This is a genomic window from Streptomyces sp. NPDC093546, assembly GCF_044765045.1.
In the GTDB taxonomy this organism is placed as follows: Bacteria; Actinomycetota; Actinomycetes; order Streptomycetales; family Streptomycetaceae; genus Streptomyces.
The window spans coordinates 112,223-160,656 of record NZ_JBIWJG010000005.1 but is presented as its reverse complement, the minus strand read 5'-3'; the positions used below and the strand labels follow the sequence as shown (position 1 = coordinate 160,656).

The 48,434-nt window shown below is 72.3% G+C and carries 45 protein-coding genes and 1 tRNA gene (1 of these 46 cut by a window edge); 29 read left to right on the top strand and 17 right to left on the bottom strand.

Translation table 11 applies throughout. The features are described 5' to 3' along the window. Positions 1 to 126 precede the first annotated feature (126 nt). Complete coding sequence (locus ACIRNI_RS13385; protein WP_403551603.1) at positions 127 to 1,692, bottom strand: beta-N-acetylhexosaminidase; 1,566 nt, start codon at positions 1,690 to 1,692, stop codon at positions 127 to 129. 148 nt (positions 1,693 to 1,840) lie between these two features. Here ACIRNI_RS13385 and ACIRNI_RS13380 point away from each other — a divergent pair, with 148 nt between their 5' ends. The 3 genes from ACIRNI_RS13380 (at position 1,841) to glmS (ending at position 4,549) form a co-directional block, all read left to right on the top strand. Then, positions 1,841 to 2,314, top strand: a complete 474-nt coding sequence (locus ACIRNI_RS13380; RefSeq protein ID WP_403551117.1) for a DUF4429 domain-containing protein — start codon at positions 1,841 to 1,843, stop codon at positions 2,312 to 2,314. A gap of 97 nt (positions 2,315 to 2,411) precedes the next feature. Beyond that, complete coding sequence (locus ACIRNI_RS13375) at positions 2,412 to 2,687, top strand: hypothetical protein (RefSeq protein ID WP_355353671.1); 276 nt, start codon at positions 2,412 to 2,414, stop codon at positions 2,685 to 2,687. A gap of 44 nt (positions 2,688 to 2,731) precedes the next feature. After that, positions 2,732 to 4,549: a glutamine--fructose-6-phosphate transaminase (isomerizing) gene (gene glmS, locus ACIRNI_RS13370; protein WP_355353668.1), complete on the top strand. Its 1,818-nt coding sequence runs from the start codon at positions 2,732 to 2,734 to the stop codon at positions 4,547 to 4,549. Positions 4,550 to 4,656: 107 nt separating this feature from the next. Here glmS and ACIRNI_RS13365 read toward each other — a convergent pair whose 3' ends face one another. Both ACIRNI_RS13365 and ACIRNI_RS13360 read right to left on the bottom strand, forming a co-directional pair. Continuing rightward, entirely contained in the window at positions 4,657 to 5,226 is a 570-nt protein-coding gene (locus tag ACIRNI_RS13365; RefSeq protein WP_403551114.1) for a GPR1/FUN34/YaaH family transporter, read from the bottom strand. 200 nt (positions 5,227 to 5,426) lie between these two features. Next, on the bottom strand, positions 5,427 to 5,948 hold the full coding sequence (locus ACIRNI_RS13360) for a universal stress protein (protein WP_355353662.1): 522 nt from the start codon (positions 5,946 to 5,948) through the stop codon (positions 5,427 to 5,429). A gap of 339 nt (positions 5,949 to 6,287) precedes the next feature. Here ACIRNI_RS13360 and ACIRNI_RS13355 point away from each other — a divergent pair, with 339 nt between their 5' ends. The 10 genes from ACIRNI_RS13355 (at position 6,288) to ACIRNI_RS13310 (ending at position 13,247) form a co-directional block, all read left to right on the top strand. Then, positions 6,288 to 6,650 carry a hypothetical protein gene (locus ACIRNI_RS13355; RefSeq protein WP_403551112.1) on the top strand — a complete coding sequence of 121 codons (363 nt, stop codon included), beginning with the start codon at positions 6,288 to 6,290 and terminating at the stop codon, positions 6,648 to 6,650. Between the two features lie 377 nt (positions 6,651 to 7,027). After that, positions 7,028 to 8,179: a helix-turn-helix domain-containing protein gene (locus tag ACIRNI_RS13350; protein WP_356645880.1), complete on the top strand. Its 1,152-nt coding sequence runs from the start codon at positions 7,028 to 7,030 to the stop codon at positions 8,177 to 8,179. 68 nt (positions 8,180 to 8,247) lie between these two features. Further along, positions 8,248 to 8,859: an oligoribonuclease gene (gene orn / locus ACIRNI_RS13345; RefSeq protein WP_403551111.1), complete on the top strand. Its 612-nt coding sequence runs from the start codon at positions 8,248 to 8,250 to the stop codon at positions 8,857 to 8,859. A 95-nt stretch (positions 8,860 to 8,954) separates the two neighbouring features. Then, a tRNA-His gene (locus tag ACIRNI_RS13340) sits at positions 8,955 to 9,027 on the top strand. 135 nt (positions 9,028 to 9,162) lie between these two features. Continuing rightward, positions 9,163 to 9,819 (top strand): HAD family hydrolase, encoded by a 657-nt coding sequence (locus ACIRNI_RS13335; protein ID WP_403551601.1) that lies wholly within the window; start codon positions 9,163 to 9,165, stop codon positions 9,817 to 9,819. 29 nt (positions 9,820 to 9,848) lie between these two features. Further along, positions 9,849 to 11,027: a helix-turn-helix domain-containing protein gene (locus ACIRNI_RS13330; RefSeq protein WP_403551109.1), complete on the top strand. Its 1,179-nt coding sequence runs from the start codon at positions 9,849 to 9,851 to the stop codon at positions 11,025 to 11,027. A 203-nt stretch (positions 11,028 to 11,230) separates the two neighbouring features. Continuing rightward, entirely contained in the window at positions 11,231 to 11,413 is a 183-nt protein-coding gene (locus ACIRNI_RS13325; protein WP_403551107.1) for a hypothetical protein, read from the top strand. Beyond that, the gene (locus ACIRNI_RS13320) at positions 11,410 to 11,883 is read left to right on the top strand and encodes a hypothetical protein (RefSeq protein WP_403551105.1); all 474 of its coding nucleotides are present in this window, start codon (positions 11,410 to 11,412) and stop codon (positions 11,881 to 11,883) included. The genes ACIRNI_RS13325 and ACIRNI_RS13320 overlap by 4 nt, the downstream gene beginning before the upstream one ends. A 106-nt stretch (positions 11,884 to 11,989) precedes the next feature. Next, positions 11,990 to 12,124, top strand: coding sequence for a hypothetical protein (locus ACIRNI_RS13315; RefSeq protein WP_403551103.1), 135 nt, complete (start codon positions 11,990 to 11,992; stop codon positions 12,122 to 12,124). A gap of 1 nt (position 12,125) precedes the next feature. Continuing rightward, on the top strand, positions 12,126 to 13,247 hold the full coding sequence (locus ACIRNI_RS13310; RefSeq protein WP_403551102.1) for a methyltransferase: 1,122 nt from the start codon (positions 12,126 to 12,128) through the stop codon (positions 13,245 to 13,247). Between the two features lie 40 nt (positions 13,248 to 13,287). On the opposite strand, the gene ACIRNI_RS13305 is transcribed toward ACIRNI_RS13310, so the two are convergent. Continuing rightward, on the bottom strand, positions 13,288 to 14,163 hold the full coding sequence (locus ACIRNI_RS13305; RefSeq protein WP_403551100.1) for a glycosyltransferase family 2 protein: 876 nt from the start codon (positions 14,161 to 14,163) through the stop codon (positions 13,288 to 13,290). A 232-nt stretch (positions 14,164 to 14,395) separates the two neighbouring features. Between ACIRNI_RS13305 and ACIRNI_RS13300 the strand changes: the two genes are divergently transcribed. The 4 genes from ACIRNI_RS13300 (at position 14,396) to ACIRNI_RS13285 (ending at position 17,694) form a co-directional block, all read left to right on the top strand. Continuing rightward, positions 14,396 to 14,983, top strand: coding sequence for a DUF4352 domain-containing protein (locus ACIRNI_RS13300; protein WP_403551098.1), 588 nt, complete (start codon positions 14,396 to 14,398; stop codon positions 14,981 to 14,983). Beyond that, the gene (locus ACIRNI_RS13295; protein WP_403551096.1) at positions 14,980 to 15,537 is read left to right on the top strand and encodes a hypothetical protein; all 558 of its coding nucleotides are present in this window, start codon (positions 14,980 to 14,982) and stop codon (positions 15,535 to 15,537) included. Before ACIRNI_RS13300 ends, ACIRNI_RS13295 begins: the two co-directional genes overlap by 4 nt. 9 nt (positions 15,538 to 15,546) lie before the next feature. Further along, positions 15,547 to 15,756: a hypothetical protein gene (locus ACIRNI_RS13290; RefSeq protein WP_403551093.1), complete on the top strand. Its 210-nt coding sequence runs from the start codon at positions 15,547 to 15,549 to the stop codon at positions 15,754 to 15,756. Between the two features lie 120 nt (positions 15,757 to 15,876). Beyond that, entirely contained in the window at positions 15,877 to 17,694 is a 1,818-nt protein-coding gene (locus ACIRNI_RS13285; RefSeq protein ID WP_403551599.1) for a rhamnogalacturonan lyase, read from the top strand. Here the strand turns inward: ACIRNI_RS13285 and ACIRNI_RS13280 are convergent. The 5 genes from ACIRNI_RS13280 to ACIRNI_RS13260 form a co-directional block, all read right to left on the bottom strand. After that, positions 17,681 to 20,338, bottom strand: coding sequence for a cellulose binding domain-containing protein (locus ACIRNI_RS13280; protein ID WP_403551091.1), 2,658 nt, complete (start codon positions 20,336 to 20,338; stop codon positions 17,681 to 17,683). The genes ACIRNI_RS13285 and ACIRNI_RS13280 overlap by 14 nt on opposite strands. An 89-nt stretch (positions 20,339 to 20,427) precedes the next feature. Further along, positions 20,428 to 23,367, bottom strand: coding sequence for a glycoside hydrolase family 48 protein (locus tag ACIRNI_RS13275; protein ID WP_403551089.1), 2,940 nt, complete (start codon positions 23,365 to 23,367; stop codon positions 20,428 to 20,430). Between the two features lie 198 nt (positions 23,368 to 23,565). Next, a complete protein-coding gene (locus ACIRNI_RS13270) occupies positions 23,566 to 25,041 on the bottom strand; it encodes a PQQ-binding-like beta-propeller repeat protein (RefSeq protein WP_403551088.1) in 1,476 nt (491 codons plus the stop codon). Positions 25,042 to 25,325: 284 nt separating this feature from the next. Continuing rightward, on the bottom strand, positions 25,326 to 26,354 hold the full coding sequence (locus ACIRNI_RS13265) for a LacI family DNA-binding transcriptional regulator (protein WP_355353629.1): 1,029 nt from the start codon (positions 26,352 to 26,354) through the stop codon (positions 25,326 to 25,328). 212 nt (positions 26,355 to 26,566) lie between these two features. Further along, positions 26,567 to 27,682: an amidase domain-containing protein gene (locus ACIRNI_RS13260; protein ID WP_403551085.1), complete on the bottom strand. Its 1,116-nt coding sequence runs from the start codon at positions 27,680 to 27,682 to the stop codon at positions 26,567 to 26,569. A 373-nt stretch (positions 27,683 to 28,055) separates the two neighbouring features. Here ACIRNI_RS13260 and ACIRNI_RS13255 point away from each other — a divergent pair, with 373 nt between their 5' ends. From ACIRNI_RS13255 to ACIRNI_RS13235, 5 genes are all read left to right on the top strand, one after another. Continuing rightward, the gene (locus ACIRNI_RS13255) at positions 28,056 to 29,444 is read left to right on the top strand and encodes an ABC transporter substrate-binding protein (RefSeq protein WP_403551083.1); all 1,389 of its coding nucleotides are present in this window, start codon (positions 28,056 to 28,058) and stop codon (positions 29,442 to 29,444) included. 167 nt (positions 29,445 to 29,611) lie between these two features. Continuing rightward, the gene (locus ACIRNI_RS13250) at positions 29,612 to 30,634 is read left to right on the top strand and encodes a carbohydrate ABC transporter permease (RefSeq protein WP_403551081.1); all 1,023 of its coding nucleotides are present in this window, start codon (positions 29,612 to 29,614) and stop codon (positions 30,632 to 30,634) included. After that, positions 30,631 to 31,527: a carbohydrate ABC transporter permease gene (locus ACIRNI_RS13245; RefSeq protein ID WP_403551079.1), complete on the top strand. Its 897-nt coding sequence runs from the start codon at positions 30,631 to 30,633 to the stop codon at positions 31,525 to 31,527. Before ACIRNI_RS13250 ends, ACIRNI_RS13245 begins: the two co-directional genes overlap by 4 nt. A gap of 168 nt (positions 31,528 to 31,695) precedes the next feature. Continuing rightward, positions 31,696 to 33,138 (top strand): GH1 family beta-glucosidase, encoded by a 1,443-nt coding sequence (locus tag ACIRNI_RS13240; protein ID WP_403551077.1) that lies wholly within the window; start codon positions 31,696 to 31,698, stop codon positions 33,136 to 33,138. A 111-nt stretch (positions 33,139 to 33,249) separates the two neighbouring features. Beyond that, positions 33,250 to 34,026 carry an alpha/beta fold hydrolase gene (locus ACIRNI_RS13235; RefSeq protein WP_403551075.1) on the top strand — a complete coding sequence of 259 codons (777 nt, stop codon included), beginning with the start codon at positions 33,250 to 33,252 and terminating at the stop codon, positions 34,024 to 34,026. 24 nt (positions 34,027 to 34,050) lie between these two features. On the opposite strand, the gene ACIRNI_RS13230 is transcribed toward ACIRNI_RS13235, so the two are convergent. Further along, a complete protein-coding gene (locus ACIRNI_RS13230) occupies positions 34,051 to 35,448 on the bottom strand; it encodes a sensor histidine kinase (RefSeq protein WP_403551073.1) in 1,398 nt (465 codons plus the stop codon). Then, complete coding sequence (locus ACIRNI_RS13225) at positions 35,445 to 36,134, bottom strand: response regulator transcription factor (RefSeq protein WP_355353605.1); 690 nt, start codon at positions 36,132 to 36,134, stop codon at positions 35,445 to 35,447. Before ACIRNI_RS13225 ends, ACIRNI_RS13230 begins: the two co-directional genes overlap by 4 nt. Before the next feature lie 80 nt (positions 36,135 to 36,214). On the opposite strand from ACIRNI_RS13225, the gene ACIRNI_RS13220 reads away from it, so the two are divergent. After that, positions 36,215 to 36,793 (top strand): hypothetical protein, encoded by a 579-nt coding sequence (locus ACIRNI_RS13220; protein WP_403551071.1) that lies wholly within the window; start codon positions 36,215 to 36,217, stop codon positions 36,791 to 36,793. A gap of 75 nt (positions 36,794 to 36,868) precedes the next feature. On the opposite strand, the gene ACIRNI_RS13215 is transcribed toward ACIRNI_RS13220, so the two are convergent. The 5 genes from ACIRNI_RS13215 to ACIRNI_RS13195 form a co-directional block, all read right to left on the bottom strand. Continuing rightward, a complete protein-coding gene (locus ACIRNI_RS13215) occupies positions 36,869 to 37,327 on the bottom strand; it encodes a hypothetical protein (protein WP_403551069.1) in 459 nt (152 codons plus the stop codon). A 15-nt stretch (positions 37,328 to 37,342) separates the two neighbouring features. Next, positions 37,343 to 39,067, bottom strand: coding sequence for a restriction endonuclease fold toxin-2 domain-containing protein (locus ACIRNI_RS13210; RefSeq protein WP_403551067.1), 1,725 nt, complete (start codon positions 39,065 to 39,067; stop codon positions 37,343 to 37,345). Between the two features lie 123 nt (positions 39,068 to 39,190). Then, the gene (locus ACIRNI_RS13205; RefSeq protein WP_403551065.1) at positions 39,191 to 39,328 is read right to left on the bottom strand and encodes a hypothetical protein; all 138 of its coding nucleotides are present in this window, start codon (positions 39,326 to 39,328) and stop codon (positions 39,191 to 39,193) included. 102 nt (positions 39,329 to 39,430) lie between these two features. Then, positions 39,431 to 40,240 (bottom strand): fused MFS/spermidine synthase, encoded by an 810-nt coding sequence (locus ACIRNI_RS13200; protein ID WP_355354091.1) that lies wholly within the window; start codon positions 40,238 to 40,240, stop codon positions 39,431 to 39,433. An 83-nt stretch (positions 40,241 to 40,323) separates the two neighbouring features. Beyond that, on the bottom strand, positions 40,324 to 40,824 hold the full coding sequence (locus ACIRNI_RS13195; protein ID WP_403551063.1) for a hypothetical protein: 501 nt from the start codon (positions 40,822 to 40,824) through the stop codon (positions 40,324 to 40,326). Positions 40,825 to 41,072: 248 nt separating this feature from the next. On the opposite strand from ACIRNI_RS13195, the gene ACIRNI_RS13190 reads away from it, so the two are divergent. Continuing rightward, positions 41,073 to 42,440 (top strand): tetratricopeptide repeat protein, encoded by a 1,368-nt coding sequence (locus ACIRNI_RS13190; RefSeq protein WP_403551061.1) that lies wholly within the window; start codon positions 41,073 to 41,075, stop codon positions 42,438 to 42,440. 51 nt (positions 42,441 to 42,491) lie between these two features. Here the strand turns inward: ACIRNI_RS13190 and ACIRNI_RS13185 are convergent, their stop codons facing one another. Beyond that, entirely contained in the window at positions 42,492 to 43,088 is a 597-nt protein-coding gene (locus ACIRNI_RS13185) for a histidine phosphatase family protein (RefSeq protein ID WP_403551059.1), read from the bottom strand. Between the two features lie 133 nt (positions 43,089 to 43,221). On the opposite strand from ACIRNI_RS13185, the gene ACIRNI_RS13180 reads away from it, so the two are divergent. From ACIRNI_RS13180 to ACIRNI_RS13160, 5 genes are all read left to right on the top strand, one after another. Further along, positions 43,222 to 44,121 (top strand): phosphatase PAP2 family protein, encoded by a 900-nt coding sequence (locus tag ACIRNI_RS13180; RefSeq protein ID WP_403551057.1) that lies wholly within the window; start codon positions 43,222 to 43,224, stop codon positions 44,119 to 44,121. After that, positions 44,054 to 45,178 carry a hypothetical protein gene (locus tag ACIRNI_RS13175; protein ID WP_403551055.1) on the top strand — a complete coding sequence of 375 codons (1,125 nt, stop codon included), beginning with the start codon at positions 44,054 to 44,056 and terminating at the stop codon, positions 45,176 to 45,178. The genes ACIRNI_RS13180 and ACIRNI_RS13175 overlap by 68 nt, the downstream gene beginning before the upstream one ends. After that, on the top strand, positions 45,169 to 46,788 hold the full coding sequence (locus ACIRNI_RS13170) for a hypothetical protein (RefSeq protein ID WP_403551053.1): 1,620 nt from the start codon (positions 45,169 to 45,171) through the stop codon (positions 46,786 to 46,788). Before ACIRNI_RS13175 ends, ACIRNI_RS13170 begins: the two co-directional genes overlap by 10 nt. Positions 46,789 to 46,796: 8 nt before the next feature. Further along, a complete protein-coding gene (locus ACIRNI_RS13165) occupies positions 46,797 to 48,128 on the top strand; it encodes an AAA family ATPase (RefSeq protein WP_403551597.1) in 1,332 nt (443 codons plus the stop codon). Positions 48,129 to 48,227: 99 nt separating this feature from the next. Beyond that, positions 48,228 to 48,434, top strand: the 5' portion of a protein-coding gene (locus ACIRNI_RS13160; protein WP_403551051.1) for a hypothetical protein. The gene runs 150 nt beyond the window's last position; only the first 207 of its 357 coding nucleotides appear in the window; the start codon lies at positions 48,228 to 48,230; its stop codon lies beyond the right edge, outside the window.

The window sequence follows — 48,434 nt, the reverse complement described above, 5'->3', positions numbered from 1 at the left end:
CCCCGCCGCCTCTTTGCCGCACATCCCCCACCCCCCCGCGGGGCCCCCCCGCCACCCCCCCCCCCCCCCCCCGGGGGGGGGCGCGGGGGGGGGCCCCCCCCCCCCCCCCCCCCCCCGGCTCCTTTCCTACCGCGTCCGCCACTCCACCTGCGGCGACCGGTGGAAGTCGACGCCCAGCGCCTCCAGCCGCGGCCCCTGCCCCGCCAGCCGCTGCCGGTACGTCTCCCAGTCGTGCGAGGCGGCGGGCGACCAGCCCAGCTCCGCCGCGCCCAGCACGCGCGGGAACGCCATCTGGTCGATGTGCGCGCTCGACGCGATGGTCTCCGTCCACAGCGGCGCCTCGACACCCGCCACCGCGCCCTGCGGGACCCCCGGCAGGTAGGTGCCCGGGTCCCAGTCGTAGGAGCGCCGCACCTCGACGTACCCGGCCCAGGACTGGCCCAGCGGGGTCTCCTTGGTGTACTTCATGTCGAGGTAGATCCGGTCGGCGGGCGACAGGACGATCCCGGTCCCGTTCCGCGCGGCGGCCGCCACCCGTGCCTTCTCGGCGTCGCTCGTCCGGTCCAGGCCCCAGTACTGCGCGAGCGCGCCCTTCGCCGGGACGGCGCCGGTCAGCTGGTGCCAGCCGACGACGGTTTTGCCGTACTTCCCCACGATCGCCTGCGTCCGGTCCATGAAGGCGACGTAGTCGGCGTGGCCGGTGGAGTGGGCCTCGTCGCCGCCGATGTGGACGTAGCGGCCCGGGGTGAGCGCGGCGAGCTCGCGGATCACGTCGTCCACGAAGTCGTACGTGACCTCCTTGCCGACGCAGAGGCTGCTGAAGCCGACGGCCGTGCCCGTGTAGAGGGGCGGGGCGACGCCGTCGCAGTTCAGCTCGGCGTACGAGGCGAGGGCGGCGTTGGTGTGGCCCGGCATGTCGATCTCGGGGACGACCTCCAGGTGGCGGGAGGCGGCGTACGCGACGATCTCCCGGTACTGCGCCTTGGTGTAGTGGCCGCCGGGCCCGCCGCCGACCTGCGTGGAGCCGCCGTAGACCGCGAGGCGCGGCCAGGAGTCGACGGCGATGCGCCAGCCCTGGTCGTCGGAGAGGTGCAGGTGCAGCTTGTTGATCTTGTAGAGGGCGAGCTGGTCGATGTAGCGCTTGACCTGCTCCACCGTGAAGAAGTGCCGGGAGACGTCGAGCATGGCGCCCCGGTACGCGTACCGGGGCGTGTCCACGATCGTGCCGCCCGCGACCGTCCAGGGCCCCGGCTGCCGGGTGTCCCGCTCCACGGCCGCCGGGAGTTGCTGGCGGAGCGTCTGCACGCCGTGGAAGAGCCCGGCGGGCGTGCGGGCGGTGAGGACGACGCCCTGGCGCCCGGACTCCATCCGGTAGCCCTCCTCCCCCAGCGCCTGCTCGCCCCGGCTCAGCCGCAGCCGGATGCCGTCGCGCCCCTCGCCGTCGTCGTCGGTGACGGGCAGCGCGTACCCGGTGGACGGCCGCAGCACCTCCGCGAGGTACGCGGCGACGCGCAGCGCCTCGGGCGAGGCGTCGTCCGCGTGGACGCGGGTGCGGGCCGTGAGGGTGTACGGGCCGCCCGAGGGGCGTACGGAGGCGGGTACGGGCACGAGGTCGCCGAGCGGCCGCGCGGCGGGCGCGGCGGAGGCGGCGCCGCCGGGCGCGGCGCCTGTCCCGGCGGCTCCGGCGGCCATGACGAGCAGCAGCGAGCCGAGGAGCCGCAGGCGGGGGAGGGAGCGGGAAGAGGTCCTGTGGTGTCTCACGAGCTGGTCCCTTCGACGGGGGTCGCAACCGTGGAGCCGGGCCACCGCACGGGGCGTGCCCAATGCCAGAGTCGACCGCATGGCGGAAATCATCCAGAAGGACGGCACCTGGAGTTTCGACGGGGACGTCATCCGAAGAGTGCCGGGGAGCGACAAGAGCGTGGGGCTGCTGCGCCGGACGCTCGGCGAGATCACCGTCCCGCTGAGGGCGTTGGCGGGGATCTCGTACGAGCCCGGGAAGAAGGCCGGGCGGCTGCGGCTGCGCCTGCGGGACGGCGCCTGCCCTCTGCTGCTGTGGGGCTTCCGCAAGGACCCGCTGATGGCGCTGGTCGGGGCCGCCGTCGTGGCCCGCCTGCCGCACCCGAACGCGGCCCGGGCCGTCGAGCCGCCGGAGGACCGGGTGCCCGCTGTCGCGCCCGCGCCCGCACCGGCGCCGGCCGACCATGACGTGCTGCTGCGCCGGCTGCGCGAGCTCGGGGAACTCCACCAGGCGGGGATCCTGACGGACGAGGAGTTCGCCACGGCCAAGCAGGTGGTACTGCGCCAGCTCTAGGGTTCCGGATCCGCCGATCACCGTCGATCATGAAGCTCCTGCCCGATATCGGGCAGGAATCTTGCGAAGGCACCCTCTTAACCCTCAGTATCTACGGGTGCTCGAACGCCGCCCGTCGCATGACGACCTCATCGACCACTTGGTCCGCAGCACCGCCCTCCAGCGCGGTGAGGCCGCCCGGGTGGTGCTCGACGTGCTGGCGTACTTCGACGAGACGACCGAGGAGTTCGTCCGCCGCCGCCACCGCGAACTGCAGTCCGGCGGCGAAGTGAACTCCGCGATCTTCGAGCGCATCGCGGCCGAGCTGCCGCACCGCGCCGTGGCGCCGCCGGAGCTCTCGCTGCGGCAGCTGCGCCGCATCGTCTACGGCTGATCCAGAGCCGGGCACACCCGCAATCACTCGGAGGGGCAAACTTTATGTGCGGAATTGTCGGTTATATCGGTAAGCGCGATGTGGCTCCGCTGCTGCTGGAGGGCCTGGCGCGGCTGGAGTACCGGGGGTATGACTCCGCGGGCATGGTCATCACCAGCCCGAAGACCCCCGGCCTGAAGATGGTCAAGGCCAAGGGCCGGGTCCGCGACCTGGAGGCCCGCGTCCCCAAGCGCTTCACCGGCACCACCGGCATCGCCCACACCCGCTGGGCCACGCACGGCGCCCCGAGCGACATCAACTCGCACCCGCACATGGACCCCGAGAACAAGGTCGCGGTCGTCCACAACGGCATCGTCGACAACGCCGCCGAGCTGCGCGCCAAGCTCGAGGCCGACGGCGTGGTCTTCGCCTCCGAGACCGACACCGAGGTCCTCACCCACCTGATCGCCCGCTCCCAGGCCGACACGCTGGAGGAGAAGGTCCGCGAGGCGCTCAAGGTCGTCGAGGGCACGTACGGCATCGCCGTCATGCACGCCGACTTCAACGACCGCATCGTCGTCGCCCGCAACGGCTCCCCGGTCGTCCTCGGCATCGGCGAGAAGGAGATGCTCGTCGCCTCCGACATCGCCGCGCTGATCGCCCACACCCGCCAGATCGTCACCCTGGACGACGGCGAGATGGCCACCCTGAAGGCCGACGAATTCCGCACGTACACCACCTCGGGCACGCTGACCACCGCCACCCCCGAGACCGTGGAGTGGGAGGCCGCCTCGTACGACATGGGCGGCCACGACACGTACATGCACAAGGAGATCTCGGAGCAGGCCGACGCGGTGGACCGCGTCCTGCGCGGCCGCATCGACGACAAGTTCTCCACCGTCCACCTGGGCGGCCTGAACCTCGACGCCCGCGAGGCCCGCGGCATCCGCCGCGTGAAGATCCTCGGCTGCGGCACCTCGTACCACGCGGGCATGATCGGCGCCTCGCTGATCGAGGGCCTGGCCCGCATCCCGGCCGACTCCGAGCCGGCCTCCGAGTTCCGCTACCGCAACCCGGTCGTCGACCCCGACACCCTGTACATCGCCGTCTCCCAGTCCGGTGAGACGTACGACGTGCTCGCCGCGGTCCAGGAGCTCAAGCGCAAGGGCGCCCGCGTCCTGGGCGTCGTCAACGTCGTGGGCTCCGCGATCGCCCGCGAGGCCGACGGCGGCGTGTACGTGCACGCCGGCCCGGAGGTCTGCGTGGTCTCCACCAAGTGCTTCACCAACACGGTCGTCGCCTTCGCGCTGCTCGCCCTGCACCTGGGCCGCATCCGCGACCTGTCGGTCGCCGACGGCAAGCGGATCATCGAGGGCCTGCGCAAGCTGCCCGAGCAGATCCAGGAGATCCTCACCCTCGAGGACGACATCAAGAAGCTGGCCGCCGACTACGCGAACGCCAAGTCGATGATGTTCATCGGCCGCGTCCGGGGCTACCCGGTCGCCCTGGAGGCCTCCCTGAAGCTCAAGGAGATCTCCTACATCCACGCCGAGGCCTACCCGGCCTCCGAGCTCAAGCACGGCCCGCTGGCGCTCATCGAGCCCGCGATGCCGACGGTCGCGATCGTCCCGAACGACTCGCTGCTGGAGAAGAACCGCGCCGCGATGGAGGAGATCAAAGCCCGCAGCGGCAAGATCCTCGCCGTGGCGCACGCCGAGCAGGAGAAGGCCGACCACACGATCGTCGTCCCGAAGAACGAGGACGAGCTGGACCCGATCCTCATGGGCATCCCGCTCCAGCTCTTCGCGTACCACACGGCCCTGGCCCTGGGCCGGGACATCGACAAGCCGCGCAACCTCGCGAAGTCCGTCACCGTGGAGTAAGTCCGACCCCGGACAGCGGGCGACCCCCGGCGCGTGCCACCAACGCGCCGGGGGTCGCCCTTTTCGTACGGCCGGTGCCGCCCTCGCACACCGGCCTCGTGGCCGCCTCAGCCGGTGGCCGTCACACCCCGGCCCGCGGCGCGTCCTTGGAGCGTGGGCCACTTGGCGACCGTCGCCGTCGCGCCGTACCAGGCCGCCAGGCCCGCCAGCGCGGCGGCCCAGCCGCCGGCCTTGGTCAGGACGCCCGTCTCCGCGAAGGCGCCGACGCCGGACGAGAGCAGCGACAGGAACAGCAGACCGTACACGCCCTGCCCCATCAGGCCGGTGCCCCTCGCCGACGCGGTCAGCGTGAGCGCCAGGAGCGACCACACCAGCAGGAACAGGCCCGAGGCCTCGGCCGAGGCCCCGCCGCCGACGGCGGTGCCCCAGGTGAACCAGAAGGCGCCGAGCCCGGCGAAGGCGGTGCCCTCGCCGCCGTTGCCCGCGCGCAGCGCCAGCAGGCCGGTCGTGAACAGGGCGACTCCACCGACCCAGGTGGCGAGCGCGGCGGTGTCGGCCGCCGCGACGTGGTCGATCACCCCGGTGTTGCCGAGGCCGAAGGCCAACAGGGTCAGTCCGAGCGCGAGATGGCCGAGAGTGGAGGTGGTGGTGCTCCCCGCAGAGACGTCGTTGTCCACGGCGGGCTCCCTTCGTGTATGTGCCGAGCACTGGATCCCGGCCATCTGGATATACCCTTCACAAGCGCACAATCCACCTGTGAGTGCGGCTGAATTCCACCGGTACGGAAGGAAGTTGACGGAGCCTCACCAGCGATAACGCCGGGGCAACGGCCGGATCACGGCCCGGCCACGAGGGCCTGCGCCAGGATGGGGGCGGTTTACGGGATGACGACAACCGGCCGCTGCGCGCGCCGCGCCAGCCGCCCGGCCACCGAGCCGAAGATCCGCCCGACGATGCCGTGCGTCGAGCCGACCACGATCGCGTCGGCGGAGTACTCCCGGCCGACCTCCTCCAGCTCGTGACAGATGTCACCGCCGCGCTCGACCAGGATCCACGGCACCTCGGCGAGGTAGTCGGCGCACGCCAGCTCCAGGCCGAGCACCTCGGTGCGGTGGTCCGGTACGTCGACGAAGACCGGCGGCTCGCAGCCCGCCCAGACGGTGGTGGGCAGCCGGTTGGCCACGTGCACGATGATCAGGCCGGAGCCGGACCGTCGGGCCATGCCGATGGCGTACGCCAGGGCGCGCTCGCTGGAGGTCGAGCCGTCGAAGCCGACGACGACGCCGTGGAGGAAGGCGGGGTCGCAGGCGTGGCGCGTCTGGTCCACCGCGAGGGGGTCGACCGTGGAGTCGGCGACCTGCCTGCGGTCCGCTGGTTCAGGGAATTCGTGACCGGCCATCGGAGTCTCGGCGAAGACAGTCCTCGTGAGAAGGGACGGGGGAACAACGGTTGGCGGCGTGTCCGGGAATCATCTTCCCAACCCCATACCCCCAAGGGTACGGCGACACTCCTGCCCTGCCCAGTGCCCGCCGCCCTGCCCACGGCGCTCACAGGCGTTCCAGGGAGCATGCCCGAGCCCGCCCGGGATGGCAATGCCGGTTGTGTCGTACAGACGCCCTTTGGACACGGTCCGTGACGGCCGAGTGACCTGCCGGACACGCGCACGCGTCAGTGACCGGAGCACCGCCCTGTCGTTTGGCCACACGTCCGGACCGCCGACCCGCCCAGGGAGTCCCTCGTGCCCGTCCCCCCACCCGGCCCCACGACCGGCTCCGGAACGACCCCCTCCGGAGCCTCCGAGTCGGCGAGCGAGGTGGTGCGCTGGGCCGCCTTCAGCTGCGCCCTGGTCCCCGTGGTGCTCGTCGCCGGCGGGACCTCCCCCGGCGGCGCGGTCACGACCGCGCTCGGCCTCACGGCGGTGACCGCCGCCTGCCGGGCGCTGCTGCGCCGCTCGGAGCGGCTGGCCGCCCGGGCGCCCGCGGAGCCGTACGCGCCGTACCGGGGCCGTCACTCGCGTACGGGGACGCGTACCGGCACGCGTGCGGGCACGGGGGCGCACCGGGGCGGCCGTCGCGGGGGACGGTGTACGCCCGCGGACTGAGGGTTTCGCACACCTGCGCCCGTACGTTTTCAGCCAACTTCAGGGAGGTGGCGAGTCCTTGCCAAAATGGCCTGCCAACCCCCTTGTCACCAGGGAAAAAAGCCTCGCCGGGGTCGCGGGAACCCTATGCGGATGGGCCATGCACGCGAGGCGCACTTCCCTGCGGGCCCCGCGAGTGGAAACCTTCGTGATCGAATGCTTCGCGCCAAGTTGCCTTGTCGACATAGTCCCGGATGCGGAACTTGTCACGCCGGCGCCACGGGACACAGTAGATTCGATCATGAGTATCGAAGACTGGGGACTCGTGCAAAACCGAGGGGAAACGTGCAGGAGCGACAGGACCTAGGAGACGCGAACACCGAGGGGGGCTTAGCGTCATGAGCCAGGACTCCGCCGCACCGGAGAACGGACGCAAACTGTCCGGACGCCGTCGTCGCGAGGTCGTCGCAGTGCTGCTGTTCAGCGGCGGCCCCATCTTCGAGAGTTCCATTCCTCTCTCCGTGTTCGGGATTGACCGCCAGGACGCCGGAGTGCCCCGCTACAGGCTGCTGGTCTGTGCGGGCGAGGAAGGACCCCTGCGGACCACAGGGGGGCTGGAACTCTCCGCACCGTATGGCCTGGAGGCCATCAGCAGGGCCGGCACCGTCGTCGTACCGGCGTGGCGGTCGATCACATCGCCGCCACCGCCCGAGGCGCTCGACGCGCTGCGCCGCGCGCACGAGGAAGGCGCCCGCATCGTCGGGCTGTGCACCGGTGCCTTCGTACTCGCGGCGGCCGGTTTACTCGACGGCCGCCCGGCGACCACGCACTGGATGTACGCGCCGACGCTCGCCAAGCGCTACCCGTCGGTCCACGTGGACCCGCGGGAGCTCTTCGTCGACGACGGCGACGTACTGACGTCCGCCGGAACGGCGGCCGGAATCGATCTCTGTCTGCACATCGTGCGGACGGACCACGGGGCCGAGGCGGCCGGGGCGCTGGCCCGGCGGCTGGTGGTGCCACCGCGGCGCACCGGCGGCCAGGAACGGTACCTGGACCGCTCGCTGCCCGAGGAGATCGGCTCGGACCCGCTGGCCGAGGTGGTCGCGTGGGCGCTGGAGCACCTCCATGAGCAGTTCGACGTGGAGACGCTGGCCGCCCGGGCGTACATGAGCCGGCGGACCTTCGACCGGCGCTTCCGCTCGCTGACGGGCTCGGCGCCGCTGCAGTGGCTGATCACCCAGCGGGTGCTCCAGGCGCAGCGGCTGCTGGAGACCTCCGACTACTCGGTCGACGAGGTGGCGGGCCGCTGCGGCTTCCGCTCGCCGGTGGCCCTGCGCGGCCACTTCCGCCGCCAGCTGGGCTCGTCGCCGGCCGCGTACCGGGCCGCCTACCGGGCCCGGCGGCCGCAGGGCGACACGGCCTCCTCCTCCCCGCCGCCGACGGCGGTCGTGGAGGCGGTCCTGCCGGGCGCCAGACGGGCCCCGGGAGGCCCCGGGGAGCCGGGCAGACCGCACGTGGCCCTGCCGGGCCAGCGCAGCGCACCGTGACGATGGGCCGCGGCGGAGGGGGTGCACGACCACACCCCCTCCGGCGCGGCCCATCTAAGGTAGGACGCATGAACGACCGCATGGTGTGGATCGACTGCGAGATGACCGGGCTCTCGCTGACGGACGACGCACTCATCGAGGTGGCCGCGCTGGTCACCGACTCGGAACTGAACGTACTCGGCGACGGCGTGGACATCGTGATCCGCCCGCCGGATGCCGCGCTGGAGACCATGCCCGAGGTGGTGCGCCAGATGCACACGGCCTCCGGCCTCCTCGACGAGCTGGCCGCGGGCACGACCCTCGCCGACGCCGAGGAGCAGGTCCTGGCGTACGTACGCGAGCACGTGAAGGAGCCCGGTAAGGCGCCCCTGTGCGGCAACTCCGTCTCCACGGACCGCGGCTTCCTGCTGCGCGACATGCCGACGCTGGAGGACTACCTCCACTACCGGATCGTCGATGTCTCCTCGGTCAAGGAGCTGGCCCGCCGCTGGTACCCGAGGGCGTACTTCAACAGTCCGGAGAAGAGCGGCAACCACCGCGCGCTCGCCGACATCCGCGAGTCCATCGCCGAGCTCCGCTACTACCGCGAGGCGATCTTCGTCCCCCAGCCCGGCCCGGACTCCGAGACCGCCCGCGAGATCGCCTCCCGCCACGTCCTGCCCGCCGAACCGGCCGCCTGACACCCCCGCCGACCCGCCACCCGAAAGGCGGGAGCGAGCACCCTCTCGGACCCTGTACACTTTTTCTCGGCCGGTCGGGAAAAAGACCGGTCGTGGTGGGTATAGCTCAGCTGGTAGAGCACCTGGTTGTGGTCCAGGATGTCGCGGGTTCGAGTCCCGTTACTCACCCTGATTGATCAAGGGCTGGCCTGTGGAAACAGGTCAGCCCTTCTTCATGTTGTGGGTGCTCGTGAAGTGGCCGAGCTCTTTGTGAGCCGCCTCACAGGTTCGTCCTCTCCGGGCTCCCTCTACGCTGCCCCTGTGATCCGCGCCGTAGCTTTCGACATCGGAGAGACCCTGATCCGCGATGACCGCTACTGGGCATCGTGGGCCGACTGGCTCGGCGTACCGAGACACACCCTGGCCGCGCTGGTCGGTGCCGTCACCGCGCAGGGCAGGGACAACGCCGACGCGATCCGCCTGCTGCGCCCCGACATCGACTTGGCCGCCGAGTACGCAGCGCGTGAGGCTGCCGGTCGGGGCGAGCACCTCGATGAGACGGACCTGTACGACGACGTACGGCCCACGCTCGCCGGGCTCAAGGAGGCCGGAATCCGGGTCATCGTCGCGGGTAACCAGACCCGGCGGGCCGGCGCGCTGCTTCGTGGGCTGAATCTGCCGGTCGATCACCTTGCCACCTCCGGCGAGTGGGGTGTGGCCAAGCCCGACCTCGACTTCTTCGCACGGGTCCTCGACGCCGCCGGGGTCGCACCACACGAGCTGTTGTACGTCGGCGACCACCCGGTGAACGACCTGTACCCGGCCGCCGAAGCAGGGCTCGCGACCGCCCATCTGCGGCGCGGCCCATGGGGCTATCTGTGGGCTGACGATGCCAAGGTCCAGAAGACCGCGGACTACACGATTGACGGCCTGAACGAGCTGCTGGCAATCCTCACCGAAAGGGATGAAAGGGTTACCTAGAGGCACGATGCGGCGAGTACGGTGCACGTATGCCGGACCCCTTGCGCGGCGTCGGCGCCCGCATCGCCACTGCCCGCCGTGCACGCCGTATGACGCAGGTGCAACTTTCCGCCGCCGCGCACATCTCTCCCAGCCTGCTGAGGAAGATCGAGCAGGGGACGAGGCAGCCCAGCGACGAGACGCTCGACAGGATCGCGGCCGCCCTGTCCCTTGATCCGAGCCGCCTACAGGCCGGGCCCGACCGGTCGGGGGATCGCGTCCGGATCGCCCTGGGCGCGGTGTCCGCGGCCATCGCCGCGTATGACATCCCCACCGAGCCGTCGGGGCGGTCGCTCCCCGACGTACGTGCGGCGGTGGCCGAGGCGGCTACGTGGCGTCTCAACTCCCAGTACGTACGGCTCGCCACGGCAGCGCCCACCCTCCTCGCCGACGCGGTCGCGACGTACCACGCCGCCGAAGACGGGGAGAGAGCAGAGGCCGCCCGGTTGCTCACCTCGGCTGCGCGCTCCGCCGACGCAGTGGCCTACAAGCACGGCGCTCTGGACCTGTCCGCCCGGCTGATCGAGTTGATGCGCTGGGCTGCGCCTCACGCCGAGGACCCGTCCGTCGCCGCTTCCACCGCGTACGTCCGCACGGAGACGTTCTTCGCCGCCCGCGCCCACGAAGCGGGGTTGCGCGCCTTGGAGACGGCCATCGACGCGGCGCCGTCCTCGGACAGCCCGCACGCGGCGGCAGCCCGTGGCGCGCTGCACATGCGCGCGGCCGTCATCGCCGCCCGGGCGAGAGACGCGGACGCGGCTCGAGCACATCTGCGTGAGGCCGGAACGCTGGCCGAACGGGCCCCGGAGTCGGTGTACGCCGGTACCGCGTTCGGTCCTGACTCGGTACGAGTCCACCGGGTGTCCGTCGCTGTGAGTCTCGGCGGTGACCACGCGGCTGACGCGCTGACGGTGGCCCGCGAGTGGAAACCGCCCGCAGTTCTGCCGACCGAGCGGCGGTCGGGCTTCTACATCGAGCTCGCCCGCGCGCAGCTCTGGTCCGGCCGCACCGACCATGCCTTCGAGTCGCTGAAAGTCGCGCGGCGCATCGCCCCGCAGCACACCCGCGAGCACCCGTGGGCACGGGAGACCGCAGCTACCCTCCGTCGCCTGAAGCGCGCCGACGATGAGTCACTCACCGCGTTCGCGGAATGGGTAGGGGCGGTCTGACGGTGACACACCTTGTGTCACTTGTGGCCTTGGCAGCGGGCCAGTATCGCCGTCATGAGCAACACGACCGCACCACCTAGTGGGGAAGCGCCAGTCCAGTCGGTAAGCGTCGTTCGCCTCCACGGCGAGGCGTGCCGGCACTTCGTCGGGCACGACCGCGTGTGGCCCGTGCTCGTCTGCGGGAACCACCGGGAGGCGGCGGCGTGAACGAGTGCGCCTACTGCCCGGAGGACGGCGCGGACGTGTGCATCCGTAGCCGCCCCGCCACCAGCGGCCCCGACGTCCGCGTCCTCGCGCACAGCGCCTGCGCCGAGCGGCGTGGAGTCAAGCCGCTGTACCGGCTGCTCCCCGAGCGCACCGTACCGACGTTGGAGCGTGCGCGGTGAGTGCTGTACATCTGCCGCTGGCGACGCCGAGCCGGCCCGCCCCCGGCGCCATGTGGCTCGCGTCCGTAATGGAACCGCCGTCGATCATTCTGTCCGAGTGGGTCGACCGCCCCGACGGCCTCGCGGACGTACCGCTCGGCGTACGGTTCGACGTCGTACGCGCCGTCGACTCCCTCGGCATGCGCGCCCTGGAAGGGTTGGCGAAGGCACCCGTACCGCTCGGGCCGGTGCTGTTTTGCCAGCCCCGCCAGACCATCGAGTTCCTCGTCCCGGTCGGCGCCGCCGAAACCTGGGAGCCCCTGCGGGGCACCGTGTGCGTGGGGCGCGGCGGAGCGCTCCTGTGCCCGGCACCGGGTATGACCGGGCGCGGCCGCACGTGGCTGTATCCGCCTGACGGCGACGGCGTACTCACCGACCCGCATCTGCTGCGCGAGAACCTGTTGCGGGCGTACGCGCGGAGGCAGTTGTGACAGGGATGCCCGGCACCCGGGCTGCGGCCCGAGCGACGTCCCGTACACCCGGCGGGCGGACACCACCACCCCGCCACATCCGGCACCACCCACCCAGGAGGTACAGATGAGCACCACGATGGACGACGGCGGAAAGCACGCCGGGCAGCCGTCCGACAAGCCATGGACGCCGCCGCCCACCCCGCCGAACCCCGACGGCGTCCCTCCCAAGCCGAGCAAGCACGCGGCAGACGGGAGCTGACGTGACGTCCACCCACCCGAGCGGGCACGCCACCCTCGTCGAGCACCTCTACGAGCGCGGCCTGCTCGACGAAGACTGGCGCGCGGTGTGGCACGCCGTCCCCCGCGAGGACTTCATCCCCCAGCGGATCTGGCGGCAAGGCCCCACCGAGTGCGTGCCCATCACCACCGAGGCGGAGCGCCTCGCCCTCATCCACAGCGACGAGCCGGTCGTCATCCAGATCGACGACGGGCACGCCAATGGCCCCGGCATCGCCACCTCCTCCAATTCGCAGCCATCCACGGTCGCCCGCATGCTGCGGCTCCTCGACGTCGAGTCGGGACACCGGGTGCTGGAGATCGGCACCGCCTCCGGCTACGTCGCCGCCCTCCTCTCCGCGCGCCTCGGCGATTCCCGCGTCTACAGCGTCGAGATCGACCCCGGCCTGGCCCACCACGCGGCCGCCGCATTGCGCGCCGCCGGGTACACGCCGAACCTCGCCTACGGCGACGGCGCATGGGGGTGGGCCGCCGAAGGCCCGTACGACCGCGTGATCTCCACGTGCGCCCTCCGGTCGGTCCCGTACCAACTGGTGCGGCAGGTACACCCCGGCGGGCTGATCGTCGCCCCCATGGCACGCGACTTCTGGAGCGGCGCGATCGTACGGCTGGAGGTGGAGGACGGCGGTGTCGCGTCGGGGTTCTTCGACAGCGGGGCCCTGTACATGCCGATGCGCTCCCACCGGCCCCCCGCGGCGGCTCCGGTGGACGACTCCACCGCCCGCGCCTCCACGTGCGCGGTGCGTCCGCGGGAGCTCCTCTCTCTGGGCTTCGCGCTGTACGCGGGCACTCGTCTGCCGGGCGTACGGATGTGGCACAGCGAGGACGACGGCACCGTGCAGGTGTGGGCGCAGGACGCCGAGGGCTCGGCCACCACGGCGTCCGGCGGCGAGGTCTGGCAGTACGGCCCCCGGGAGCTGTGGAGTGAGATCGAGCGCACCTGGCGGGAGTACGAGCAACTCGGCCGCCCGGAGCTGGGCGAGTTCGGGCTCACCGTGCACGCCTCGCACCAGGAGGTGTGGCTGCACCACCCGAGCCGCGTCATCGAGCCCGCCTCTCGCCGCCCAGGCGTACCGGCAAGCTGACGGACCACGCCGGCCGGCCGGGAAACAGCCCGCCGGTCGCTCAGACGATCGGAGGCCGGCCGAGGCGGGTCATGCGCCACACCGTGCGCCATCGCATCGGCCGCCTGCGCCCACAAGGGGTGCGAAGCCCCTCGGCGAAGCCCGCTCGCCACGCGCGCAGGCCGGTGGCGGAACGGTCCCGCGCGAGGGTGAGCGCGGTCCAGACCGTCAGGTACACCGGAACGAGGAGGGCGGGCAGGTGCCGACGGGCGAGCCAGACGCGGTTGCGGGCGGTCATGCGGTGGTAGACCGCGTGGCGTGCAGGGCTCGTACGTGGGTGCTGAAGCAGTAGCTCGGGCTCGTACAGGATCCGCCAGTCGCGGTCGAGTGCCCTCCACGCCAGGTCGGTCTCCTCGTGTGCAAAGAAGAACTCGTCCGGCCAGCCGCCCGTCTCGTCCAGCATCCGCATGGACAGGCTGTGCCCACCGCCCAGGAACGTGGTCACATACCCGCGGCGCATGGGGTCCTTCGCGCGGAGGCGCGGGATGTGCCGGCGGGCGGTGAAGCCGGTCTCGTCGGCGATACGGAAGCTGATGATGCCCAACCGCGGATCATCCTGATGGAGATCGGCGATGCGTCGCAGGACATGCGGGTCGACGAGCAACCCATCGTCGTCCAGGTCCACGACGACGTCGACAACCCCGGACTCCCTCAGCACGTCCAAAGCGACGTTCCGGCCACCGGAGACTCCGAGGTTTTCCGGGAGTTCCACCGCGGTCACCCCCTCGGGCAGCGGCGGCAGGCGGGTGCCGTTGCCGACCACGACCGTCATCGTGGGCGGTTCGTCCTGATTGGCGACGGAGTCGAGCAGCGACCGCAGTTCGCGGGGTCGATCGCCCATCGTCAGCACGGCGACGCCCACGCGCGGTCGTGTCACGTCCACAGTTCCTCTTCTCGGCGGTCGGCAGAGCGGCGATGCTACCGCTCGCCCCGGCGTCGGGAAGCCATCCCGAGAAGGCAGGGCACATGCCGATCGTTCCGCTTGGAAACCATGTCCGGAGCGCAGCTCCCACTCGTTCGGCATCGTCACGAAACGGTCGCGACGGCTCCACATCCGCTCCACACAGCGCATGATGTGTCTCTGATCACGAACAACGCCTGGGGGGACCATGCGCCGCACCACCACCATCACCCTGACCGCCCTCGTCTGCCTAAGCGTGCTCACCGCCTGCGGCGGCCCGCAGTACGGCGGCAGTGCGCCGGAGGTCAAGGCGTCCGCCGATTCGGTCGGGGAGAGCGCGGCGCCGGCGGAGAAGCCGAAGGCCGAGAAGCCGAGCGTCGCGAAGGTCGGTGACACGGTCACCCTCAAGGGCATGGAGGACGGCGAGCAGCTCGCCGTGACCCTCAAGAAGATCGAGGACCCGGCGAAGTCGAAGGACGAGTTCTTCGCCCCCGAGGACGGCAGCCGGTGGGTGGGCGCCCAGTTCGAGCTGGTCAACACCGGGACCAAGGTCTACGCGGACAGCCCGGGGAACGGCGCGCAGGTCGCGGACGGCGACGGGCAGCGGTTCGGCACCACGCTCGCCGACATCACCGCCGGGCCGTCGATGACGTCCAGCGCCAACGTGCCGCCCGGTGAGAAGGTGCTCGGCTGGGTCGTGTTCGAGGTGCCCAAGGCGTCGAAGCTCGCCACGGTGCAGTTCGCGATGAACTCGGGCTTCGCCGACCAGACCGGGCAGTGGAAGCTCGACAAGTGACACGTAACTGGTGGGACCTGCTCCCGGCCGGCATCCGGGAGCAGGTCGACGGCTACGTCCTGCAGGACGCCCGCATGCGGGCCGTTCGCGTCGTCTTCGAGGCGGGCCGCGCCCGCGGGGTGGGGCTCCACGAGGCCCAGCTCGTGGTCCACGAGCGCTACCTGCACCACGGCGACCGGGTCGCCCTCACGCCCGACAGCCCGCTCGACCTTGAATCCCTGGCCGCCCTCGCCGCCGGGGCGCCCGGCCGGGTCGTGGCGGTCGAGGCCGTGTGGGACGGCGACACCGTCCACGACTGGTTCGTGGACCTGCTGGCCGTCACCGCCGACCCCGCGGGCGAGTACCCGCTCGCCACCGTCTACCGGGGCACCGCCGTGCGGTACCTCGGGGGCGAGGACGTCGGCGGGCGCCACCCGTCGGCCGTGGCGGCCGACCGGGCCGGCCGGGAGCTGGCCGCGCACCTCGCGGTGCCGTTCCACTTCGGGAGCCCCGAGACCCCGGACGACGATGCGCCGCGTTACGTGCGGGCGGACCCGCCCAGCCCGCGCCGGTAGCCTGCGGGCATGACCATCCGTCGCACCGCTCACCGGCGGCAGCCCAGCGGGCCCATGCCCGAGATCACCGAGACCGACTGCGAGCGGTGCGGCACCCGGATCGCGGGCCTGACCGGACGTTACGCGTGCGGCGTGTGCGGATGGGTCAACCACTGGTCGCAGGGGCACACGGACCTGCCCAGCGCCCGGGACGACCTGGACTACACGCGCCGCCGCTGACCACCGGGCGGTCCGGGCAACTTCCCGCCCCTCCGCGGCGACTGTGAGGTACGTAACACGGCCCTCTCCCCCGCAGGAGGAAGCGTGTACCACCTCAGATCCGCCCTCGGAGTTCCCCTCATGGCCGCCGCCGTGGCCTGCGCCCTGCTCGGCCCTCCCGCCCGCGCGGGCGAAACCGCCGCCGCCGCGCGGCAGGTGGAGCGGCTCGACCGGGGGCTCGTCAGCGTCCACACCGGGACCGGGAACCTCGTCAGCTGGCGCTGGCTCGGGACCGACCCGGACGGCGTGGCGTTCAACGTGTACCGAGCCGGTACGAAGGTGAACGCCGACCCGATCACCAAGGCCACCACCTACTTCCACTCCGGCGCCCCCAGCCACGCCGACTACACCGTCCGCGCGGTCGTCGGCGGCGTCGAGCAGGGCGACTCGCCGCACGCCGTGCAGTTCCGCACCGGGTACAAGGACGTGCCGCTGAGCCCGCCGCCGGGCGGGACGACACCCGACGGCGTGGCGTACACGTACGAGGCGAACGACGCGTCCGTCGGCGACCTCGACGGGGACGGCGCGCTCGACTTCGTCCTGAAGTGGCAGCCCACCAACGCCAAGGACAACTCCCAGTCCGGCTACACCGGCAACACGGTCCTCGACGGCGTCAGGCTGGACGGCACCCGGCTGTGGCGGATCGACCTCGGGCGCAACATCCGTTCCGGGGCGCACTACACGCAGTTCCAGGTGTACGACTACGACGGCGACGGGCGGGCCGAGGTCGCCGCCAAGACCGCCGACGGGACCGTGGACGGGGCCGGCAAGGCCATCGGGAGCGCGAGCGCCGACCACCGCAACAGCGGCGGGTACGTGCTCGCCGGGCCCGAGTACCTGACCATGTTCGACGGGCGTACGGGGGCGGCCCTCGGCACCACGGACTACGTGCCCGCGCGGGGCACGGTCTCCTCCTGGGGCGACGGCTACGGCAACCGCGTCGACCGGTTCCTCGCCGGGACCGCGTACCTCGACGGCGTACGGCCCTCGCTCGTCATGGCGCGCGGCTACTACACGCGGACCGTCGTCGCCGCCTGGGACTGGCGCGACGGGCGGTTCACGCGGCGCTGGACCTTCGACTCCAGCGCGTCCACCAACGCCGGCAAGGGGTACGACGGGCAGGGCAACCACAGCCTGTCGGTCGCGGACGTGGACGGCGACGGGCGGGACGAGATCGTCTACGGGGCGATGACCGTCGACGACGACGGCGGCGGGCTGTGGACGACGCGCCTCGGACACGGGGACGCCGGGCACGTCGGGGACCTCGACCCCGCCCGCGCCGGGCTGGAGTACTTCAAGGTGTCCGAGGACGGCTCCAAGCCCGGCTCCTGGATGGCCGACGCCCGCACCGGGCAGCTGCTGTGGCAGACCGCCTCGGGCGGCGACAACGGCCGTGGCGTCTCCGCCGACATCCACCCCGGCTCCCCCGGCGCCGAGTCGTGGTCCGCGACGGACACCACGCTGAGGTCGCCGACCGGGGCGTCCGTCGGCCGTGAGCCGTCCAGCGTCAACTTCGTCACCTGGTGGGACGGCGACCTCAGCCGCGAGCTGCTGGACGGCACGCGGATCGACAAGTACGGCACGGGCGGCGAGACCCGGCTGCTGACGGGGGCGTCCGTGGCGTCGAACAACGGCACCAAGGCCACCCCGGCCCTCTCCGGTGACATCCTCGGCGACTGGCGCGAGGAGGTCGTGTGGCGCACGGCGGACAACCGGGCGCTGCGGATCTACTCGTCCCCGTACGAGACGGGGACGAGGATCACGACCCTGCTGCACGACACCATGTACCGGACGGCGCTGGCCTGGCAGAACACCGCCTACAACCAGCCGCCGCACCCGAGCTTCCACATCGGGGCCGGGATGCGGACCGCACCCCGGCCCGCGATCACTGCACCGTAGGCGTACAGGACAGGGTGGTCGGGGGCGCGTTCGTCCCCGACCACGAGCCGGTGAGGCCGAAGGTGGCCGAGCCGCCCGGCTGGACGCGGCCGTTCCAGGCGGTGTTCCTCGCCGTGACGGCGGCGCCGGTCTGGGTGTGGGTGGCGTTCCACACCTGCGTGATCCGCTGGTCGCCGGGGAAGGTCCAGCCCGCCGACCAGGAACTCCACGCTGCCGTACCGGTGTTCTTGAGGGTCACCTCGGCCTGGAAGCCGCCCTGCCACTGGTTGGTGACCTTGTACGTGGCCGCGCACGGCCCCTCGGCGGGGGGCGGGTCCGTCGGGCCGGGTCCGGGGCCGGGCCCGGTGCCGCCGTCGGCGGTGTCGCCGTAGATGATGCCGCGCCCGTTGGTCGACACGTACACCCGGCCGTAGACGCGCGGGTCGCCGGTGATGGCGGCGCCGGTCCAGCCCCACTGGTGGGTGTCGTCGTTGATCCGCGTCCAGCTCCCGCCCGCGTCCGTGGAGCGGAAGATGCCGCGTACGCCGCCGACCTCGGCGCTGGAGTAGAGCGCCGGGTAGGAGGCGCCGGGGGCGGCCTTGCCGAAGCCGATGGTGTCGGCCTGGTCGACGCCCTGGACCTTGGTGAAGGTGGCGCCGGAGTCGGTGGAGTGCCACAGGCCGTAGGCGCCGTCGGGGTCGCCGCCCGCGAGCCAGACGTCGCCGCCGCGGCCGGGGACGGCCTTGAAGCGGACGTTGCCCTCGGAGGGCAGGCCGGTCGCCCTGGAGGCGGTGAAGGTGGCGCCGCCGTCCGTACTGACGTAGAAGACCCCGCCCTTGAAGCCGTAGAACCTCTTGGCGTCGACGCGGTCGGACTCGACCACCGCGCCCGCCGGGATGCCCCGGGAGGCCGTCCACGAGGTGCCGAAGCCGGAGGCGGTGTGGACGCCCGCGCCGTCCGGGCTCCACACGAAGCGGCTGCCGTCCGCGGCCGCCGCGACCGTGCCGCCGCCGGACACGCCCGAGGGCTCGGTGCCGGGGAACCAGTTGGCGCCGTTGTCGGTGGAGAAGGCGACGCGCGGGCCGCTGTCGAGGTTCCCGGCGCGTACGACGACGTCGGGCTTGGCCTCGGCGTAGTCGACGCTCGTGGTGGAGGTGAAGTTCGGCGAGGTGAACATCATCGACGGCACCTTGGTCAGGTCCGTGTGGCGGAAGCCGCCGATGTCGCCGAGGGCGCTGATCAGGGGCGCGCCGGAGGGCGGTGATGCGAGGTCCAGGACGGCGGTCTCCTCCAGGCCCTGCACCATCGGCTTGATGGTGATCTTGCCGCCGCTGTCCCACTGGCCGAGGTTCTCGGTGCCGTAGATCGTGGCGCCGGTGCCGTACATCATCCGCTGGGAGTCGAAGGGGTCGATCTCCAAGGCTTCCGTCATCCAGCCGAGCTTCGGGGTCTGCTCGGGCGGCGCCGGGTTGGCGCCCCAGGTCAGCCACGGGGACGAGGAGACGTCCATGGTGTAGCGGTTGGAGCGGTCGGGGTACGAGGTGAAGTCCCACGCCCGCGTCCAGTTCGCGCCGCTGTCGGTGGTGCGGAAGATCTGTGTGTCGGGCCACCAGGAGCTGTAGCCGCTCACCATGACGGTGCCGGGCTTCTGCCGGTCGACGGACAGGCCGCTGAAGCCGTAGTGGGCGTCCGCGGCGGGAGTGATGTCCTTCCAGGCGCCGGAGGTGCCCGCCCTGGTGTCGTACCGCCACACCGCGCCCTTGGAGCCGTCGTACGGGCCGCCCGTGTCGCTGTACGCGAGGTAGAGGTGGCCGTTCGCGGTGTCGAGGACGCCCTTGTGGGCGAGGAGGCCGGTGGGCTGGCCGGGCAGCCGGGACCAGGTGGCGCCGGCGTCCGTGGAGCGGTAGACGGCGTTCTCCTTGTCGGCGACGCCGACGTAGATGGTCTTGGTGGCGGTGCCGGCGGTGCCGGTCGTCTCGTCGAAGGTGACCCAGACGATGCCCTGGTTGTCGGAGGCGTAACCGCTGGTGTCGGAGGGGTCCTGGGCGTAGTTGCCCGGGTTGGGGAAGGCAGTGACCTGCGACCAGGTGGCGCCGGAGTCGGTGGAGCGCCACAGGCCCTTGCCGCTGGGCGCGCCCAGGTACAGCACGCTGTTGCGGTGCGGGTCGATCGCGAGGCGCTCGCCCATGCCGCGCCCGGGCATGTTGCCGCCGAGCTTGAAGGGCAGGTCGGCCTTGCGCCAGGTGGCGCCGCGGTCGGCCGAGCGCAGGACGGCGCCGTTGCCGGGGTCCCAGCTGTTGGTGTACGTGCCGACGGCGGCGTACACGCGGTTGGGGTCGACGGAGTCGGTGGCGAGGCTGACGACGCCGGTGTGGCCCCAGTCGTCCCAGCCGATGTGGTCGAGCAGCGGGGTCCACGTCTTGGTCGACTGCTGCCAGCGGTAGGCGCCGCCGATGTCGGTACGGGCGTAGGCGAGGTTCTTCTCGGTGCGGTTGAAGACGATGCCGGGGACGAAGCCGCCGCCGTCGACGCGGACGTTCCTCCAGGTGTACGTCTCGGCGGCTTGTGGTTTCACCGCCGGCTCGCCCGCCGTCGCGGGTGGCGCGGCGGTCAGCAGGCCGGCGGCGAGCGCCAGCCCGAGGAGCAGATGTCGTGTGCTGCGCACGGTGCTTCCTCTCGGTGGGGGACGAGCCGGGCCGGCCGCGGACAGCGCGGCCGGCCCGGTAGTGCGTACGTACGCGGAGCCACGCGGGGCTATTCGAGGAGCTCCGCGTACGAACCCATGGCCAGGGCGATGTCCGCCTGGGCCCAGAAGCGGTGGTACGTGAAGACCGGCGCGGCGCCGCCCTTCAGATAGGCCTCGACCTTCGACCAGGCCGGGTCGTCCTCGTAGAAGGAGCGGATCGAGGCGAAGGTGGAGGACGAGTTGACCGGGTCGCCGTTCGGCATCACGCCGGTCCAGGTGCTCGGCACGTGGACCGGGTCGTCGAAGCGGTTGTAGTCGGCGCGGGTCTCCGGGACGGCGATGCCCAACGGGTCCTGGTGGTGGTCCCACATGCCGTCGAGGAGCGCCTTGGCGACCCGCTTGGCGTCGGCGTCGCCGGACTTGGCGGCGTAGTACGTCAGGGTCTTGGCGTACGCGGCGGCCACGCCGACGTCGTTGGTGTAGTCGGCGACGGTGACGTGCAGCCCGGTGTTCGCGCCGGGCGCGGACGGGTTCCAGGTGTCGGGCTGGCCGGACCACTGGAGGGTGGACGGGATGCGGAAGGTGCCGTCGGGGTTGATGGTGGTCTTGGAGATGGCCCAGTCGACCCACTTGTCGAGGACGCTCTTGGCGAGGGCGTCACCGCTCTGGTGGTAGTACTCGGCGACCCGCTCCATGGACCACGCCTGGAAGCCGAACCACTGGTTGGACGGCGGGTCGTGGTAGACGGGCTTCTCGTCGTAGTAGAGGCCGTAGAAGGTGGAGGTGCCGGCCGGCGGGGTGGCGTAGCGGCCCTGCCAGCTGTTGGTGGCGCCGCCCGCGATGGCGCCCTCGGAGGACTGGAGCCACTTGTAGAACTCGACCTGCCGGTCGAGGCTGGTGGCCCAGTCCTGCACGCCGGTGGCCGACTTGGGCTTCAGCGGCGCGTACTCGCTGAGCGCGTACGCCGCGAGCGGGTTCTGGTAGCCGCCGTGGGCGTGGCTGGAGCCGATGCGCCAGGCCCAGCCGGCGCTGGTGTCGGTGGCACCGCCCCAGGCGTAGTACCAGCTCAGCAGGTAGTGCGCGCTGTTCTTGCCGGTGCCGGCGGGGCAGGCGGTGGGACCGACGCAGTTGCCCGACTTCTTGAAGTACTTGTCGAACAGCGCGTACCGCAGGTAGTCGCCCATCTTGGCGGCCTTGGCGACGGTCGCCGTGACCTGCGCGCCCTTGCCCTGCTGCTTGGCCCAGATGTCGGCCCAGTAGGCGGCCTGGACGGCGCGGGCGTCGGCGTCGGGGGCGTTGGTGAACTTCCACTGCTTGGCGTAGGAGGCGTCCCCGGTGAACAGGTCGAGGAAGCCGTTGCGTCCGCCGTAGGTGAAGTTGTCGCAGGTGGGGTGGGTGACGGTCTCCCAGACGGACTCCTGGGGGCCGCGCTGGAAGGTGTTGATGTACGACGGGCCGGTGGCCGTCGGCCCGGCGGAGCACTTGCCCGGCTCGTTGCCGAAGCCGTAGACGTTGTCGACGTCCTGGATCCAGTGCATGCCGTAGATCTCGTCCGTGCCGTACGCGCTCTTCAGCTCGCTCGCGATGGGGTCGGCGCCGGTGGACACGCCGGAGTCGAGCCGGGACGGGTACTGGGTCGGCGAGTCGTGCTCGGGGGCGTACGTGGCCGGCTTGGAGGCGTTGTAGAAGGAGTTCGTCGGCTGGTCGGCGCGGGTGGGGATCATGAACTTCTCCATGGTGTCCCACGCGCTGTTGAACTTGGTCCAGTCGCCGGTGATCTTCCCGTACATGGCCTGGAGCCAGATCAGGTAGCTGTACGCCTCCGACGTCGTCTCGTGGCCGTGGTCCGGCGCCTCGACGATGAGCGTCTCGACCGAGTGGTACGGGATGCCCTCCGGCGAGAAGTAGCCGTTGGCCGGGTTGGTGATCCGGGCGTGCAGGTCGAGGAAGCGGGCGTCGTACGTCGAGTCGGCGGCCAGCTGCGTGGCGGTGACCTCGGCCTTGGTGTGGCCGGGGGCGGTGGCCGTGAAGACGGCCGAGCCGGTGCCGGTGGACGCGGCGGTGACGGTCACCTTCTGGGCGGTGTTCCAGTTCGCCGGGGTGAAGGTGAGGGTCGCGGGCGCAGCGGTGAGGCCCGTGTTGCCCGAGGTGCGGGCGACGGTCACCGTGACGTTCGCGGACGGCTGGGTGGAGAGCTTCAGGTCGAACGTGCCGCTGGTGCCCTGGCGTACGCCGAGCTGGGCGGGGCTCGCCACGAGCGCGGCACCGGCGGCGACGGTGATGCCGACGGGCGCGGACTCGGCGGAGGCGCCCTGGTTGTCGTACGCCTTGGCGTAGAGCGAGTGGGAGCCGGCGGCGAGGCCTGTCGCGCTGTGGGTGAACGGCGCGGTGGTGTCCGTACCGAGGAGGGTGGTGTCGCGGTAGAACTCCACCTTGGTGACGGTCGCCCCGTCGGCGGCCGCGGCGGTGGCGGCCATCGGGACGGGGTCGCCCGCCGTGAAGACCGCGCCCGGGGCCGGGCTGGTCAGCACGGCGACGGGCGGCTTGTGCGCCCCGGCGCAGGGCTCGCCGTTGACGGCGAAGGCGGCGGGGGCGGTGTTGGCGCCGGTGTAGGTGAACTGCCCGCCGGCGGTGACGGCCGCGCCCGCGGCGACGGTCCTGTTCCAGTCGGAGTTGCGGATGGTGACGGTCTTGCCGGACTGCGACCAGACGCCGTTCCAGCCGTTGGTGAGCTTCTGGTCGCCGGCCTGGTCGTAGGTGACGGTCCATCCGGTGAGGGGCGCGGTGCCCCGGTTGGTGAGCGTGACCTCGGCGGTGAAGCCGGAGCCCCAGTCGTTGGCGACCTTGTAGTCGACGGTGCACTGGACGGCGGCGGCCTGGGCCGCCTCGGCGGGGCTGGGCGCGCCGACGGCGGTCATGCCCAGCGGCAGCGCGAGCGCGGCGGCGAGGGCGGCGGCCAGGCGGGGCTTCGTCCTGCCTCTGATCCTGGTTCTGGTTCCCGGTGACATGTGCTGGCTTCTCCTCGCGGCTCGGGGAGGGGTCGGGGATGAGCACAAGCGGTGAACAGGTGGGAGCGCTCCCACTATGGGGAGGGCGGCGGGAGGGGTCAAGGTGCGGGGAGAGTCGAAGAAATTCGACAGGGGCGGGCCGGTTGCCGGGCGGCGGCGGGCGGGGAGCTCCGCCGGGTGCGGCGCCCCCTCCCTCCGTCAGCGGATCTGGAAGTACGGCGGACTGCCGTACAGGCTCACCCTGTTGGCCACGGCGTACCCGCCGGGCACCGCCAGCAGCTCCATGTCCGTGCTCAGCGGCAGCATCTTGCCGGTCACGGGCAGCGGCGCGTGGACGTCGGCGCCGGTGCGCGGGTCCTTGACCCACACCTTGGCGTCGTCGGAGTCGCTCGCGAGCACCGCCAGCCGCCCGTCGGGACGCAGCACCACGCCGTCCACGGCCAGGTGGACGCGCCGCATCCACAGACGTTCGCCGTCGCGCAGCCGGAACGCCGCCACCCAGTACGCCGACGACTCGCCCGGCACGCTCACCGGCGTGATCAGGGTGTCCGCGGTGAAGAGCACCGGTTCCGGGCGGATACCCGCCTCGGCCGTCGAGGGCAGGGTGCCGAGGGGGCCCTCCAGCGGGATGCTCGCCCCGGCGCGGCCCGCGGCGTCGAAGGCGAGGACGGCCTTGGTGCCGCGCGGGTCGATCTCGTCGAGCTCGACGACCGCGGGCTCGGTGGAGAGGATCCGCATCGCCTGCAGGCGCGTCTCGGTGGGGAGCTTCGCCGCCCACAGCTCCTTGCCGGTCGCGGCGTCGAGGGCGATGAGCCGGTGCGTGGCCTCGTCCCGCAGGATCTCGGGCCGGCACTCCTCGACCAGCAGCGCCCGGCGCGCCGAGGCGTCGACCGCGAGGGCCTCGCAGTCCTCGGCGACCTTCCGCTTCCAGCGCTGCGCCCCGCTGTCGGCCGCCAGGCCGCGTACCGCGTCCTCCTCGACGACGACGGCGGAGGTGTCGGCGAGGGCGATGCGGCCCGTGCGGGCGAAGGCGTACGCGTCGGCCCGGATCGCGGCGCGCCACGCCTCCTTGCCGGTGTCGAGGCGTACGGCCACGACCGTGGCGCACGGCTTGTCGTGGCGCCCCAGGCCGAGGAGCCCGACACCGCCGACGGTTCGGGTGCTCATGGCGCAGACCTGGTGGCGCGTGGGCGCCGTGTACGTCCAGCGCAGGGCGCCGTCCCGGGTGCCGAAGCCGGTGAGGCCGTCGGCCCGGGCACGTACGACGGTGCCGTCGGCCTGCCAGTTCCCGAGCCCCTCGGTCGTGTCGGGCCGGTCCTCGTCGGCGCGCCAGCCGACGGCGTACGACGGCCCGGCCAGCCCCTGCTGCACGGCCCGGGCGGGCCACAGCGCGACCAGGATCCCGGCCACCAGGAAGACGGGCAGCCAGCGCGCCCGGAACCCGGGCTCCGCCACCGAGGCGACGACCATGCCGACGAGGGCGGCGATGAACCCGACGACGCCCAGGCCGACGGACCAGCTCTCCACCGTGTCGTAGCCGGGCAGACAGCCCGTCGTGCAGTCCCCGCCCCGCTTGGCCATCTGCCTGGCACCGATGACGAACATCACCGAGGAGCCGATGAGGCCCCCCGCACCGACGACGGCGGCCCCCTTGGCCACCAGTAGCGCACGCACGCATGCCCCCCACGGACGATCAACTCCGAACGATTGTGGGCGGAATGTATCGCGTGACGATCACACCCGGCGGGTTACCGTCAGGTGATCAGCCCTTGGCGAGAACGTCGGCGGCCCTTTTGCACCTCACGCCCGCGGTCGCGATGCGGCGCTCGGCGTCCGTCGCCGTCTCGGTCCTGCCCCACGCGGGGTCGTTGTCGGCCGCCCAGGGTTCGTCGTAGTCGTGCCCGGCCTGCGCCCTACTCGGAGTAACCCGTCCGCCGCACACCGTCGGTGACGCGGGCTTACGTCGACTCCCGCACCACCAGCTCCGTCGGCAGCACCACCTGACGCGGTTGCGCGGCCGTGCCCGTGACCTCCTGGAGGAGGATGCGGGCCATCCGGCGGCCCATCTCCTCGATCGGCTGGCGCACGCTCGTGAGCGCCGGGTCCATCAGGCGCGCCACCGCCGAGTCGTCGACGCCGATGAGCGCCACGTCGTCCGGCACGCGGCGGCCCGCGTCCCGCAGGACACCGCGCGCGCCCGCCGCCATGACGTCCGACGCGGCGAAGACGCCGTCGAGGTCCGGGCAGCGTTCCAGCAGCTCGCGCATGGCCCGGCGGCCGCCCTCCTCGGTGAAGTCGCCCGCGGCCACGAGCCGGTCGTCCGCCGGGAGGCCCGCCGCCTCGATGCCCTGGCGGTAGCCGTCGAGGCGGCACTGCGCCACGTACATGTCGAGCGGGCCCGTGATGGTGGCGATCCGGCGGCGGCCCCGCGCGGCGAGGTGGTCGACCGCCGAGCGGCCGGCGCCGACGTTGTCGGAGTCGACGTACGCGCCCGGCTCCGCCTCGGAGCGGCGGCCGTTGAGCACGGCGGGCAGCCCGAGCTCCTGGACCAGGTCCGGCAGCGGGTCGTCACCGTGGACCGAGACCAGCAGGACGCCGTCCACGCGCTGCGCGGCGAGGTACTGCTCGAAGCGCTGCCGCTCCTTGCTGGAGCGGATCAGCGTGAGCAGCAGCTGCATGTCCGCGTCCGCCAGCTCCGCGCTGACGCCGCGGATGATGTCGAGGAAGTACGGCTCGGCGAAGAGCCGTGCCTCGGTCTCCGGGATCACGAGGGCGATGGCGTCCGTGCGGGCGCCCGCGAGCGCGCGGGCCGCGCGGTTGGGGACGTACCCGAGCTCGGCGATGGCCTGGCCGACCGCCTCCTTCGCGCGGTCGCTCACCCGCGGCGAGCCGTTGATCACCCGCGACACGGTGCCGCGCCCGACACCCGCTCGGGCCGCGACCTCCTCCAGCGTGGGCCTGCCGGTCTGCCGTCCGCTCACCGCCATCGGCCTCCCATCGAACGTTTCTGCCTCACCTGAGGTTGTGACCCAGTCAACCTAGAGGGTGCCCCCTGTACGGCCCGAAGGGGGAGTACCGGTTTCACCCTTACGATCTTGGGAGCGCTCCCACCGTAAGCCAAGAGACGGCCGTGACGCCAGCCACGCCCCCGCCCCGGCCTCCACCGAGGCCGGGACGGAGGCATCACGTCCGGCAGCCGTCAGGTGCGGTAGGCGTAGTAGAGCGCGTCCGGGTAGGAGGCGACGAGGCTCGCCACCGACTTCCGGTACGTGTTGGTCGAGTGGTACGTCAGGTACGGCGTCCCGTAACGGCTCCGGTACGTGGTCATCATGGTGTGGTCCTTCGACCCGTCCCGGTCGAAGTCCACCTGGAGCACGTCGCCTATGCCCATGTCGTAGACGTTGCCCAGGTTGGTCGTCCGCTTGCTGTGCAGCGCGAACCACGACCACTCGTTGGCGCCCACGAAGGACAGCGAGGCGCCGAGGGTGGGGTCGTACCACCAGTTGCGGTAGTCCGAGTAGAGACCCGGGTCGTGCTTCCAGCCGCCCGCCTTCAGGGCCTGGCTGACGAAGTTGGTGCAGTCGCCGCCGGCGCTGTCGTACGCCGGGTAGGCGGGGTTGTAGTTGCTCCAGTACTTCTCGGCGTACGCCGCCATGGCCGCGTAGTCGTACCCGGCGGTGCCCGGCGGCTTCTGCGTCTGCCGCGAGGGCCGCCGCGTGGCGGCGGGCGTCGCCGTCGGTACGCCCTCCTCCGCCGCGTCCACCGCCGCCCGGGCCGTGAAGGGCTCGTTGACGGCCACGGGCCCCTCGTCCGTGGACCTCATGCCCGTCAGTTCCCACGTGCCGCCCCGCGTGAAGGCGAAGTTCAGCTCGTGGTGGGCCTCGAATCCGGTGGTCGTCGGCTCGTCACCGCGGATCTTCTTGTACGTCAGGGTCGTGGTCTCGGTGACCCGGACCGTCGCACGGTCGCCCTTGACGCGCGCCTTGTCCACGCGCACGTCGGTGCTGGCGGACGTGTACACCTCGCCCAGCGCGGCGAGCCGGCCCTTGCGGGACCGCAGTGAGGACACGGCCTCCTTCTCCGACCGCACCCAACCGGCGGACAGGCCGGCCCGCTTGTCCGTCGTCGGCGTGGAACGCCGCGCCTTGCCGCTGTCCAGAAGGGCCGCCGTGCGCTGCGTCAGCACGGCGTCGGCCAGGCGCCCGAAGGACGCCGTCGTCGCACTGTCCACCGTCGGCTTCGCGGCCGCCTCGGTCTCCGAGTCGGTTCCGGCGAAAGCGGTGGGCAGCAGGACGGCCGATGCGGCGACTGCCAATACGGCCCCCAGGGCGGATCTGAACGTCGATCGCTTCACTAAGTCTTCCCCTTGTCACCCGGTCCCGCGCGGGCCGGGCGACGGGATCTTCGCATGATCTGCCGATATGTGGGGTGGTGATGAATGTTGCAGCATTGCCACAAACACACCGCCCCCGTCACCGCGGCCCCACGCCACGGCACTCGGGGCCGGGCGGCAGCCCGCCGACAAGCCACGGACCTGCGGGCGTCCGGGCGGGCCGACCCGTCGGCACATAGGAAACCGGTGGCCGCCCCTCCGCGCACGGAGCCGTCTCAATTCGCCCCCATCCCTTGACACTCACCCCCGCAAGCCACATCGTGGGAGCGCTCCCACAGACGACGAGGAGAGTGGAATGCGCCCTTCCAGCACGTCCCGCGGCACGTCCCGCCGCACCCCCGGCGGCAGAACGCGCGCCGGAGCGCCCGGCCGCCGCCCCGGGTACGCCGCGGCCGCCGCACTCGCGGCCTTCGCGGTCCTGCTCACCGGCTGCAGCGACGACGGCGGCGGCTCCGGCCAGGCCGCCGGCGACGAGAAGATCACCCTGCGCATCGGAACCTTCGGTTCCTTCGGCTACGACGACAAGAACGGGGCCAAGCTCTACGCCGAGTACGAGAAGCTCCACCCGAACATCAAGATCGAGGAATCGAACGTCGCGGACGGCCAGAAGTACTGGGACACGCTGAAGCTCCGCCTCTCCCGCAACAGCGGCCTCGCCGACATCCAGGCCATCGAGGTCGGCTATATCGCCGAGGCCATCGGCCCCACCATGGCGAACAAGTGGGTGGACCTCTCCAAGACCGGCGGCGCCGACACCTCCGCCTTCCTCGACTGGAAGGTCAAGCAGGCCACGACCGCCGACGGCAAGGTCATCGGCCTCGGCACCGACATCGGCCCGATGGCCATCTGCTACAACAAGGACCTCTTCGCCAAGGCCAAGCTGCCCACCGACCGCACCCAGGTCGCGCAGCTCTGGGCCGGCGACTGGGCGAAGTTCGTCGCCACGGGCAAGATGTACCAGCAGAACGCCCCCGCCGGGACCGCCTTCCACGACTCCGCGAGCGGCCTGTTCAACGCCGTGCTCTCCAGCCAGCCCCTCCAGTACGCCGACGAGAAGGGCGAGCTGGACTACGACAACAGCCCCGGTGTGAAGAAGGCCTGGGACCTCGCCGTCGAGGCCGCCGAGAGCGGCATCACCGCCAAGCTGCGGCAGTTCGACGAGAAGGGCACCTGGAACGCCGGCTTCAAGAACTCCAAGTTCGCCACCGTCGCCTGCCCGAGCTGGATGACCGGCATCATCAAGGACCAGGCCGGACCGGCCAACCAGGGCAAGTGGGACATCGCCGCACCGCCGGTCGCGGGCAACTGGGGTGGCTCCTTCCTCGCCGTACCGAAGTCCGGCAAGCACGCGGAGGAGGCCGCCAAGCTCGCCGCCTGGCTGACCGCGCCGGAGCAGCACGCCAAGGTGTTCGGGGTCAACGGCAACATCCCCTCCACCAAGGACACGCTCGCCTCCGCCGCCGTACAGAACGCCAAGATCCCGTACTTCGGCGACACCCCGGTCGGCAAGATCTACTCCGAGGCCGCGGCCGGCATCACGCCCGCGCCGGTCAGCCGCTACGACGGCCAGGTGAAGACCTTCATCACCGACAACGGCATCCTCGACATCGAGCAGCGCGGCACCGCGCCCGATGCCGCCTGGGAGAACGTCAAGAAGCTGATCGACGACAAGATCGATCAGTAGCGGGGCGCCCCGGGAAGTGTCGTCACAGGAGCGTCGTCCGCCCGCCGGCCTGGGGGCACCTCCCAGCGGGAGCTGGGCAGGGACGTCGACGACACGCCCCAGGCCGCCCGGCGCTCCCCCGCCGGGCGGCCACCCCGCCCCGTACCGACCTGGAAGGAATGCCCCTCGTGGCCACCTCCGTCCGTGCGGCGGCCGATGGCGGCACCGCGCCGCCGCCGCCCACGCCCTCGCCGCCGCCCCGTGCCGTACGTGCCGGCAGCGGCTGGCGCAGCCGCCTCTACCGCTGGGACCTCAAGGCGACCCCGTACGCCTTCGTCTCGCCGTTCTTCCTCTGCTTCGCGGCCTTCGGGCTCTTCCCGCTGATCTACACGGGCTGGCTGTCGCTGCACCGCGTGGAGCTCGGCGGTGAGGCGGAGTGGCGCGGCTTCGACAATTACACGGGCCTGTGGGACAGCGAGTTCTTCTGGCGGGCACTCGCCAACACCTTCACCATCGGCGTCATCTCGACCGTTCCGCAGCTGCTGATGGCGCTGGGCCTCGCGCACCTGCTCAACTACAAGCTGCGCGGCCGCGGTTTCTTCCGGGTCGCGGTCCTCGCCCCGTACGCCACCTCGATCGCCGCCGCGACGCTCGTCTTCGCCCAGCTGTTCAACAGCGACTACGGCCTCATCAACACCGTTCTGGGGTGGGTCGGCTTCGACCCGGTCGACTGGGAGTCGTCCAAGTGGCCCGCCCAGATCGCGATCTCCGTCATCGTCATCTGGCGCTGGACCGGATACAACGCGCTGATCTACCTCGCCGCGATGCAGGCCGTCCCGCAGGACCTGTACGAGGCGGCCGCCCTGGACGGGGCCTCGCGCTGGCGCCAGTTCATCAGCGTGACCATTCCGTCGATCCGTCCCACCATCCTGTTCACGATCGTGGTCTCGACGATCGGCGCCACGCAGCTGTTCGGTGAGCCGATGCTGTTCGGCGGAAGCCTCGGGGTGAGCGGCGGCAGCGGCGGTCAGTTCCAGACGCTGAGCCTGCTGATGTACGAGAAGGGCTGGGTCACCGGCGCCCTCGGCCAGGCGTCCGCCATCGCCTGGGTGATGCTGCTGCTCCTGCTGCTGATCGGGGCGGTCCGGCTGCTCGTCGCCCGCCTGAACCGGGACAACCGGAAGCAAGGGACCAAGGAGGTGGCGTCATGAGCGTCGGAACAGCGCCGAAGCCGCTGAATCCGCTGCGGCGGCTCCGGCCGGCGCGGCCGGCGGCGGGGCGCCAGCACCACGCGGGCCCGCTGACGTACGTCCTGCTCGGCGTGGCCGCGCTCTTCTCGCTCTTCCCGCTGTACTGGAACCTGGTGGCGGCCTCGCACACGGGCGAGCGCGTGGTCGAGGCCCCGGCCCCGCTGCTGCCTGGCCCGCACCTCCTCGACAACCTCACCTTCGCCTGGAACCAGGTCGACATGGGCGAGGCGCTGGTCAACACCACGGTGGTGGCCGGTCTGGTGGCGGCGTCCACCGTCGTCTTCTCCACCCTCGCCGGGTTCGCCTTCGCCAAACTGCCCTTCCGCGGCCGCAACGCGCTGCTCGCGCTGGTGGTGGCGACCATGACCATCCCGCCGCAGCTCAGCGTGATCCCGCTGTACCGGATCATCACCGACCTGGGGTGGGTGGACCAGCTCCAGTCCGTCGTCCTGCCGTCGCTGGTTGCGGCGTTCGGGGTGTTCTTCATGCGGCAGTACCTGCTGGAGGCGCTGCCCGTGGAGCTGGTCGAGGCGGCCCGGGTGGACGGCGCGCACAGCCTGCGGATCATCTGGCACGTGGTCTTCCCGGTCGCGCGCCCGGCGATGGCGGTGCTGGGCATGCTCGTCTTCGTCCAGGCGTGGAACGACTTCTTCTGGCCGTTCATCGCCCTCACCCCGGACGGCAACCCGACCCTCCAGGTGGCGCTGGCCGGCCTGGGCTCGGGCAACCACACCATCAACCAGGCGATCGTGCTGACCGGCGCCCTGATCTCCACCGTGCCGCTGCTGCTGGTCTTCGCCCTGCTGGGCAAGCACATCGTGGGCGGCATCACGTCGGGCGCGGTCAAGAGCTGAGGCGGCCCCGCCGCCGTAGGGCCCGGGCCGGGGGTGCGGCGTCACCTCCGGGCCGGGGCCGGGCCGGAGCCGGCGCCGTGCCGGGCCCGCGGCCCTGAAACCGGGCGGCCGGCCCCATCACCACCGTTCGTCCTCACCCCATCCCCTCTCGATTGGGAGCGCTCCCATATGACTGCATCCGACGCCCGCCCGCTCACCGCGACCCGCCAGTTCCCGCCCGGCTTCCTCTGGGGCGCCGCCACCGCCGCGTACCAGATCGAAGGGGCGGCTGCCGAGGGCGGCCGCACCCCCTCCATCTGGGACACCTTCTCCCGCACCCCGGGCAAGGTGTTCCAGGGCCACACCGGCGACGTGGCGACCGACCACTACCACCGCTTCCGCGGCGACGTACGGCTCATGGCGGAGCTCGGCCTGAGCGCGTACCGCTTCTCGGTCTCCTGGTCGCGCGTACAGCCCACCGGTCGCGGCCCCGCCGTCCAGAAGGGGCTCGACTTCTACCGCGAACTCGTCGACGAGCTGCTCGCGCACGGCATCTCCCCGACCCTGACGCTCTACCACTGGGACCTGCCGCAGGAGTTGGAGGACGCGGGCGGCTGGCCGCACCGGGCCACCGCCGAGCGGTTCGGCGAGTACGCCGCGCTCGTCGCCGACGCGCTCGGCGACCGCGTCGGCCGCTGGATCACCCTCAACGAGCCCTGGTGCAGCGCCTTCCTCGGGTACGGCTCCGGAGTCCACGCCCCGGGCCGTACCGACCCGGTCGCCGCGCTGCGCGCCGCGCACCACCTCAACCTCGGGCACGGCCTCGCGGTCCAGGCGCTGCGGGCCGCCCTGCCGGCCGACGCCGAGGTGTCGGTCTCGCTCAACGTGCACGAGGTGCGGCCGCTGACCTCGGCGGCCGAGGACATCGACGCGGTGCGCCGCATCGACGCGGTCGGCAACCGCATCTGGCTCGGGCCGATGCTGGACGGGGCGTACCCGGAGGACCTGCTCGCGGACACGGCGGCGCTCACCGACTGGTCCTTCGTCCGGCCGGGCGACCTCAACGCCGTCCACCAGCGCCTCGACTCCCTGGGCGTCAACTACTACACGCCCACCGTGGTGTCGAAGATCCGCGACGGGGACACCGCCCCGCGCGACGACGGTCACGGCGCCAGCAGCCACTCGCCGTGGCCGGGCGCGGAGGACATCGCGTTCCACCAGCCACCCGGCGAGCGGACGGCGATGGGCTGGGCGGTCGACCCGACGGGCCTGTACGACCTGCTGATGCGCCTGGCGGGCGACCACCCGGGCCTGCCCCTGCTCATCACGGAGAACGGCGCGGCGTACGAGGACGAGGTCGCCGCCGACGGCTCGGTCCACGACCCGGCCCGCATCGCCTACGTCCACGGCCACCTGGAGGCGGTCCACCGCGCGATCGCCGAAGGCGCGGACGTACGCGGCTACTTCCTGTGGTCCCTGATGGACAACTTCGAGTGGGCGTACGGCTACGACAAGCGGTTCGGCGCGGTGCACGTGGACTACGAGACGCAGACGCGTACGCCGAAGTCGAGCGCGCACTGGTACGCGGAGGTCGCACGATCGGGCGAACTGCCGGCGGACGACGCGCTCTGACACCCCTCGGTGTGCGGCGCTCGGCGCGAACATTTCTGTAGCGGTCGCTAGAGAACGTGCTACGGTTGCACCAGATTTTCTAGCGACCGCTACAGAAAAGGGGAGCCCCTCATGTCCGCCTTCGCCCGCACCGTCCGCGGCACCTCCGGTCCCGGCCTTCTCCTCGCCCACGGCGCCGGTGGCGGCATCGAGGCCAACTACGGGCCGGTTCTCGACGCCCTCGCCGAGGGACGCCGCGTCGTGGGCGTCGACTTTCCGGGTACGGGCGACACGCCCCGCGCCGAGCACCCCCTGGAAGTGGACGGCCTCGCCGACGCGTTGGTCGCCGCGGCCGACGCGGAGGGCCTGGACCGGTTCGCCGTCTCCGGGTACTCGCTGGGCGGTTCGGTGGCCGTGCGCGTCGCCGCCCGGTATCCCGAGCGGGTCACGGCCCTGGTCCTGACCTCCCCGTTCGCCCGGCCCGACCACCGCACACGGCTCGCCGCCGAGGTGTGGCGCGACCTGTTCGCGAGCGGGCAGCGGGAGCTGATGGGCCGCTTCCTCGTACCGCTCGCGCTCAGCCCTGCGCTGCTGGAGGCGCTGCCGCCCGAGCAGCTGGAGGCCGCGGTCCGCACCACGGGCGAGACCGCTCCGCCCGGGACGGGCGACCACGCCGACCTGGTGGCCCGCACCGACGTGCGCGCGGACCTGGCGGCCATAGCCGTACCGACCCTGGTGATCTCCACGACCGCGGACCGGCTCGTACCGCCCGCCCTGCACCGCGCCGTCACCGCCGGCATCCCCGGCGCGCGCCTGGAGGAACTACCCATCGGGCACCTGCCGTTCGCGGAGGCTCCGGAGCAGTGGGGCAAGCTCATCACGTCGTTCCTGGACGAGGTGGACGGATGACCCAGGGGGAGCGGCTGGGGCCGACTAACGAGGGGCACGCCCCGTGGCCGCGCGGCGGCGGCGTACGACGCGGTGCCCGCGCCGCGCCGGGGCGTCAACACCCCTGCCGCCCAGCCCGATCCATATCCGGACCTCCGTGCCGCCCAGCACCGAGTGCCCGATCCGCACGTCGCCGCCGGTCGACTCGGCGACCCGCCGCACGATGTCGAGCCCGAGCCCCGTCGAGCCGTCCCGCCCGCCGCTGTTGCCGCGCGCCAGCGCCGCCTCCGGGTCGGCGATGCCCGGCCCCGCGTCCGAGACGAGGATGATCACGGCGTCGTCGCCGTTGTGGAGGTCCACCGAGAAGGCGGTGCCCTCCGGGGTGTGGCGGAAGACGTTGCCGAGCAGCGCGTCGAGCGCGGCGACGAGTTCGGGACGGGCCACCGGGATGCGTACGGGCCGGTCGACGCCCGCCACCCGCACCTTGCGCCCCTCGTCCTCCGCGAGCGCGGACCAGAAGTCCATCCGCTCCCGGACGACCTCCGAGGCGTCGCAGCCGGCACCCGGACCGGTGGGCTGCGTCTGGGGCTTGGCCTCCCTGGCCGTACGGATGATGACGTCGACCTCCCGCTCCAGTTGCTCGACGGCCGCGCGCGTCTGGTCGGCGGCCGGTCCGTCGCCCAGCGAGGCGGCGTTGAGCCGCAGCACCGTCAGTGGGGTGCGCAGCCGGTGGGAGAGGTCGGCGGCGAGCTCGCGCTCGTTGGCGAGGAGCTGGACGACCTGGTCGGCCATCGAGTTGAAGGCGACCGCGGCGGACTTCAGCTCCGTGGGCCCCTCCTCCGGGACGCGGGCGCCCAGCTTGCCGTCGCCGAGCTCGTGCGCGGCCCGCGCGAGGCGCTGGGCGGGCTGCACCATGCGCACGCCGAGCCGGTCGGCGACCGCGACGGACCCGACGACCAGCGCGGCCCCGACCCCGGCGAGGACCAGCCACGCGGTCGCGATGCCGTTGGTGACCTCGCCCTCGGGCACGTACACCTCGACGATCGCGATCCGGCCGGTGCTGATGGCGGTCGGCTGGAGCAGCGCGAAACCGCCGGGCACCTCGGTGGTCGAGGCACGCGGCACCCGCTGCACGGTGGCGAGGTCCTTCTCGGCGGCCCGCCCCGTACCGATGGTCACCGCCTCGCCGCCCTCCCCCGGCCCGGGGATGTGGACGGCCATGCGCCCGGCGGCCCCGGCCTGCGTGGAGGCGACGGCGCGCTCCAGCTGGTCGCGGTCGGTGGTGATGGAGAGGGTGGGGCCGATGGCGGCGGCCTGCCGCTCGGCGTTGGTGAAGGCCCGGTCCCGGGCCATCTCCTTGATGACGAGCCCCAGGGGCACGGCGAAGGCCACCACGACCATCACCGTCACCGCCAACGCCACCTTGACGAGCGCCCACCTCACAGCGGCGGCTCCAGCTTCACGCCCACCCCCCGCAGCGTGTGCAGGTACCGCGGCCTGGCCGCCGTCTCGCCCAGCTTTCGGCGGAGCCAGGACAGGTGCACGTCGATGGTCTGGTCGTCGCCGTACGACTGCTGCCACACCTCGGCGAGGAGTTCCTTGCGCGGGACGACCACGCCCGGCCGCCCGGCCAGGAAGGCGAGCAGGTCGAACTCCCGCCGGGTCAGGTCCAGCGGTACGCCGTCCAGTTCGGCCTGCCGCCGCAGCGGGTCGATGGACAGCCCGCCCACCTGGATCACCCGCGACGGCGGCACGTCCCCGGCGGCGGCGCGCGAGCGGCGCAGCACGGCGGCCATGCGCGCGGAGAGGTGCTCCACGGAGAAGGGCTTGGTGAGGTAGTCGTCGGCGCCGTCGTTGAGGAGCCGTACGATCTCGGCCTCGTCGTCCCGCGCGGTCGCGATGATCACCGGTACGTCGGTGATGCCGCGCAGCATCTTCAGCGCCTCGGACCCGTCCAGATCGGGCAGTCCGAGGTCCAGGATGACCACGTCGAAGCGGTGATGGGCCACCTCGCGCAGCGCCTCCAGGGCCGTACCGACGCTCCGTACGGTGTGGGAGGCCTCGGACAGGTGCCGGATGAGGGCGGAGCGCACGAACTGGTCGTCCTCGACCACGAGCACACTTGCCATGGCCCGCACCGTACGCCATGCCTCCCCCGTTCGGCGGAACGAGGGGGACCGGTATGGACGGCGCGGGCGGGTGGTGCACTATGGCCCGGATGCGTAGAGGACTCGTACATGCCATGGCGTGGTCGCTCGCCACCGGCGCGGCGGTCACTCTGTCGTGGTGGGGTGTGCACACGGTGATGGCCGGGACGGCGTACGACCCGCCGCGCGCCCTGCCGATCACCGCCGACCGCCCGACGGCACCCACGGGCGGCGCCGAACCGCAATCGTCGTCGACACGGCGCCCGCCCCCCAAGGAGACTCCGGCGTCCTCCGCTCCCCCACGCGCCGACGAGACGGCCGGCGCGGATCAGCCCGAGCCCCCGTCGCGCAAGCCGTCCGCGCCCGCGTCCCCGTCCCCTACGCCGGAGACGAAGCCCTCGGCGAGCAGCGGCACCACCGGCAGCGTGAGGAGCTACTCGGTCGACGGCGGCCGCGTGGCCTTCGACATGGGCCCCTCCTCCGCCGAACTGGTCTCGGCGACCCCGGCCTCCGGCTGGCAGATGCAGGTCTGGAAGCAGCCGACGTGGATCCGGGTGACCTTCACGAAGGACAGCCGCGAGATCTCGGTCTTCTGCGTCTGGCACGACACCGCGCCGCGCGTGGAGATCGACGAGCGCTAGTCACCCCTGCCGCCACCGGCTCGGAGAGGACGATGCCTGACTCCCGGGCGCTGGTCGTGCCGGCGCCTGCTGTCGTCATGGACGATCGGACGAGTCGATGTGCTCCTGGAACGTCCGGGCGATCTCGTCGACGCTGCCGTGCGATGGGAGAACCCAGTAGGTGTCGTCGCCGTTGTTCAATGCCCATTCGCTGGTGAAGTGGACCAGGTCAGGAGAGGGCGCAAAGGAGTCGCGCAACCAGACGGCAAAGCGTGCGGCCTCGGCTGCCGATGCTTGGATCACCATCACCGAACCGATGTCGGGGTAGGGGGTGGTTGCGAGCCCTTCCAGCCACACTCCGTCGCCAAGCGGCACTTCGAAGGACAAGGCATCGGCGGAGCGCGGGCCGAGGTCCTCCCCGAAGGAAGTTGATGCGCCGGGGAAGGATTCGACGATCTTGGCCGCAAGATCGCCGAGTCGCAGGTGCCACGCAGCGGCGTCGTTGACCGGTGGGGCGAAACTGAACGTGGTCCTCAGTGCTTCTTCGTCCGTCATGGTGTCTCCGTACAACTACGGCACGTAGCGTGCGGTGCCGGTTACGCCGCTCATGGCCATCATGCTCTGCCAATAAGGCGCGGATCGCTTGTCGTTCGTAATGATCTCGAAGCCGCGAATCTCGCTATTACGTGGGTCCGAGAGGGCAGCTCGGTAACGAGCCAACTCGTTTCCGTCTTTCACGTACATCCCGTCACGATGCGGGTCGAACTTCACCTTTCCATTTGCGTCTATCTTGGGCGGCGTACCCAGCGTCTTGTCGACCTGGTCAAGGTCTCGGAAGGTCTTCCTGCAGTCGGGCTCGCGCACGTGTTTGGCCTCGACAGCGTAGCCGTCCAAGGGGCGCATACCGTCGACCATGAGCCCGCGGCCACTGGCTCCGGTTGCCGCGGCGGGGAGCGGCACCTCACGCTCCGGGTAGCCGGCCACGCGCATCTGGTAGGCGTTGTCCGGGTGGTTTGCCCCACCGCCGCCTGCGAAGCCTCCAGGTGGCAGCGAGCTGACCCAAGTACGGAATGCGACCTGTTCTCCCGCTGTAAGGATGCGAGTGGTGCCAGGGGCGGGTGGCAAGGGGTCTCGATTGAGAGTTGGGTCGTAGCCGCTGCCCATCACGACGACGCCCGATGCTTGTCCGGTGAAGGCCGCGAGTTTCACTGGCACGGGAACCGGTATCGGAATGCGGATCGGCGGGAGCGGGAAGGGCATACCAGGGCCGCGAGGGTCGCCCGAGCCCTCGGGCAGCTTCACGCGCTTCTCCGACGTGTCGAGTGCGTGGGCGACATCACCGAGTTGGTGGATCCACGGGTCCTCCAGCACGGCGGTATGGAGGCCACCGTCGTCTCCGTTCCCGCCAAACCTTGGTGAATCCCATGGCATGTCGACGTCGAACAGATCCAGCTTGTTGCGCGCGATCTGCCGCATGGCGGCCTCGATGTGGTCGGCGTATCGGTCACACGCCTTGGCGATTTGGTTGCAAGCCGCCACGAGGTTGGTGACCAGAGGTTCGTCAGGCTGGGCACGCTCCGGAGGGCATGTCCTCCCCACGCACATGTTGAAGTAGCTGCGAAACGCCTCCGCGGCTTCACCCGAGTGCGCCTTGTCGGCCGTCGACGCGAAAGCCTGGGCATCCTCGAGTACGCGCAGCATCAGCTTTCCAGCGTGCCGCCATGAGCCTGCCACATCCCGCAGCTTCTCCGGCGACCCTCGGAAGCGATCGCTCATTCCGTACTGCTCGAACCCGGATGTTTCACCTACCACCTCTGGCAGCTCCTGGCCCAAGCCCAGGTAGTTCTCGGAGCAGTCGGCTCCCGGGTCGCCCATACCCGAAGTGAGGTCGACCTGTTTCCCCAAGATGGCCGAGGCGACGCTGCTCTCAGCAGCCATGAATTCGCGTGCGGTGCGCATCAGCCCTCTGCCGGCCTCGCCCAGAAGGTAAGAGCTGAAGCCCATGCGGTCGAGTGCCGCAGGGGCGGCGGACTTGTAGACCTTTGCGAAGTCGCGGCCGGCGTCGTCGTCGCCAGCCATCCCTTTCTGCCGATGCAGCTCGTGGAACAACGCGATCGCGGTGTCCCGGGCACCGGCCATCACGTTGGTGGCCAGTCCCATGGAGGCCCGGATCATGCCTTCTGCTATGACTTTCAGATGGGGTGGCAGCCCACCACTCACACGCATCCCCTCCCGTTTTGCCGTTGCGGACGCGAACGCGCGTACGGCTTCGTACAGTTCTACCTCACCGCCCACGGGAGAATGAGCGGCTTGACGTGAGGTGCGGGGAGCATGGCTGATTGTCAGCCGAGGGCGGGCCGGATGCTCCTGTGCACCGAAGGGCTGCTGAGCACCTCGGACGCATTCATCCAGGCCCCACTACTCGGGTTCGCCGTCGTCGACCCGGTACGACTTGGTCCAGGTCTCGCCGCAGCGGCAGTGGTGGTGCTCGATGAGCTCGCCGGCGTCGAAGACGCCCACGCCTTCGTGGATACGAACATGGACATGCTTACCCATGAGGGGTCTCCTTCCCCCTTTGGGGAAAATTGCCCGATTCCGGCCTTCGGTCGCCGGGCGGGGCAACAGCCCGCCCACCATGCGGACGGACCAGCGGACGGATTATTCGAAGACGGACGCCGGCGGTACGGGCGACGGCTTGGCGGCGGCGTCGGTGACGGCCGTCGCGCCGCCGGTGAAGTCGGCCAGCGCTCGCCCGTGCTCGACGCGGCCCGGGTGCGGGTCCGTGGCCACCCGGCGGGTCAGCTCGGCGACCGGCAGCGGGGTGTCCGAGGCGAGCAGGACGGCGTTGCCGAAGCGGCGTCCGCGCAGCACGGCCGGGTCGGCGGCGAGCGCGAGCTCGGGGAAGAGCGCGGCGGCGGTGGCGACCTGGCCCCGCAGGTGGGCCAGCGGCGGGCCGTCGGTGAGGTTGGCGGCGTAGTGACCGCCGGGCTTCAGCACGCGCCGCACCTCGGCGAGGAACTCCGTACTGGTCAGGTGCGCGGGCGTGCGCGCCCCGCTGAAGACGTCCGCGATGACGAGGTCGGCCCAGCCGTCGGCGACCTTGCCGAGCCCGGCGCGGGCGTCGGCGCCCCGGACGCGTATCCGGGCGCCGGGGTCCAGCGGCAGTTCGCGGCGGACCAGCGCCACGAGCGGCGCGTCGAGCTCGACGATCTGCTGGGTGGAGCGGGGCCGGGTGGCGGCGACGTAACGGGCGAGGGTGAAGGCGCCGCCGCCGAGGTGGACGACGGTGAGGGGCCGGCCGGGCGGCGCGACGAGATCGGCGATGTGGCCGAGGCGGCGCTGGTAGGCGAAGCTCAGGTGGGCGGGGTCGTCGAGGTCGACGTGCGACTGCGGGGCGCCGTCGATCAGCAGGGTCCAGGCGCGGGAGCGCTCGGGGTCGGGTACGAGCTCGGCGAGGCCGCCGTCCACGGCCTCGGCGACGGTCGCCGGGGCCTGCCGCCCGCGCTGCCTGTGCTGTGCTGCTTTCCTCGCCACCAGCCCATTATCGAGGACTACCGGCAGTTGTCGGCGGCCTCGATGAGGCGGGCGGCCTCGCCGAGCGCCCGGCGCAGCACGGCCGGGTCGGTGACCGCGTCGGGGTCGGTGGGCGGCAGCAGCCAGCCGGCCCCGGCGACCGGGGGCTCGCCCGCCTCCAGGTCGGGGATCCGCAGGCCTCGGCCCGCGGTGCGCGTACAGGCGCTGCCCGGCATGTCCCAGTCGGCGGCGGTGCCGGGCGGCACCAGGAAGCCGAGGGTGTCGCGGTGGTCGTCGTGCAGCACCGGGCCGACCGCGGGGGCGCCGCCGCGGCGGAGGATGTCGACGGCCTCCAGGCCCTGCCGGGTCGGCACGGTCACCAGGTCGCAGGGTTCGCCGGCCTCCTCCGGAGGCGGGGCGCTCGCGTCCTCGGTCGGCCGGTGCTGTGCGGCGGTGTGCGGTTCCGTGTGCTGGGACTGCTGCTGGGACTGCGAATGCTGCGGCTGCTGGTACTGCGAATGCTGCGGCTGCGACGCCATGCCGACCTCCAACAAGGGATCCCTCCTCGCTCGAGTCCCCGTGTGGAGACACGTTCCGTCTCTCCGCAGGGTTCAACGCCGACACGCGTCAACAGCTACGGCGGCACGCCGCCGCAAAGGATGGCATTTCATGGCGGATCGTGGGCGAGATACCCCCTTTGTTGCCAAACGCAGCGTGCACGCCCCGTCACAGCAGGTACGTTCTTTCTCCGCCGGACCAACGGCAGCACGCAGGAGAGGGCTCGGCCATGGCGTCGTCACGGGCAGTTCCCAATCTCGCCTTCCGTCGGCTGCGCGGCCGGCGCTCCCCGGCCGAGTTCGCGGCCGCGGTCCGCAGGGCCGCCCGGGAGATCGGCGAACAGGTCGCCTGCGACGCCCGCTACATCGGACGCGTGGAGTCGGGTGAGATCCGCTGCCCCAACTACGCGTACGAGCGGGTGTTCCTGCACATGTTCCCCGGCCTCACCCTGGCCGATCTGGGGTTCGCGGCACGCGAGCAGGTGCGCGGCCGGGCGGCCCGCGCCGCCGCCGGTTGCGACGCTGCACCGGCGGCACAGATCATCATCCGGAACGATGAGGAGAGCGACGTGCTGCGTCGCGCATTCATGACGAGCGGTACCGCCACCGTGGCGGCCGCCTCGCTCGGCCTCGGCGGCCTGGCCGGTGCCGGTGCCGGTCTCGACTCCATCCCCGCGCCGCGCGCGGGCCGCACGTTCGGCGAGACGGAGGCCGAGGCCGTCGAGGAGGCGGTACGCCGCATCCGCCTGCTCGACGACCGGTACGGCGCGGACGGCCTGTACCGCAGAGCCGCCGAGCCGCTCCGCACGGCGTACGCGCTCCTCGACTCGGGGACCCCGGCCCGCCAGTCGACCGCCGACCGGATGCAGGCGGGCACCGGCGAACTGGCCCTCTCCGTGGGCTGGCTCGCCCATGACTCGGGCCGCCTGGAGGACGCCCGCTCCCACTACGCGGAGGCGCTGGCCACCGCGCGCGTGGCGGGCGACCAGGCGCTGGAGGCGCACGCCTTCTCCAACACGTCCTTCCTCGCCAGGGACGCGGGCCGCTACCGCGAGGCCGTCCGGGCGGCCCAGGCGGGCCAGCACGCGGCCCGGCACCTGTCCTCCGCGCGCCTGCTCGCCCTGCTGGCGCTGCGCGAGGCCTGCGCGTGGGCGGGCCTCGGCGACCGGGCGGCGTGCGAGCAGGCCCTGGGCCGGGCGCACACGCTCTTCGGGCGGGGCGCGTGCGACGCGGACCCCGAGTGGATGTCCTTCTTCGGCGAGCCCGAGCTGGAGGCCCTGCAGGCCCAGTGTTGGTCGGCGCTCGGCGACTGGGCCCGCGCGGCCCGGCACTCACGCCGTGCGGCGGCCCTCCAGAACCCGCACTTCACCCGGAACCTCGCCCTCTACCGCGCCCAGCTCGCCGCGGACCTCGCCCGCTCCGGAGCGCTGGAGGAGTCGGCCGCGGCGGGCGAGCGGGTGCTGGACCTGCTGGGCGAGGTCCAGTCGTCCCGCATCCGCGCGATGCTCGTCGACACGGTCCGGCTCCTCTCCCCGCAGCGCTCCACCCCGGCGGTGGCGGCTTTCCTGGACCGGCGGGCGGCGCTGGACCGGGTGTGACCGCGCGTGCCGGGCGCGGCGCGCGGCCGCCCGTCGGCTCTTGAGGTGGCCTCAGCTCTCCAGGTGGCCCGTGTCGTTCCAGCGCTCGATCGCCGGGGCGCCGTACGCCCAGCCCAGGGCCGAGATGCTCGTCGGGTCGAGGCGGATGCGGGCCGCGAAGGAGACGTCCTCGCCGAGCCAGCGCGCGCCGATGGAGCGGAGGATGTGGCCGTGGGCGAAGACCAGGACATCGCGGTCGGCCGAGCGGGCCCACTCCACGACCTCGTCCGCGCGGGCCGAGAGCTGGGCGAGGGACTCGCCCTCCGGGACGCCGTCGCGCCAGATGAACCAGTCCGGGCGGAGGGCCTTGATCTCGGCCGGGGTCATGCCCTCGTAGGCGCCGTAGTCCCACTCCATCAGCGTGTCCCAGGACTCGGCGCGCTCACCAAAGCCGGCCAGCTCGCAGGTCTCCCGAGCGCGTGCCAGCGGGCTCGTACGGATCTCGACGCCCTCCAGGCCGTCCCACGGGCCGCGGCGCAGCCGTTCGCCCAGCAGTTTCGCGCCCCGGCGGCCCTCCTCCAGGAGGGGTATGTCGGTCCTGCCGGTGTGCTTGCCCAGCAGCGACCACTCGGTCTGGCCGTGCCGGGCGAGCAGGATGCGCGGTGCCATGGGGGCTCTCCCTGAAGGTTCACAGAAGGTGCCTCCCCATCATCCCGTACGTGAACGGGGGCCGACGCCGGGGCAACCCCGGTGCGGATCTCTGCGTCCATGACAGGAGTAGTCATCGAGGGGGAGCGTTCGGATGCCGTACACCATCGCGAGTCGTCGTCCCCGCTGGTGGACCGAGCTCCTGCTGATCGTGGTGGTGTACGCGGCCTACTCCGGCGGGCGGTTGCTCGCGCGCGGCGACGTCGCGGCCGCCGTCGACCACGGGCTGGCGATCCTCCGCTTCGAGCAGGCTCTCCACCTGAACGCCGAGCATCCGCTGAACCGTCTCTTCACCGCCACCCCCGCGCTCGGCATACCCGCCGACTTCGCCTACGCCACCCTGCACTACCTGGTGACGCCCGCCGTCCTGGTCTGGCTGTTCCGGCGCCGCCCCCTCCACTACCGGGCCGCCCGCACCTGGCTGATGGTCTCCACGCTGCTCGGGCTCGTCGGCTTCACGCTCCTGCCCACCTGCCCGCCCCGGCTGCTGGCCGCCGGGCACGGCTTCGTCGACACCATGGCGCAGTACAGCTCCTACGGCTGGTGGGGCGGCGAGGCGAGCGCGCCGCGCGGGCTCGGGGGCATGACCAACCAGTACGCGGCGATGCCCAGCCTGCACGTGGGGTGGGCGCTGTGGTGCGGGGTGGTGGTGTGGCGGTACGGGCGTACGCCGCTGCTGAAGGCGCTCGGGGTGGCGTACCCCCTGCTGACCGTGGTCGTCGTGATGGGGACGGCGAACCACTACTTCCTCGACGCGGTCGCGGGGTGCGCGGTCATGGGGGTGGGGCTGGTGCTGGCGGGGCCGGCGATGCGCGGCGTCGACAGGGTGCGGGACGGGGTCCGGCAACGGGTGCGGGAACGTTTCGGCAGGGGTTCCGTTCCGGGAGCCTCACCGATTGTCAGTGGTGGATGCGAGACTTCCGCGGGTGAGCGAATTCCTGGGCAGCGGGCCCGATCGGCGTCCGCAGACGACACTCCGGCACCGGCTCGCTGAGCTGCGCGGCCCCGCAGCCGCGCCGCATCCGCTGGACGCCCGCGCGCTGGCCGCGCTGGCGGCCAATCCGGGCTGCCGGCGCCGCGCCCTGCTGGACGGAGCGGGCGTCGACAAGGCCGCGCTGGCCTCCGCCCTCGGCGCGCCGTCGGGCTTCGGGCAGTCGCAGTTCGCCTTCATGCGGGGCAACGCCTTCGAGGCCAAGGTCAAGGCCGACGGCGGCAAGGAGCTGCTGCGGCTGCTCGGCGTGGAGGGCCAGGGCGACGTGCGGGTGCCGGATCTCGCGGCCGCCGGGCCCGAGGGGCGCGCGGCGCGCACGGCGCTGGCCCTGCGCGAGGCCACGGAGGCCGGCGCCTGGTCGCTGCTCGACCACCCGATGCTCGCGCTGGAGGTCGCCGGCTCGCCCGCGTACCTGGAGCCGGACGCCGTCGTCGTACGGCCCGACGGGCGGTGGACGGTCGTCGAGATCAAGTCGTTCCCCATGGTCGACGGCTCGGCGGACGCGGCGAAGGTGGGCGCGGCCGCCCGCCAGGCCGCCGTGTACGTCCTGGCGCTGGAGCGGGTCGCGGCCCTGACGGACGGCGCGGAGGTGACGCACTCGGTGCTGCTGGTCTGCCCCAAGGACTTCTCCAACCAGCCGACGGGCTCGCTCGTCGACGTACGCAAGCAGCTGTCCGTGACCCGGCGGCAGCTGGCGCGGCTGACCCGCGTCGAGGACATCGCGGCCGCCCTCCCGGAGGGCGTCACCTTCGACGTGGAGGCGTGCTCGGCGGAGCAGCTGGCGGCGGCGGTGGACGCGGTGCCGCACGCGTACGCGCCGGAGTGCCTGTCCGCGTGCGAGTTGGCGTTCCACTGCCGCGACCGCGCCAGGGAGGCGGGCGCGGTGGAGGCGCTGGGCCGCTCGGTGCGCGGCGAGCTGGGCGGGCTGACGACGGTCGGCGCGGTGCTGGCGGCCGCGCGCGGCGAGGCCGGTGACCCGGACGACCCGGCGGTGGCGGCGCTGCGGCGGGCGGCGGCGCTGCGGGCGGAATCACTGGAGGGGGTGGCAGCGTGTCGTTGATCTCCACTCTCGCGCGGCTGGAGGCCGTCGAGTCCGGGCGGGCCCAGCCGCTCGCCACCGTGCGGCACCGGCACCTCTCGGAGCGGCCCCTCGTCCTCGTACCGCTGACGACCGCCGGTGAGGCCGGTGCTCCGCTGGGGGCCCTGGTCGGGACCGACCCGGAGGAGCCGCGGCTGCTGGTCGTGCCGCAGCCGCGCGACCGGGACCTGCGGTTCGCGTTCCTCGCGGAGCTCGCGGAGGCGGTCATCCCGTACCTCGACGCGTACGCCGACGACGTCGAGGCGGCCGAGCGCAACGAGACCGACCCCGAGACCGGCAAGAAGGTCAAGGTCGAGGTGGAGCTGTGCGCGGACGCGCCGCAGCTGATCGTGCCGAGCCGGGCGGGCGTCGAGTACGTACGGCTGCTGGGGCGGTCGATGCGGTTCCGGCGCACGGCCGAGCAGGATCCGGAGACGCCGTTCCCGGCGCCGCCGCGCGTGCCGCTGCTGGGTCGGTGGCTGACGCACTACGGCGAGCGGGCGCGGGTGCCGGGGTCGTCGCTGCTGCTGGCGGCGACGGACCTGCTGAACCGGCACTGGGCGACGGGCCAGTCCTCGCTGGAGGACCAGCACTTGGGGGCGCTGCTCGCCTGGATCGACGCGCCCGACGGGGAGTCGGGCGCCGAGGCGGCGTTGCGGGCGGAGCTGGGGCGCGACCGGGACGGGCAGCTGCTGTGCCCGCCGGCCGGTCCCGCGACCGATCCGGCGTTCGACAACCGGCTGCTGGCACCCGCGATCGAGCGGTACGACCGGGCCCGGCAGGCGCTCGCGGCGGCGGAGGACGGCGAAGCGGCCGACGAGCGGCTCGGCGAGCTGCACCGGGCGGAGCGGGAGGTGCGGCGGCTGATCCTCACCCAGCTGCGGCCCACCTGGTACGCGGTGTGGCGGGCGATCGAGCTGGCGCGGGAGCTGCCGCCTGGCGCCCGGGTCGCGGACCGGTGGACCCGGGACCGCTGGTCGTTCACCGGCCACCGGGACCGGATCCGGGCCGGTGAGCCGCCGCAGCCACGCCGCGACGACGCCGTCACGGCCGCGCAGAAGCTCGCGGCGCGCGAGAGCGCCCAGGCGCAGCTGGAGGCGCAGGAGGCCCTGGACGATCCGCTGGTGATGGCGGGGCGGCGGCTGGCCGGTGAGGCGTTCGTGGCCGAGGTGCTGGACGTGACCATGACGTGGACGGAGTCGAAGCGCCCGGCGCCGCGCCCCCTGCTGACGGTGCGGACGGACGACCGGCCGCACCTGGGCGAGAAGGTGAAGGTGTACCGGTCGCTGGACGGCAAGCCGCAGGCTGCCGAGTTCGTACGGTTCGAGGACCGGTTCGAGGACCGGTACGAGGACGGAGAGGCCGGGGTGCTGGTGCTGCGGGTGCTGGACCGCATGGGGCGGGGCAAGGAGCCGGCGGAGGGGTCCGTACCGGAGAAGGGGGACCGTCTGGTGTGGACGCTGTTCGAGCACGACCAGCGGGTGGGGCCGAAGCTGCCCGACCCGGAGGAGACGCCGTGGACCCATGGCGGGCCGCCGCGCGCCGACGCGGTGGAAGTGCCCGACGCCGTGACGCCGGAGGACCTGCTGTGAGCCTCGCCGTGCCCTTCGATCCCGCCGCCGAGGCGGCCAGGGCGACCCGGGAGATCCTCGACGACACGCTGCACGGCGACGCCCGCGGCGTCGTCGTGGACTCGCCGCCGGGTGCCGGGAAGTCGACGCTCGTCGTGCGCGCGGCGCTGGAGCTGGCGGCGGCCGGGCGGCCGCTGATGGTGGTCGCGCAGACCAACGCCCAGGTCGACGACCTGGTGCTGCGGCTCGCCGAGAAGGAGCCGGGGCTGCCGGTGGGGCGGCTGCACTCCAACGACTCGGACCCGTACGACAAGGCGCTGGACACGCTCGACAACGTACGGAAGTCGGCGAAGGCGGCGGACCTGGCCGGGCTGGACGTGGTGATCTCGACGGCCGCGAAGTGGGCGCACGTGAAGGGCGTCGAGCCGTGGGGGCACGCCATCGTGGACGAGGCGTACCAGATGCGCTCCGACGCCCTGCTGACGGTGGCCGGGCTCTTCGAGCGGGCGCTGTTCGTCGGGGACCCGGGGCAGCTGGACCCCTTCTCGGTGGTGGGTGCCGAGCAGTGGGCGGGGCTGTCGTACGACCCGTCCGCGAGTGCGGTGTCGACGCTGCTCGCGCACAACCCCGAGCTGCCGCAGCACCGGCTGCCGGTGTCGTGGCGGCTGCCGGCGTCGGCGGCGCCGCTGGTGTCGCACGCGTTCTACCCGTACACGCCGTTCCGCAGCGGGACCGGGCCGGGTGAGCGGCGGCTGGCCTTCGGGGTCGCGTCGGACGGGTCGGGGCCCGACCGGGTGCTGGACGAGGCCGCCGAGTCGGGGTGGGGCCTGCTGGAGCTGCCGGCCCGGCACACGCCGCGTACGGACCCGGAGGCCGTACGGGCGGTGGCGCTCGTGGTGCGGCGGCTGCTGGACCGGGGCGGGGCGGCGGTCTCGGAGCGGTCGGCCGAGCCGGTGCCGCTGGGCCCCGACCGGATCGCCGTCGGCACGGCGCACCGCGACCAGGCGGCGGCGGTGCGGGTCGCCTTGGCGGAGCTGGGTGTCCTCGGGGTGACGGTCGACACGGCGAACCGGCTCCAGGGGCGGGAGTACGACGTGACGGTCGTGCTCCACCCCCTGTCGGGGCGCCCGGACGCGACGGCGTTCCACCTGGAGACGGGGCGCCTGTGCGTGCTGGCGTCGCGGCACCGGCACGCGTGCATCGTGGTGTGCCGCGCGGGGGTCTCCGAGCTGCTCGACGAACACCCGTCGACGGAGCCGGTGCAGCTGGGCGTCACGGTCAAGTTCCCGGACGGCTGGGAGGCGAACCACGCGGTGCTGTCGCACCTGTCGGAGCACCGGGTGCGGTGGGCGCCGGCGTAGGGGTGGGGAAAGCCCCCGCCGGGTGGGGTTGCGGTGCGCGGGACAATGGACGGTGGCCGACCGGAGGGCGGGGGCCGGGAGCAGGAGGAGTTGGGCGACATGGCGGAGACCGAGCGGAGCGAGCAGCGGCGGCTGAAGCCCGCGCCCCTGCTCTTCGAGCCTGCGGAGGCCGCCGCCGATCCGGAGCACTTCTTCGACCTGGAGTCGATGGACGATCCGCGCGAGCTCCTCGCGCGTTCCACCGAGCTCGCGCTGGCGTTCCGCGCCGCGACCGACCGGGCCGTGGAGTTCCAGGCGATGGCGGCC

What these genes read in the sequence shown, in the direction of transcription:
- ACIRNI_RS13385 (WP_403551603.1), bottom strand. Translation starts at nt 1,692, where the DNA reads ATGGCCGCCGGAGCCGCCGGGACAGGCGCCGCGCCCGGCGGCGCCGCC.
- ACIRNI_RS13380 (WP_403551117.1), top strand. Translation starts at nt 1,841, where the DNA reads ATGGCGGAAATCATCCAGAAGGACGGCACCTGGAGTTTCGACGGGGAC.
- glmS (WP_355353668.1), top strand. Translation starts at nt 2,732, where the DNA reads ATGTGCGGAATTGTCGGTTATATCGGTAAGCGCGATGTGGCTCCGCTG.
- ACIRNI_RS13360 (WP_355353662.1), bottom strand. Translation starts at nt 5,948, where the DNA reads ATGGCCGGTCACGAATTCCCTGAACCAGCGGACCGCAGGCAGGTCGCC.
- ACIRNI_RS13350 (WP_356645880.1), top strand. Translation starts at nt 7,028, where the DNA reads ATGAGCCAGGACTCCGCCGCACCGGAGAACGGACGCAAACTGTCCGGA.
- orn (WP_403551111.1), top strand. Translation starts at nt 8,248, where the DNA reads ATGAACGACCGCATGGTGTGGATCGACTGCGAGATGACCGGGCTCTCG.
- ACIRNI_RS13330 (WP_403551109.1), top strand. Translation starts at nt 9,849, where the DNA reads ATGCCGGACCCCTTGCGCGGCGTCGGCGCCCGCATCGCCACTGCCCGC.
- ACIRNI_RS13315 (WP_403551103.1), top strand. Translation starts at nt 11,990, where the DNA reads ATGAGCACCACGATGGACGACGGCGGAAAGCACGCCGGGCAGCCGTCC.
- ACIRNI_RS13300 (WP_403551098.1), top strand. Translation starts at nt 14,396, where the DNA reads ATGCGCCGCACCACCACCATCACCCTGACCGCCCTCGTCTGCCTAAGC.
- ACIRNI_RS13290 (WP_403551093.1), top strand. Translation starts at nt 15,547, where the DNA reads ATGACCATCCGTCGCACCGCTCACCGGCGGCAGCCCAGCGGGCCCATG.
- ACIRNI_RS13285 (WP_403551599.1), top strand. Translation starts at nt 15,877, where the DNA reads ATGGCCGCCGCCGTGGCCTGCGCCCTGCTCGGCCCTCCCGCCCGCGCG.
- ACIRNI_RS13275 (WP_403551089.1), bottom strand. Translation starts at nt 23,367, where the DNA reads ATGTCACCGGGAACCAGAACCAGGATCAGAGGCAGGACGAAGCCCCGC.
- ACIRNI_RS13265 (WP_355353629.1), bottom strand. Translation starts at nt 26,354, where the DNA reads ATGGCGGTGAGCGGACGGCAGACCGGCAGGCCCACGCTGGAGGAGGTC.
- ACIRNI_RS13255 (WP_403551083.1), top strand. Translation starts at nt 28,056, where the DNA reads ATGCGCCCTTCCAGCACGTCCCGCGGCACGTCCCGCCGCACCCCCGGC.
- ACIRNI_RS13245 (WP_403551079.1), top strand. Translation starts at nt 30,631, where the DNA reads ATGAGCGTCGGAACAGCGCCGAAGCCGCTGAATCCGCTGCGGCGGCTC.
- ACIRNI_RS13240 (WP_403551077.1), top strand. Translation starts at nt 31,696, where the DNA reads ATGACTGCATCCGACGCCCGCCCGCTCACCGCGACCCGCCAGTTCCCG.
- ACIRNI_RS13235 (WP_403551075.1), top strand. Translation starts at nt 33,250, where the DNA reads ATGTCCGCCTTCGCCCGCACCGTCCGCGGCACCTCCGGTCCCGGCCTT.
- ACIRNI_RS13225 (WP_355353605.1), bottom strand. Translation starts at nt 36,134, where the DNA reads ATGGCAAGTGTGCTCGTGGTCGAGGACGACCAGTTCGTGCGCTCCGCC.
- ACIRNI_RS13220 (WP_403551071.1), top strand. Translation starts at nt 36,215, where the DNA reads ATGGCCCGGATGCGTAGAGGACTCGTACATGCCATGGCGTGGTCGCTC.
- ACIRNI_RS13215 (WP_403551069.1), bottom strand. Translation starts at nt 37,327, where the DNA reads ATGACGGACGAAGAAGCACTGAGGACCACGTTCAGTTTCGCCCCACCG.
- ACIRNI_RS13205 (WP_403551065.1), bottom strand. Translation starts at nt 39,328, where the DNA reads ATGGGTAAGCATGTCCATGTTCGTATCCACGAAGGCGTGGGCGTCTTC.
- ACIRNI_RS13195 (WP_403551063.1), bottom strand. Translation starts at nt 40,824, where the DNA reads ATGGCGTCGCAGCCGCAGCATTCGCAGTACCAGCAGCCGCAGCATTCG.
- ACIRNI_RS13190 (WP_403551061.1), top strand. Translation starts at nt 41,073, where the DNA reads ATGGCGTCGTCACGGGCAGTTCCCAATCTCGCCTTCCGTCGGCTGCGC.
- ACIRNI_RS13185 (WP_403551059.1), bottom strand. Translation starts at nt 43,088, where the DNA reads ATGGCACCGCGCATCCTGCTCGCCCGGCACGGCCAGACCGAGTGGTCG.
- ACIRNI_RS13180 (WP_403551057.1), top strand. Translation starts at nt 43,222, where the DNA reads ATGCCGTACACCATCGCGAGTCGTCGTCCCCGCTGGTGGACCGAGCTC.